Consider the following 57,671-nt stretch of genomic DNA (forward strand, 5'->3'; position numbering starts at 1 on the left):
ACAGCATCTACAAAATAATGCCAATACCCTGGTGCCGGCGCTGAGGTGGAAGCTGTTACATAATAAGCCAGATGCTTTTGCCCGTTATGCGGATAAATAACAAGTTCTCCTTCTATACCATCATAACTCTTCACTTCTCCGATCTTATCTTCAATGCTTTCCTTTGCCTTTTCCAATGCTTCATCTTCGCCCAGTTTCGCCTCTGTAGGAATAATGGAACGTGCCAGATTTGGTGTAACTTTACCGAAGAAGGCTGTCACATTGTTTTTGTCGTCCAAAGCAATGGTCTGCTGTGCTCCGTATACTGGTATTCCGTTGTATTGCTCTACTGTTCTGAAATGGTGTGTGTTTGTCTGCTTATCATCGAATTGATCAATGATTTTGAATTGATCCTTGGCCTCGTAGCCGGCGTTTTTGAATAAGTTCGCCTTGGATTGAAGGAATGCATATACAGCTTCTTCCTTGCTCAGTCCTTCAGGAGCTTGCCAGGTCCCAATTATGTAGGAAGGCGTCTTTAATTCCTGATGATACTTAACGATTTCTTCATTTGCCAGCACATTTTTTGCGGGCAGTGATAGTCCCAAGATGGAAAACGAAGCTGCCAGAACTGCAGGGAGTACTTTCTTTTTTAGCTTATTTCTTTTCAAACTGATCACCTCTTAGTTTGGATTGGTATTTCAAGGTCAATTATTCTGAAAATTCCACGAATGGTCAATTGGGTTATAGGGATCAGTGATATGCCTGTCTTTTATGAATTCGGAAATCAAAATAGCCTGTATTTTGCCTTGGAATACCGCAAAATAACCCAATTTACTTTGCACATGACCTCTCGTATGCTTGTTCCACAGACACCTTTTCGGGAGGAGAGCGGGGGATGAAGAAGGGATTGAATAAACTCATTTTGCCGTGTCTTTGCTGCCTGAGTTTTTATACAGGCACTCAGCTTGTCGGGAAAACAGAAGCTGCCTTTACAAGCCAGGCAGAGGCAAAGCCTATTATAATTTCCACTGCTTTTGTTTTCCCATCATATATTCACGGGCTTGAAGAGGAAGCCAGGATAAACAGTGAACAAATACTAAAAGAACACGCCGGTTTAGAAACATTTGTGAAGAACGGGCTGTTAAATGAGACCGCAGATCCGTCCTCCGAATTTTTGAGAAAAAAGAACAGATAACAGCCAGCTTGAAGAAACTTCATAGAATAAGAGCTGAACTGGAAAAACTGTTTCTAAAAGCAGAAAAAAAGGAAGGATATGAGTTTGTAAGTAAGGGTTTCATTAAAGTAGACAAACTCCTTCTGCGAATAAATGATTCTCTTAACCTTCAGGAGCTGGAACAGCTTTTTTATCAAAAATTGCAGGAGCAAAAGAAGAAGCAGCAGCAGGGAGAGGACATTAAGACAAACGAATTGGAAACGGATGATCAATTAGAAATGCCTATCAGGAAACAGGAAAATCAGGTGATTGAACACAAAGAGCCAGCTGAGGAACAAGCGAATCCTGCGGAAGAACAGACTGACAGCAAGGACAATAAACAGAAGGATGAAGAGGAGGAAATAGCCAATGAAGAGAGCCTTGAAAATACTGAGTAAATGTATCAGTGCAGCAGGATTGATGCTCCTGTGTCTGCTTGCTGTTTGGGTGATATCCTCAAAAGCATCCGGAGGAGAACCGTCCCTTAAAGGTTATCAGGCAAAAGCTGTTTTATCGGGATCCATGGAACCGACTTTCATGACAGGGTCCATCATTGTAGTGAAACAGCCGGACAGAAATTTAAAAAAGGAAGATATTATTACATTTAAATCAGGAGATAAATTAATTACCCATAGAATTGTCGAAGTAAAGAAAACGAAAGCCGGGGTTTTATATCAAACAAAAGGCGACAACAATGACGCTCCGGATATGGAATATGTCCAGCCTAAAAATATAGCCGGTAAATATGTAGGTTTTACCATCCCATATGCAGGCTATGCGGCTGAGTTTGCAGCATCCAAAGAAGGTTCCGCACTCCTGCTGTTTATCCCGGGACTGCTCCTGCTGCTATCTGCTGCGAGGACAATTTTTCTGGCTCTTAAAGAATACGAAACTAAAAACGCTTAATACTCCGGTTATGCCTCTTATTTGCCACAGGTAATAAGAGTTAAATAAATTTATAAGATCCAAAGGAGGAAGAAACATGGGATTTGCAAAAAAGGTAAGTAAAGGACTTTTGACAGCTGCTTTAGGTTTTTCATTAATGGGTGGGGGTACATACGCTTACTTCAGCGATACGGAGATTACGAATAACACGTTTGCAGCAGGTACCCTGGATTTGGCGGTAAACCCTGAAACAATCGTCAATATTGGCGATTTAAAACCAGGTGATGAAGTTTCACGTGAATTTACCATCACAAATAGCGGCACTCTTGATATTTCCAAGATCTTGCTGCATACAAACTACCAGGTAGAAGATGCAAAATTAAATGGAGCTGTAAATGCAGATGATTTCGGGAAGCATATAAAAGTGACCATCCTATATAATCAGGCCAACGCAACCGTACAGGTTGCAGAGACGACTTTGTATGAACTGCAATCACAAACTCCAGATTTAACAGCCATTGATAACTTTGTAGGCGGGGGAACAGTGCCGGATGGCCTGGCCCCTGGGGAAACCGATAAAATTATTGTGCTGTTCGAATTTGTCGATAACGGAGGGGATCAAAACGAATTCCAGGGAGATGCGCTGCAGGTGGAATGGAAATTCAATGCACAACAGGCTGAAGGAACAGTAAAATAGAAATGGACGGAAAATCCCTTGAAAGAATATTCAAGGGATTTTTTTACACATTAATTAATTCATTGCCTTCAAGCAGCCGGTTCAGATGAATGGCTTTTTCATGATGACCTGTCTCGATGTAATATTCATAAAGCTTTTTGCCATACCTGCGCATAAGAATTATATGCTTAATTTTAACAAATTCAGGGAAAGCCTTTTCTTCCAAATACTTAAAATATTTCTCGCGCTGATGATAAAGCTGATACTTAGAAAGTTTAAATAACGACAAGTATAAAGTGCTTTTAAGCTCCTTTGAAACCTGAATCCCTTCGCATGCTTTTTTAAGGAGAGCTGTTTTGCCGGATAATTTGCCTTCTACACAGGAATTAAGGTAAGAGTATAATCGCTGAAGATAAATGATTGTATTCCTGTCAGCTAAACGCAAAGCCTGTTTATAGCAATCCTTTGCCTTAGCATATTGTTCTCTGTTAAAATACTCAAATCCTAAATTATTGTATAGGAGCCCTTTATAGTCATGATATCCAATTCGTTCACAGTCCCAGATTAAATGATGATAACGTTCTGCCAGTTTATCCATGTCGGTTAAGATATCACTGCTGATCTGCAGGAGGATAATGGATTCAGCTTTTATCGCCATCGTATAGTTATTCGTGTTTTTGAAGTGCTGCAAAGATTTTTCTGCAAACATGTAAGCCATGATTTTTGAGTCAATATAATGATAGGCAATTGCCAAGTGATAAAAGTATTCTTCATTGCCATATTCATTTATATCGATATTTTTTAAGACCTGAAGTGCCTTTTGCTGATTCGTGCAATCAGGTTTTATTGCTTGATTAATATAATACATCCCTTGAACATGGAAAAATAAATTTCTCTCAAAAAGGGAGAGGTGATGAAACTCATGGCTAATTTGCTTAATAATCCGGGATACATCCTCTAACTCCTGATGCAGCAAATGGTATCTTGCCTTTAAAAGCAGATAGTGGGCTGCATATTTAGAAGACTGAATAAAAGGTGTACTTTCCAGTTCATTTTTTATTTCCTCAGCCCTGGCTAATCTATACATAATGATGGCTTTATGCCATTCCTGCAGGCGCTTATCCAAATCCCGAAAATATTCAACTTCCTTTTGAATGTCAATATTTAGAACCGCAGAGAAAAGTGAAATAATTTCCGGTGAATAGGCTGTTTTCCCTCTTTCGATTTTGCTTACATGGGTAGGAGTACAAATCCCTTCTCCTAACATAGCTTGTGTAAGACCAGACTTTTCCCGGTAGAATTTAATAATTTCCCCCTCCAGCATGTGATCCTCTCCTTATCTATTAATAATAGGTGAATTATGCCAGGCAGCTGTTCTTAAATACTTAATTATCTTTTATCTAATATTTTCCTTTTTGGGGGAATTTTTAGGGGCATAAGACATAGCGCCTTTTGGGGAGACGAACCATGGATTAGTCCAAAAGGCGGACTGGGAGAGAGCGGAAAAAAAGTACAAACAGAAAAGTCTTCTATGGGATTATAGAAGACTTTCCTCACTCAATTATATTTAATGAACGTGGGGTTCAAAGTATTTGGCTGCAAGCGCGCTTGCTTTTTCATGCTGTGACGACGTCCTATAATAATGAAACAGTTCTTTTTCATAGAGAGAGATTAATGTGCTATTCCCTAATTCATGAAGGTGGGGAAGGAATGTATTTTCTAAAAAGAGATAGTAATCATTTATGTCTTTATCTTCTAAAAGGATATCGAGCATATAAAAAACATATTGATAGGTTTTATTTTGAAATTGTTCAGCCAGTCTGTGGCCATCGTCCAGCAAGAATCTGAGATTTTGTTTCTTATAATGATCCAGATTAAGGCAGCTATGAACATACCCTCTAATAGCGCTTAATTTTAAAGGTGGGTTTGGATTAACCTCGGATTGTTCCAATAGCTTTTTGTAAACCTCGCTCGCTTCTGAATAAAAGCCTTTTGCAAAGTATTCAACGGCAAGATTATGCCAAAGGTTCATTTCCCTGGCTTCTTCTTTATGAGCCCGGCAGGATTTGATTAATGTATGATACTGCTTAACGGTTTCTTCAAATTGGCAAAGGTCGTATGTACCCATTTGTATCAGTAAAACGGTTTCTGTATCAAGAATTCTTTTAAAATTATTGGTTTCCCGAAAATAGGATAGTGCAAGAGTACCATAGTGATAGGCTTTTACCCTATCATTCATCAAATGAGAAGAGGTTGCGAGGTGAAAATAATATTCATGGTTATTATATTCTTTAGGGTTAATATTCTTTAAATGGGCAATGGCTTCTTTGCAATTATGTAAGTTTAGAAAATAAATGCTCCATGTATGCTCGAGAAGATTCCGTTCAAAACAGTCAAGGGTGACCCAGGCTTTTTGGCAGCTGTCTAAAAGCGATTTGCCTTTTTCCTGCTCTCCTTGCATCAGGTGATAACGAGCCAAAAGGATTGAATGAAAATATTTTGTTTCCGAAAAATGCAGGTAAGGATTTTGGGCTAGTTCCTCTTTAATTAATTCTATATCTTCTTTTTGCTGTTTAACCATGGCCTCCAGCCACTCATGAAGTTTTGTCTCCAGCATATTAAACTTTTGAAGCTCTTTAATAAGATCTATATTCAGCCGTTTACAGATCAAATTAGTAATTTCTGACGAATATTGTGTATGGCCCCGCTCTATTTTACTGATATGAGTCACAGAACAAATCCCTTCGCCCAGCTGCGTTTGGGTCAATCCAGCACGTTCCCGGTAATATTTTATAATTAAACCTTCCTTCAAAACAGCATCCCCCCTGTGTTTGTGGCTATAATCGTAGCATACCTTATCGGCTAGAAACAGATAGCCAGGAAATGTCAGATGTCTGTTTTTCCCAAGGGTTAGTGGAATATTATTCCTAAGAGGTATTTTAAGATTTCAATTTGGGGTAATTAAGAAAGCCTTTTTTACCAGAAGGTGAGAAGGTTAATAGAAAATAGATACAGAAATGCGCCTTTTATACTGTTTAAATAGAAAGAGATTCTTCGATCTGGATATAAAGTTCTGAAATTAAACGGATCCCTCTTTTTAGATTCCCCCAATTTACTTCTCTCAGACCCGGCACTACAATAAATTTTAAGAAAAGTTAAAAAATATTGAATTTTTCCAGGGGAAAGGGCGGGAGAGAAATGAAATTGAAAAAGGGGTACCCTATAAAGTGCTGGCTTCTGCATTGGCAGCAGCAATGCTTTTCGGGGGAACAGTCTCAGCACAAGGAGCTCAAGAAGATCAGATCCAGGCTCCAAGTGTCGAAGACATTGTTAAGCAGGGACAGAAAATATTTTTGGACCACCAATATCAGACCAAAGCAAATGCAGTGGACAAGCTGGGATATAAGGATCTGAATGAAAAAGGGTTAACGAAGCCATATAAGCCAAATGAAATTTTACGTGTAATTGTTGAGGTCGAACAGCCAGCAGGTACTGAAAAAACGAAACAAAGCAAAAAAAGTAAAATGAAGGCAAAACAAGACGAGGTTATTTCTAAGCTTACAAAGAAAAAATCTATCAAGAAAGTGAAGCATCGCTTTTTTGAAGGGTTTAATGGTTTCAGTCTGGAAACTGAGTTTCGTAATTTAAAAGAAATTCAGGAGCTTCCTGGTATCACGAACGTGCATATTGCGAGAACATTTCAGCCATCCATGAGTGCCAGCAAGGAGCTAGTGCAGGCGCAAAAAGTCTGGGAGCAGCATGGCTATGAAGGAGAAGGGCTGCTTGTTGCTGTAGTTGACTCCGGATTGGACTATACGCATCAGGATATGACATTGACGGATGAAGGGAAAGACAAGCAGAAATGGTCTGAGGGAGAAATCAACGCAAAACTCGCTGAAACGGGTATTAATGACATCTGGTATAGTGACAAAGTGCCGACAGGCTATGACTGGGCCGATGAAGATACGGATGTCATTCCCCGCGGACAATATGGAAGTCCGCATGGCATGCACGTTGCAGGTACTGTAGGTGCCAATGGCGATGAAGAAAATGATGGGGTTAAGGGGATTGCTCCTGGTGTACAGTTATTAGCTGAAAAAGTATTTTCTGATAATGGCGGAGGAGCTTATGAAGATGATATTATTGCTGGAATTGAACACGCTGTGGCAATGGGGGCTGACGTCATTAACATGAGCCTTGGATCAGATGCCGGCTTTGTTGGAGAAGAAAATGATCCGATCCAAAAGTCAATCCGGGAAGCAACTGAACGGGGCACTCTCGTGGTAGCAGCTGGAGGCAACTCATCTTACAGCACAAAAAATAATATTATGGAGGCCTCTGCCAAGCCGTATGCAGAAAATCCGGATATCGGAACAGCAGGAGAACCTTCTGTCAGCCCATTTGCGCTATCAGTAGCATCCTATGAAAATACTATATTGCATATGAATGCACTTAGTGATGAAAACGGATTGCAGCTTCCATACCAGGATCAGACCCATGTAAACTTCAAGCTTTCAAAAGTTCTATCATCTGGAGAAAGCTATGAAATGGTATATGTAGGGGAAGGGAAGACGGCTGATTTTGCCGGGAAAGATGTTGCCGGCAAGATAGTCGTAGCAAAACCAAATCAAAAATATGGTTTATATTCATATGTACAATCTGAAGCCAGAAAAAATGGTGCCAAGGCGGTTATCCTTGTACCGCCTCATGACGAAGCTGATTATCCTTTCTTGTATTTTAGCCCCTACTTAACTCCTGCAGCAACAACCAGCAAGGAGGTTGGGAACGCCTTAATTTCGCAGCTGTCCAAGGGACAAACAGTGAAGATGAAGATGAGAAAAGGTGTTTGGGTGGATAATGCTGAAAAAGATAACATGTCAGACTTTTCATCTTTTGGAACGCCGCACACACTTGACTCCAAACCTGAACTATCAGCACCTGGCGGTGGGATTTATTCCACTGTTCCCGGCAATGAATATGAAATAATGAGCGGTACGTCCATGGCAGCACCTCATGTCGCAGGCGGATCAGCTCTGCTGCTTCAGGCTTTATATGAAAAAGGATTGCCGCAATCCAAAGAAACGGCATTAAAAGCGAAAATCGCCTTAATGAATACGTCAAAAATCATTCAGGATCCGCGGGCAAACAACCAGGTCCCTTACTCACCACGCATACAGGGATCCGGTTTGATGCAAATACAAAATGCGATCAAAACACCTGTACTTGTCACAAATAAAAATGCTCCTTTGGAACAGGCAGGGGCGGTTGCTCTAAAAGAAATGACCGGAAACAAAGCACAATTCAAACTGAATGTGGAAGCATTTCAGGATGCAGGCGTGAAAGATTTGGAATATAAAGTGTTCGTTGATGTTTTAACAGACGAAACTGAAACAAAAGAGTTTGACTTGGATAATGACGGTAAATTGGATACCAAAGAATATTTAACGATGACCAGCAAGCGGATTTCAGGTGCTTCTGCCATCGTAAATGGTGAAAAAGTGACCGGCAAAGAAGGAAAATCGCTTAAAATTAAGCCAGGACAAAATAAGAGTTTGGATGTACAGATTCAATTGCCGGATAGCGTAAAAAAGGGCACATTTATCGAAGGATATGTCCGCCTTGTGCCAACAGGTAAAAACAGTGATGCCGCTGTGCCGCTGACAATTCCATATATGGGCTACTTTGGTCAATGGGACAAGCCGCAAAACCTCGACCCTGCTGCTTGGGAGAAAGATGCTTTCTTAGGATATACAGTCTTATGGAACGATGAAGGGGCACAGTTCCCGATGGGATATGATCCGAATACCGGAACATTTAATATGGATCGTATTGTCATTTCTCCCAATGCTATTTTGCCGGGTGTTTTCCCATCCTTTACAGCTCTCCGCAACTTACAAAAAACCGAAATGTTCGTTGAGAATGATAAAGGTGAAATGATCAATTATTTAGGCGACTTCAGTGAATATACCGGCAAGCCATGGAAGTTCCGAAAAAATATTATGGCATTCGGGGATTATTTAATTAACGGATATTTATGGGATGTTAAGAATCAAGATGGGCAATTCGTTGAAGATGGAACCTATCAGTATGTAATCAAAACAACACTTGATTACAAGGATGCCAAACCTCAGGAAGTAAGGCTACCGGTTCAAGTAGACTCAGTCGCGCCATTAGTCTCGGATATTCAGGTACAGCAAAAGGACGGCCAATATGAGATTTCCTTTAAGTCAGAAGATAACGAAGGGGAAGCGGCTATAATGGCGCAATCATCTGGTATAACGGGAAGTATATGCCGCTCGAACCTGGAAAAACTTCAGCCCTTGTAAAAGAGGAACCGAAGAGCGTTGTCGTATTAGGTATCGACCATGCATTTAACCAGAGCTATGCTGTATGGGGGGATCCTTCCTATATTAATGAAGGAATGCTCGTAAGCTACTTCAGTGTATATCCTAATAAAAATGTGAATGCAAACACGCCTGCCGGCATCAATGCATTCGCAAACAACCGCGTAAACTGGAGAGTGAACATTAAAGATGAAGCAGGAAAAACCGTTGACACAATTAATGTGGAAAACGAACATGAAATTCACTTGAAGTGGACTCCAGATGCAGATCTTCCGAATGGGACTTATACCATTAGTGCGGATGTATCAAGTAAGCAGGGCTTTACAGTGACTACGAGTCCTAAAACGGTTACAGTAGTTCAGAACTAAAACATCAAAAGCCATGGACGGTTTAGAGGTCCATGGCTGTTCCAATTTTGCAATGCCTCAGGTTCAAGCTGAAACAGATGTGTTCAATTTTTTTAGGGCAGCAGATTCCTTCTTCCCATGGAGGAAAAAATATAAAATGGCTGATAATAAAACAAAGATTGCCATCATTCCATAGAGCTTGCCATAGCCTGTAACCGGAATCATGAATCCCAGCAAATAGGGACCAAATCCCAAGCCTGCATCCAGAAAGATAAAGAACGTTGACGTCGCCAATCCCATCCGATGAGCGGGTGTCAGCTTGACGGCCACTGCCTGGGTGCAGGACTGCATGTTGCCAAAGCCCAGCCCAATTAGCGCTCCAGCCAAAAGCAAGGTAAAACTGCTGTTTGCTGTGCTAAGCACAAACATGCCTGCCGCAAATAAGATAAAAGCTGGGTACATAACATAATTTGCTCCTTTAAGATCCATCAGACGCCCGGTAAATGGGCGTGAAACCAGGACAGCGGCCGAGTAGATGAGAAAGAAAAAGCTCGCAGCCTTGACTAAATCGACTTCTATCGCATAAAAATTGATAAAAGAGAGGACTCCGGAATAACCGAATGCGATTGCCAGTGTGATGAACGCAATCGGGACTGCTTTTGGCTCGATAAAACTGGAAATTTGGAAGCCCTGCTTTTTCACACCTGAGGCTTCTATTGAAGGAACGTATAAAAAGAAGGATGTAATCAAAGCAATGATGCCAATGGCCAAACAGAAGACAAAAATCATTTGGAAAGAAACTTTTGCATCATCAATAAGCCAATAAATGGCCCAACAGCTGTCGCCAGCGTTGTGCTCATGCTGAAGTAGCCAATTCCTTCCCCTTTGCGTGCTGCCGGAATAATTTGTGCAGCGATAGTCCCGGTCGCCGTACTTGCCACACCTAAAGCAATGCCGTGTATAAACCTGGTAACCAGCAGGAAAGCAATTCCAATGTTCACGAAATATAAAAGAGTCGTCAGTGTAAAAAAGATCAATCCGATAAAAAGTGTTTTCTTACGCCCTATGTTATCAATGGCTCGCCCGATATAAAGCCTGCCAATGAGCGTTCCAATAATAAAGATGCCCGTCACAAGCCCGGCCTGGCTAGTTGTGGCACTATAGTAATCCACTGCAAAGACAGCAATGGTCACCATCAGCAAATAGAAAATCAATGTTAAGAAAAAATTAACAGATGACACGATAATAAAATCCTTTGTCCAAAGCTTCGGTCTAGGCTGATTCAATTTATAACTCTCCCTGCATTAAATTATTGCGGATTTCGCTCATCAGACGAATCCCTTCGAGCTGTTCCTCCTCTGAAATTCCTCTTAGAATTTCCCGTTCAAATTCATCAATAGCTGCGCGGACTTCCTGATAAACCTTCCTGCCAGTATCAGTCAGCTGCATTCTTTTTCCCGTTTGTCTTTAGTCGGAACAGGTTCTAAATAGCCCATCTCCTCCAATTTTGCAATCGTCCTTGTCACTGTTGGTTTTTCAACGCCAAGGTAATGTGAAAGCTCCACCAATGTAACTGAAGCATCATTATTCAAGTAATACATGATGGACCATTGAGCCCGGTATAAATGATGCTTGCTTAACGCATGGTTCAGCCTATTCTCAAATGGGCGATACAATAGCACAAGCTGGTGAAAAAACTTCTGAAATGTTTCGATCTGAAAAACCTCCCAATTTAGTTACTTTGAGTAATAGTTATCGAGAGTAACTAATTATTTATTATACAGCTTTAATCGTTAACATGTAAATAGGCAAGATCTTTGTTTCTAAAACAGCTATCCATAATCAAAAGAAGGCAAATTTGTGACATCGTGTCATATTCAGTTGACGTGTGACACGATGTCATATACAATTCAATTGTAAGGATGACACAGTGTCACATTGAGGTGAAAGCATTGTCCAAAATTCAATTGCTTATTTCAAAATTGCAGAAACAGGGAGTAAATGCGGCAATCTGCAAAAAGCCGTCCAGTTTTAAGCCACCAAAAAATAAGGCTAAAATTCAAAGGAGTCCCTATGGTCACAAATACGCCTGAACAAATTACATTAAAGGAGCTTAGGACAGATTTAGTGCGTTTTATGATGTCCCACAAGTTCGCATTGGAAGAAATAAATACGAAAATAAATATTCTGAAAGAAGAATTTCAGTATGTGCATGACTATAATCCGATCGAGCACGTAAAATCACGAATTAAATCTCCAGATAGTATATCTAAAAAGCTGCAAAGAAAAAAATTGGAGATTTCCTTAGAATCCATTAAGCAAAATATTAGGGATATTGCGGGCGTCCGCATTACATGTTCCTTTATATCAGACATTTATAAAATCAAAGCCATGCTTGAAGGCCAGAAAGATATAACTGTGCTCGAATGCAAGGATTATATTCAGCATCCAAAGCCAAATGGCTACCAGAGCCTTCATCTGATTGTCCAGATCCCCATTTTTATGTCTGACAGGGAAGAACTGGTTCCTGTAGAGATTCAAATCCGGACGATTGCCATGGACTTCTGGGCAAGTCTCGAGCACAAGATTTACTACAAGTACAATAAAGAAATTCCGCAAAGAATAGTGAATGAACTGAAAGAGGCAGCTGACACGGCTTCACGCCTCGATCGGAAAATGGAAAACATCCATGAGGAAGTGATTGGCCTGAAACAGCTTGAAGATGATGAAGCCATGATTTTCCCGCCTGAAAGCCTGCAATTTCTGCTGGCCAATAAAGGGATTAAAACTTAAAGGAGACGAAATAGATGCAAGTGTGGACAGATATGCCGAATTTCGTAAAAAGAGAACTGGAGCAGCTAGAAGAAAAAATATCTCCCATTATGAAAAAAGCATCCAGATATATTTTTTGGTCAACACCCTTGATTATTCTGTCATTAATCAATCTCATGACCTTGTTTTTCACCGTTCAGGATGAGAAAACTTCGCCGTTAACCATTCTGATTTACGCCATCATTGGTGCGCTCGGTTTCGCGCTTTCTAAAGAAGGGAAACATCAGCAGCTGGAAATTCAAAAGCTGAGCTCACAGTATATTAAAGAACGGATTACTAAGAGCCAATGGGCTTCTGACCCTATTAAAACGAGATATCAAGCATTGATCAATGAGAATCCCAGAAAGGCAGTCCCTTATTTTATCCAATTCTTAAAGGAGGAAAAAAGAGACTGGCAGTAAGGAGGAACCGGAATTGCCCAAAATAACTTTTTCAATTTGGCTGAAGACAAACGAGAAAACTTAGTCCATGCGGCCAAAAAGGAATTTGCCCGCGTCCCGCTTTATCAGGCATCCATATCCAATATCATAAAAGATGCCAAAATCCCCCGCGGCAGCTTTTATCAGTATTTTGATGACAAAGAAGATGCGTTTTTCTACTTATTGAATAGCCATGTTTCTGCTTATAAGCTACACTTTCTTGAAATGCTGCGCAAAAATAATGGCGATATTTTTGATGCGATGATCGACTTTTATACAACCATCATTACAGAGGAAAAAGAAAATCTGCAGTTTCTGAGGAACTTATTTCTTAATATGACGCATCGAATCGAAAATGTTATGGCAAGAAGCTTCGGTGAAAATGACCTGAATGAGGATTTCAAGAAAATCAGCAATCTGATTAATAAGGAGCGGCTGAATATACAGGACGAGCATGAAATTTTTCATATGATGCAGATCATTTCCTCTGTCACATTCCACAATATCGTGAAAAAATTTGCGGGAGAACTGCCATTCGAGGAAGCTGTAAATAATTACAGAACAGAAATCTATTTATTAAAAAAAGGGTTTGTCTCAGGATGATTTTCGGAAAGCCTGTCTCTAAAAGGATTAGAGGCAGGCTTTTTTGGGAAGGTAAAAAATAGCATGGAGCTTATAAATAAAACAATATTCAGGAAAGGGGTTATTTATGGCGAACAAGAATAGATGGCTGATTGCCCTTTCAGCTGTCGCCATTCATTTATCAATTGGTTCGGTGTATGCGTACAGTGTTTATCAAAACCCATTGAAAGAAACGCTTGGCTGGGAAAAAACCGACGTCTCACTGGCATTTACCATTGCGATTTTTATCCTTGGGATTGCGGCAGCTTTTTTTGGCCGGTTTGTGGAAAAGCGGGGACCAAGAGTTTCAGCCATGATTGCCGCAGTCTTCTTTGGAATTGGGATTATTGGGTCCGGATTCGCCATACAATTGGAGAACTATGTCCTATTCCTCATTTTCTTCGGTGTCATTGGGGGACTGGGCCTCGGCTTCGGCTATATTGCACCTGTCTCCACATTGGTTAAGTGGTTTCCTGACAGAAGGGGACTTGCCACAGGAATGGCAGTTATGGGCTTTGGTGCAGGGGCCCTGATCACAAGCCCCATTGCAAGCAGATTAATGATTGCAACTTCGATTCCGACAACCTTCTATGTCCTGGGAATCAGTTATTTTATTCTAATGATTTTGGGAGCGCTTTATATTGTAAAACCGCCTGAAGGATGGGCACCTGAAGGAATGGAGGAGAACAGGGAAGAGCGGCCGGTAAAGGCAGATCTGGCACAGCTGACTGCCAATGAAGCGATTAAGACGAAGCGTTTCTGGCTTCTATGGATTATGATGTTCATCAATATTTCTGCAGGCATCATGATTCTCTCAGTTGCCGCACCAATGGCCCAGGAAATCACTGGGGCAAGCGCGATCACGGCTGCAGGCATCGTCGGCATAATGGGCCTCTTTAATGGAGGGGAAGAATTGGCTGGGCATCTGCATCGGATTACCTTGGAAGAGGAAATACATATATGACCTTCTTCCTGATACAGGTTGCTGCATTCTTCATTCTTCCATTCATCACAAACTCTTTTATCTTCTCTGTATTCCTTTATATCATTGTTTCATGCTATGGAGGCGGGTTTGCATCCCTTCCGGCCTTTATTGGAGACCTGTTTGGAACCAAACAGCTTGGCGCGATTCATGGTTATCTGCTTACCTCGTGGTCCATCGCGGGAGTAGTCGGCCCAATGCTCGTATCCAGCATATATGAAAATACGCAAAGCTATACGATTACTTTCTATGTGTTTGGCACCATGCTTGCCATCGGCTTCATCGTCTCACTGCTGATGAAGCGGGACATCAAGAAAATCAGAACTGCAAAGATGCAAAAAAGAGCAAGCGGGCAGCTGTCACTAAATAATTGAAGGAGTAGCACCGATTTCCTTTCATAAAGGAAAAGGTAAAGTATCTGCGTCTATTCTGAAGCCTATTCTTGAGATGTATTAAAAAGGTAATTGCTAATAATGGTGGATGGATTGCAAATTGGCTGGACTTGCCAAGGGGACGGCTTAAGATCCCCTGCTTGTTGCAGAGCAAAAAAAGCAGTTGTTATAGAAGGGCCTATGACTTCCTAATAAGGAGAGCAAGAGAAAATGGTCGCCATGGAAGGCCCCTGAAGCCGAAAAATGAGAAGTAGTGGGGAAAACGGTCGCCATGGAGCGCTCATGAAGCCCAAAAATGAGAGGTAGCGGAGAAAACGATCGCCATGGAGCGCTCATGAAGCCGAAAATTGAGAGGAAGCAGAGAAAATGGTCGCCGTGATGGTCTCATGGCAGACCTGCTCTCTACTTTTTAATCAGGAGCTCTTTTAATGTTTGAGACTTTTCTTTCCCTAAGGTTCCTAAAGCATTCTTGTCTCTGTCAAAAATCACTGCAGATCCTTCTTCTTTGTTGAACCATATTAAATACTCAGTTAAACTTTCTGGCATATTTTTATCGTATGTAAAGAATAAAGTGGCTATAGCATCTTCATTTTCATCCATTTGGGGCTTTATGTTTTCCTCCCATTCAATTTCCCCAATTATATCTCTTATGGTTTTAATCTTTTCTTTTTCTGTTATTATGATTTCTTCATCACTGTTTCCACTTGTAAAATCAACTCTAGTCAGCTGGCTCAGGTCAAGCTCATTTGGGACATCCTTTGAACATCCGATAAGAAGAAAGATGGCAATTGCGGATACCAGGCTATGGAGTTTTTTCATATAGAATCCCCCGATCGTTTCATTAGTGTAAAATATTCAACAAACAACTTTAAACCCCTGTTAAAGAACTCAAATTATTGTTTATAACAAATGAATGAGCATGCCCATTGAAAAATCCGCCAGAATCCGTTAATATATTAATACAAGCTGCATTGTTCGTAATCATAATAAAGTTTTAACCTTTAAGCTGTAATAGGGAGTTTTACATTGAAACGGGAATGACAGGCCTCCGTCTATACGACAAGGAGGACAGGCAGGAATGTTTCTGCGAACACCCACTTTGAGGAGTGGTGGTTTAAAACTTTCTTATCATTATTTACGGCAATGGCGGCTGTACATACGTAAACTGAATCAGTTCCCAAGGGGAGCTGGTTTTTTTGTGTTTAGAAATCAAAATTCTGGTTAAACCAAGATAAACGACATATTTAACAGGAGATGTAAAAATGAAAGAAATTACGGAAAAGAGATTTTGCGAAGTCTGCGGAAAAGAAACTGTCCACATCGCCAGGGAAGATGCACTGGAAATTGAATACATCTGTAAGGAATGCCATCATGAGGAAGACATCATAAAATCCTTTTTTTAAAGCCCCGGTGATATTGACACCATCAGAAAGCCGTGATAAAGTAAAATTATCTCGAATTAAAGATATTTTATTTTAAGATAAATAACAACGGGGAGGAAGTTCACTTGAATCATTTAAAAGGTATTCACCATGTTACAGCCATTACAAGCAGTGCGGAAAAAAATTATGAGTTTTTCACTTATACATTAGGAATGCGTTTAGTAAAGAAGACCGTAAATCAGGATGACATTCAAACGTATCATTTATTTTTTGCGGATGATACAGGAAGTCCGGGAACGGATATGACATTTTTTGATTTTCCTGGTATTCCACAGGGATCTCACGGAACGGATGAAATATCGAAAACTTCATTCCGGGTTCCGACAGATGAAGCACTCAATTATTGGGTAAAGCGGTTTGACCGCTTAGAGGTTCCACATTCAGGCATCAAAGAGCAGTTCGGCAAAAAAACCCTGTCATTCACGGATTTTGATGATCAGAAATACCAATTGATCTCGGATGAGGACAATAAAGGAGTACCATCAGGCACACCTTGGCAGAACGGGCCCGTTCCGCTAGAATATGCGATCACTGGTCTGGGACCGCTTTTTGTAAGAGTAGCTCAATTTGATTACTTTAAGGAAATGATGGAAAAGGTGCTGCATTTTAAGGAAATTGCTCAAGAAGGAGATTTCCATTTATTCGAAGTGGGTGAAGGGGGAAATGGGGCACAGGTGGTAGTGGAATATAACCCGTCTCTTCCCCAGGCGCGCCAGGGCTATGGAACAGTCCATCACGCAGCATTCCGCGTGGAAGATAAGTCTGTTCTCGAGGAATGGGATCAGCATTTGAGAGGCTTTGGCTTCCAGACTTCAGGATTTGTGGATCGCTTCTTCTTCGGTTCTTTATATTCCCGGGTTGCTCCGCAGATTTTATTTGAATTCGCGACGGATGGCCCTGGATTCATGGGTGACGAGCCATATGAAACACTTGGGGAAAAATTGTCCCTGCCGCCATTCCTGGAGCCGAAAAGGGACCAAATCGAAAGCTATGTCCGTCCGATCGATACAGTAAGAAGCACAAAGAATCTTGTAAAAGAATAATTAGGCCAAAGGCACCTGTCGTTCCATTGCTTTAACGCAGTGGAAGACAGTTGCCTTTTTAGCGTATAATGGATGGTATTCTTTAGAAAATAGGAGCAGAGGGCAGTGGAGAAACATAAAAGCAAATACAGGTGGCTTGTCTTTGGAGCGGTTTTATTTACATACTTTTTAATCGTGAGCCAAAGGACAGCTCCCGGTTTAATTACTGATCAATTAATGAAGGAATTCGGCGTGACAGCTGCGGCCATTGGGCTCCTTACGAGCATCCAATTTTTCGCCTATGCCAGCCTGCAGGTTCCCATTGGAATATTATCCGACCGTTTTGGTCCTAATGTGTTTTTAATCTCCGGGACTCTTCTTAACGGAATCGGGACTTTATTATTCAGTTTTGCTGCGAATGAATACATCCTTTTCGCGGCAAGAATGCTAGTCGGAATAGGTGATGCGACAATCTGGATTAACGTTGTCATCATTTTAGGCAGATGGTTTAAGGTAAATGAATTTGTAAAATTGCTTGGTTTTGCGGGCATGTCGGGGAGCTTTGGATTTTTGCTCGCGACTGTGCCATTTTCCATTTGGATTTCCATATGGGGCTGGCGCATTCCGTTTTTGGCAGTGGGCATTATTTTGACCATCCTCTCCTTATTGCTGTATTTCATTTTAATTTTGCAGCCTTCCCGGATGGGCATAGAACCTAAGAAAACAAAAGGTAAAAAGGAGCCAGCAGAGAAAACAGCAAACATATTAAAGAGAATTTTTTCTGACCGTCAGGCATGGGCCACGTTTTTGTGTCACTTTGGCGTGGTTGGTACTTATGTTGGCTTCATCGGTTCATGGGCAGTGCCATATGGAATGGAAATGTATGATTTGACCCGTTCCGAATCCAGCCAGCTAGTCATGATTGGACTGATTGGGGCAATTATTGGTGCTCCGTTAATGAGCTTCATATCAGGACGGATGGGCAGCATCAAACGCCCTTATCTTTTTGCCCACATAATCGTCGTTCTCGGTTGGGCAGTTTTTCTTGTATTCCAGGGCAAACCTCCATATCTGCTCCTGATTGTTCTTTTCCTGATCATGGGTTATGGGAATGGTGCAAGTACACTGACTTTTGCGATTGTCAGAAAATCATTTGACATTAGAGATGTAGGTGTCGTTTCAGGTTTTGCCAACACCGGCGGCTTTCTGAGCGCAGTTTTGCTGCCATTTATTTTCGGAAAAGTTTTGGATACATTTGAAGCAGGATACCAGTATGGATTTATTATTCCGGTCATCTTTTCATTGATTGGATTGATGGGTGCAGGGTTAATAAAGGAAAAAGGACGCCAATTGGTTAAAGGTTAATTTTATGCAGTATTTTGAGGACAAATCATGCAAAAAAGGAGACGAGAGTATGAAAGCTTTATTAAAAAAGAAACAAATGGCTATACTGCTGTCTTTGAACGAAACCTGAAACATCCCAGGGAAGAAATCTGGGCGATGCTTACTGACAATAATCAGCTGAAAAAATGGTTTCCGGAGCTGCAGGCTGAGGAATTAAAGAATGGTGGAAAATTCAAATTTGATATGGGTGATGGCAGCTTTGAGGAAATGGAAATCCTCGGGTTTGAAAAGCCTGCGATCCTTGAATACACATGGGGTGATGATATTGTCCGCTTTGAGCTTAATGAATTCATGGGCGGGACAGAGCTGATTTTAATTGAAAAAATCAGTGAAATCACAGATCATACACCAAAGGATCTTGCAGGATGGCATGTGTGTCTAAATGTGATTGGACGTCTGCTTGATGGAGTAAAAGATGGCAGCCGGAAAGACGAATGGAAAAATTGGTATGAAGAATATAAAGCAGCAACTGAGGCCATAAAGCACTAATACAGAAAAAGGCTGATAAATAATCCAAAGTAGTTCAGATAATGTGTAGCAAATCCGAAAACACAGGGTAAATAACAGTTGAGATAAAAAAAGGGTGGGGTCAACATTAAAGGAAACCCCAACCTTTTTTATTTTAATGTGAGATATTCGAAAAACATTTCTGTAAATAGAATAATCATCAAGGTGTATCGTTAACTTTTTTCTTTACTGCCATCCAAACCTCGCTATATACATTTTCCGATGTACCGTTGTACTTTGTAAATGAAATCCCAGGTAGTTCTGCTGGTTCATAATCTGATGAAGGCAGCCATTCAGAATAAATTTTTGCGGTAGTTTCTTGAAGTGTAGAAGGAAATGGTCCTTGGTTAGGGAAAATGGCCCATAAACTTTCTTCAATAGTAATTTGCTCTAAATGATCGAAGGGATTTTCTTTTGTAGTTGCAAATCCTATCATATGTGTTAAATACCCTTTTTCTTCTAAAAAACCATCATCAAAATCATACGATACATTCAACACTTGATGAGGATATAAATCCGCTAATTGATGCATTTGATTTCTTTGTTGTTCGGTAATTGTCTTCGCTAGTTCTATGATAGCATTATTTTCACCTTCGAATTGAATAGGCACCCTTTTCGATACACCAACAATATTAAACATCTCTTTCTTTTCAATCTTGAATTCCATTGAAATTCCTCCTCTTATATCAATAAAGAATGAGAATTTGGGAAATGATTTTTGAATTTTGTTTTTAGTTACTTCTGAAGGCAAGAATCCGCTCCATTCACGAAAGGCTCTTGAAAAACCTTCAATGGATTGATAACCATATTTGCAGGCAATATCTGTTACTTTTGCTCCGTTAATCAGTTCAACATTTGCAACTGATAATCTCCTATTTTTGATGTACTCATTCAATGACATTCCAGCCATATATGAAAACATTCTTTTGAAATGATAATCAGATAGCCCTACAATTTTTGATATTTGCTTTCCGGAAATTTCTTCGGTTAAATGTGTCTCAATATAATCCATCAAATGATTGAATTCTTGTAACATTCATTTCCCCCTTCACAAATATATAATAACGATAAAAATCATAATTCACTCGATATTTTCTATACGGAATATATCGGAACGCATTTCCGTTAAATATAAAGTTACAATCCGGCTTCGTTAGTAAAAGTGCATTTTTTTATATAATTTCATTATTTACATTGCTATTTAAATATATTTCCTTATAAAAGTTGATGTACCAATGAAAAAAGCATATCAATTACAAATTGATATGCTAATTTATATACTATTTACAAAGTTTCTTCACACAAACAGAACTAATTATCATGATGCGTCAGTCATTTTTCTTTTATTTCATAAACGGTTTCATGTTTGATTTCTTCGGATCAATGGTGAAGCGGTAAATCGGCAATTCCTGCCCAACTTCAGAAAGGACGTAGCCGAAGGTCGTATAACTGTCTACTGATTCAGGCTCAAGCGACAGGGAAAGCAGATTTGTTTGAGGCTGTGCGGTCAGAAATACATAAGTTCCTTTCGGGAAGGTGATGTCCTTCTTAGTCACCTCAGTCTCAACCTCAACAAGCTCCCTGTCTTCATAATTGCCTGCCGGTTCCTTAGAAGTTACTGTAAAGGCTTCAGCTGGAAGGCTGACATTTTTCGGAAGTCTAAAGCCCTTTAAACCTTGATCCATTAATTTTTCAGTGATTTCCTCATGACCTGGCTTTATTAAATAGGCGGTAGGTCTATCCCTTACCAATGTTGGTTCTGCATCAGTAGCACTTAAGTATTTAACTGGGATATCCTGAACTGTGCCCGTTGCTATGTCTACCATTTCCAGTGTTTCATTCTCCAGTTCTTTATTTTCGCTATCAATGATTATTGGATCATTGTCATTTAGCATTAAGCCTTTTTTGATAAGATTAAGTCTTTCTAATGCTACTAGATTTTTAATTTGTTTTGCATGATTGGCCGTTTGCTTAAGAATGCTTTCATGAGTGGCAATTTGGGCGTTCACTCTGCGCGCAAAATCTTCACGTCCGATGCCAATGCCTCTGCTTTCTACCAGGAAGGAGAATGCTGGCTGAAGTCCGAATGAATTCCGGCCAATTCTTGGCTCAGTGGAACCCTCGATAATTTCAATTTCACCTTGGTCATCCAGGCCTGCTGTATAGTAAATTTCTGCGGAAATGCCATTTTTCTCAAGCTCTTCCATGGCAGGCCCGACAAATAAACTGTCAGATGCTTGACGGATTTTTTCAGGGATATTGAGGTTCCGGCCAGACTGGATCAGAATATCGTGGAACTTCAAAGCGCCCTGTTCACCAACTTGATTAAAAGCACTGCTGTAAACAGAATATTCATGAGCATCAATCACCACTTCCGGTGAATATTTATTGAATTCTTCATGAATGGCCTGTACCTCTGGAGATTCAAGTTTTATATGATCACGGTTTCCATCCAGCCCATTGGCCAGCTGTCTTTTAAAATCATAAGAGCCATCAGGATTTACCCTTGGAATAACGATCACATTGATATCGTCCAAAATCTCCTTGCCCAATTCACCGGCAAGTCTGTTGGCCAAGGCCAGGATAGATTCACCGCTGGCAGGCTCGTTGCCATGGATCTGGCTCTGAACCCATACAATCGGCTTTTTTGATAAATAGCCCGACCTAATATGCTTATCCTTTGTGAAATAAAGGGCAGGTATTTCACGGCCTTCTTGAGAGGTTCCGATTGTTTTAACAGTTAGGTAAGGACTTTTAGCTTTGAGCTGTTTTATGTAGGCCATCATTTCTTCTTGAGAAGTAAAAGCATCACCGTCCCTTGAAAAGGCAGGAGTCTTGTCTATCACCTCAATTTCAGGAAAGAGGTGTCTTACTTGTTCAGGCTGGCTGTATGATTTCCCGTAATAGGGAGTTTCTGCCTGAACTGCAGGTGCAGCCAATAATGCAGCAGACAGGAGTACAGGAATAGTGCGTTTTTTTACTAGTTTCTTCATCGGCTAGTTTCCTCCTCTTCTAATTTTAAATCAATAATAGATGAAGAATGTTTTGAGTGTCAAAAAATTTAGAATAGTATAAATTCAGTAGTTTAATAGATGAATTGTTTAAAAGGAAGGAATTATAGGTGCTTAGTTCTAATATTATTCGGAAAACGAAATAGAATGGCAGGTAACTAGCGAAAATTCCCTAGCTTTTACTCGATAAAAACAGTGCATTGGGTGGGAGTGGAAAACAACAAAATTATAAATTTTCTGAAAATAAGTTGAATTTTTTTCGAGATTGTTTATACTAAACTTGTAACATACCGACCGGTCAGTAAGTGAAGGAGGGATGGAATTTGGATTTTTCTTACTCATCAAAAGTACAGGAGCTCATAAGAAAATTAAATGTGTTTATGGAAGAAAACGTTTATCCGAACGAAACTCTGTATGAACAGCAATTGAATGAACAGGAAAGCCGCTGGAATGCTATTCCGCCCATTATGGAAGAGTTGAAACGCAAGGCGAAAGATGCTGGGCTATGGAACCTATTTTTACCGGAAAGCGAGTATGGGGCTGGTCTCACGAACGTGGACTATGCTCCACTTTGCGAAATTATGGGGCGTTCCATGATTGCACCGGAGATTTTCAATTGCAATGCACCTGATACCGGAAACATGGAAGTGCTCGCAAGATATGGCACCGATCAGCAAAAGAGTGATTGGCTGCAGCCTCTTTTAGAAGGGGAAATACGATCTTGTTTTTCAATGACAGAGCCGGATGTTGCCTCTTCTGATGCTACAAATATTGAAGCACGGATTGAAAGGCAAGGTACGGAGTATGTCATTAATGGTCGGAAGTGGTGGTCCTCAGGGGCGGGAGATCCGAGATGCAGGATAGCGATCGTCATGGGAAAAACCGATCCAGCAGCCAGCCGTCATGAACAGCAATCTATGATTCTTGTTCCACTTGATACGCCAGGAGTAAAAATAGAGAGGATGCTTCCGGTGTTTGGCTATGATCACGCTCCCCATGGTCATGCTGAAATTACATACGACAATGTCAGAGTTCCCGCTGAAAATATGATTTGGGGTGAAGGGAAAGGGTTTGCCATTGCGCAGGGAAGGCTTGGCCCAGGACGCATCCATCATTGCATGAGGCTAATAGGGGCAGCAGAGCGTGCTCTTGAAGAATTATGTAAGCGTGTACAAAATCGCGTCGCCTTTGGAAAACCGCTCTCTAATCAGGGAGTCATCCAGGAATGGATTGCGGATTCCCGAATTGAAATTGAGCAGGCAAGACTATTAACGCTTAAAGCGGCCCATATGATGGATACAGCCGGAAATAAAGCGGCGAAAACAGAGATTGCTATGATCAAAGTCGTGGCTCCATCCATGGCACTTAAGGTAATTGACCGGGCGATTCAGGCTTTTGGCGCAGCAGGAGTCTCTGACGATGTTCCGCTTGCGGCCTTGTGGGCAAATGCCAGGACGTTGAGGCTGGCAGACGGGCCAGATGAGGTCCATCGGGCACAGATTGCTAAACTTGAGTTGAAAAAATACCAATAGGGAAAGCGGGGAGCCATATGAACGTAATGGATTTATTTGACCTAACCGGGAAAACGGCACTGATTACTGGAGGAGGCCGAGGGCTCGGTGCCCAGATTGCGGAAGGCTTTGCCGAGGCAGGGGCGAATATCGTTCTTTGTTCAAGAAAGGTGGAGACATGTCAGGAAACAGCTGATCGTCTCGCCAAACTTGGCGTGAAAACGTTAGCTCTTTCCTGTGACATAAGCAAACCCGAGGACGTCCATAAAGTGGTCGATAGAACGGTTAAGGAATTTGGAAGCATTGATATTCTTGTCAATAACAGCGGTGCCACCTGGGGAGCACCTGCCGAAGAAATGCCGCTTGAAGCCTGGCATAAAGTTATCAATGTGAATGTGACAGGGACGTTTTTAATGAGCCAGGCTGCAGGTAATATCATGATTGAGCAAAAGTCCGGAAAAATCATTAATATTGCCTCTGTTGCCGGACTTGGCGGTACTGATCCCCGGGTGATGGATACGATCGGATATAACACAAGCAAAGGCGCTGTTATTACGATGACAAAGGATCTGGCTGTAAAATGGGGCAGGTATGGCATCAATGTGAATGCCATAGCCCCAGGGTTTTTCCCTACTAAAATGTCAGCAGCGATTATTGAGCATGGGAAAAATCCAATTCTGGAGGCGACACCTCTCAGACGCTTTGGTTCTGCTGACGATTTGAAAGGCGCCGCTTTGTTCCTGGCTTCCAATGCTTCAAATTATGTGACGGGAGACGTATTAATTGTCGATGGCGGAACACATGCAATGTAAAAACGGCAAATTTTGGAGGGATTAATAATGAGCGAGAAGAAAACCTGGCATGCCCACTATCCTGAATCAATTGCAGCCGATGTTAGCATTCCCAGCAAGTCGATGCCTGAGATGCTGCAGGAAGTGACAGCGATGTATCCGCAGAATACAGCTTTATCTTTTTATGGCCGAAAAATGATTTATGCGGAACTTCAAAAAGCCGTCTATGGATTTGCTGCATCACTGCAGAAAAATGGTGTCCAAAAAGGCGGCCGTGTTGCCATCATGCTGCCCAATTGCCCGCAATATGTAATTGCGTATTATGGCACCCTTGCAGCGGGAGCGATCGTTACTCAAGTAAACCCGATGCTGGTTGAGCGCGAGATAGAGTATATTATGAATGATTCGGGTGCTGAGACACTTATCGTCTTTGATGCGTTATATCCACGCGTAAAAGGAGTACAGAGCAAAACGAAATTAAGTAATATAATTGTTGTCAGTCTCCAGCAATCAAATGCAGATTTTTCTCCTGATAAAACCTTTGAAGGTTTTTTACATGAAGGCAAAGGACAATTCACCCCGGTAAACATTGAGCCTGAACAGGATATAGCCGTCCTTCAATATACGGGCGGTACAACCGGCCGATCTAAAGGAGCCATGCTGACACATTACAATGTTCTCGCAAATGTGGTTCAGTCCTATGAATTTTTTAAAGAAAGAACCAAAATAGGCGGGGAAAAATTCTTAACCGTCATTCCGCTGTTCCACGTTTTTGGAATGACTGCCTGCATGAACTTTGCCATTTATACCGCCAATGAATCTATTTTATTGCCTCGCTTTGATTTGGAGGAAGTGCTTAATACGATTAAAAATGAGCAGCCTTCTGTATTTCCGGGTGTTCCAACCATGTATGTGGCTATCACCAATCATCCGCGTGCAGAGGAATATGGCATTGACAGCATTGAAACCTGCAATAGCGGAAGCGCGCCAATGCCTGTCGAACTGCTTCGCGATTTTGAACAAAAGACAGGAGCCAAAATACTCGAAGGCTATGGTTTATCCGAAGCTTCCCCAGTAACCCACTGCAATCCTCCTTTTTCAGAACGAAAGCCTGGAAGTGTCGGAATTGGTTTTCCTTCAACTGATTATAAAGTAGTCGATTTGGCCACAGGAACAGAAGAAGTTCCGAATGGAGAACTCGGAGAGGTCATCATCAAGGGACCGCAGATCATGAGAGGATATTGGAATATGCCTGAGGAGACGGCCGTCACATTACGGGATGGATGGCTCTACACAGGTGATATTGCAAGAATGGATGATGACGGTTTCCTTTATATTGTCGACCGTAAAAAAGACCTGATTATTGCAAGCGGATATAATATATATCCTCGCGATATCGAGGAAGTGCTCTATGAGCATCCTGCAGTTCAGGAGGCAGTAGTCATTGGTGTCCCGGATGCGTACCGGGGTGAAACAGTAAAAGCTTTCATCGTACTGAAAGCTGGCAAATCGTCGAGCGAAAAAGATATCATTTCATATTGCAAGCAGAACCTGGCTGCCTATAAAATTCCATCGGCCGTAGAATTCCGCCAGGAGCTTCCAAAGACAAATGTCGGAAAAATCCTTCGCCGGGCTTTGCGGGATGAGGTCCGGAGCCACTGATTTTTATGATATAATTCTGTCGATATTTTCTAACAGAAGCGGGGACTAACATTGAAAGAAAAAATTACTGAAAAGAGCATCCGGCTATTTGATCAGAAAGGCTTCAGCGAGACATCAATTCAGGATATTGTCGACAGTATTGGTGTGACGAAAGGGACGTTTTATTACTATTTTTCCAGCAAAGAAGAACTTTTGATGGACATCCATCTTCGCTACATTGATGACATGCTGGACAATCAGCACGAAATCCTCGGGGATGATTCAAAATCCAGCAAAGAAAAACTCTTTGCGATTGTTCAAATGCTGCTCAGCAATATCAAAACACAGGGAGCCAGCGCGAAAGTCTTTTTTAGAGAAATGCGCAACCTCAGTGACGAAAGTTTATCGGAAATCATTCCGAAAAGAGATCAGTTCAGGCTGAATATCGAAAAATTAATAGAAGAAGGCAAACAGAACGGAGAGTTCCGTGCGAATCTCAACTCTCCGATTATTGCCTTTGGCATCCTGGGCGTCACTAACTGGAGCTATCAGTGGTTCAATCCGGATGGATCTATATCTGACCGGGAAGTGGCGGAGATATTTACGGAAATGATCTTAAAGGGGATCGAGATGTAAATCGAAATTCTTTTAAAGTAGGGAAAATAAAGATAATTCTTTGTCTCTATTTTTTAGTAGGTAACAACATAGGACGGGAACTATATTTTAAGATACTGAGTTGATTGTAGCGGAAGACACTTGACTCCTGCGGGAGGAGAGGGAGCGGGAGACCCCACAGGCGAAGCCGAGGAGGCTCCCGTTCCTCCCCGCGGAAAGCAAGTGACTGCAGCGGAAATCAACGGGCAGTATAAATAAGCTATAACAATCTATTAAAACATAATTTTTAAGACATACCAACTGGTCAGTATAAGGAGGAGAAAAGATGAATGTAAATGATATTAAGCAAATTACGGTTATCGGTGCCGGGCAGATGGGCCACCAGATCGGAATGCTTTGTGCGCTTGGAGGATTTGAAACAATTATCCAGGATTTGAACGAAAACGCATTGCAGGATGCTGAGGCAAAGCTTCAAACGATTATGTCTAAATGGGTCTCCAAGGGGAAACTTGCCGAAGATGCTAAAGCTTCTGCATTTAATAGGCTGCGCTTTTCCACCAGCCTTGAAGAAAGTGTAAGGAATTCCGGCTTGATTATTGAAGCAGTAACCGAAAAACTTGATGTAAAAAAGGAGGTCTTCAGCAAGCTGGAGCAGTATGCCGATCCACATGCCATTTTTGCGACCAATAGTTCAACAATCGTGAATAGTCTAATAGCTGGTAAAACGGAGCGGCCAGAAAAAGTTGTTAATATGCATTTCTTCTTCCCGCCTCTCGTTATGGATTGTGTGGAAGTAGTAATGAGTGAACAGACATCTGAAGAAACCGCCCAAATAGCTATGGAAGTCTGTAAAAAAATCAATAGGACAGCCGTCCTTTTGAAAAAGGAAATTTCCGGATTCGTAGCAAACCGCATTCTCGGTGCGCTCCAAAAAGAGGCAGTGGCTCTGTTTGAACAGGGAATTGCAGACTATAAAGATATTGATGTCATCTGCCGGAAAGCATTGAATCACCCAATTGGCCCTTTTGAGCTTATGGATTTATCCGGACTCGATGTCGCCTATTATGTAATGGATCAGCGTTATCGGGAGACGGGAGATCCTGCCGATAAACCGTTTGCCTGTGTTGCTGAAAAAGTGGAAAAGGGAGAATTAGGCAGAAAGACAGGCAAGGGGTGGTACGAATATCATTCGAGTAAGATTAAGAGTTAAGGGGTGGCACCATGCACGAAATGCAGGTAACAGTGAGGTTTTGCGAGACTGATGCACTTGGCCATATCAACAATACCAGTTATTTTATATATCTTGAAGAAGCGCGTGTAAAGTATTTCGAGACACTCGGCTACAGCATGGATGTGAAAAATTGGAGCTTTATCCTGGCCTCCACTAAGTGCGACTTTCTAAGCCAGGGGTATTTTAACCAAATCCTTACGGTAAAAACGTGGGTATCAAGAATCGGCAGGAAAAGCTTTCAGCTGAACCATGAAATTGTCTGTAGCCAGACGGGCGGTCTCATTGCCAAAGGGAGCGCCATCATCGTCTATTTTGATTTCAGCAAACAGGAGAGTGCTGTCATACCTGATCTTCTTCGCGAAGGTCTTAACCAAAATTCAAGGGGAACTTAAACTTAAAGAAACTGAATTTTCGTTTAAAAAGGAGGAGTTACATGCCCCAGCAAATGAGCCAGGATACCATTCCTGTGAGAAAAGGGGAACAATTAAATACAGCTGCACTGGAAAAATTCCTGCGGAGCGAGATTGGGAACCTTCCAAATGAACCACTCGAGATTCTGCAGTTTTCCACTGGCCACTCCAACCTGACATATCAGCTGAAAATGGGAGAATGGAAAGCTGTGCTCCGCAGGCCTCCGCTTGGACCTGTTGCACCGAAAGCTCACGACATGGAGAGGGAATTCAGAGTGATTTCTGAGATCAGCCCCTTTTTCAAGGAAGCTCCGAAGCCGCTTCTTTTCACAGATAATAAAGAAATTGCCGGTGCAGCTTTTTTCATTATGGAAAGAAGGCATGGAATTGTTTTAGATACCTCATTCCCTGAAGGAGTTGCACCAGACGAGGGAGTTTGCAGAGGGCTGTCTCAAATTATGGTTGATAAACTTGCCGAACTTCATTCCATTAACTATAAAAGGACAGGTTTAGCTGAAATCAGCAATCCTGATGGATTTATGGAAAGGCAGGTGCATGGCTGGATTGGCCGGTATGAACGGGCCAAGACGGAGGAAGTTTCTGAGGCGGATACATTGAAAAAGTGGCTGACCAATCATATCCCAGTAAGTCCGGAACCTTCCATCATCCATTATGATTACAAACTGAACAATGCAATGTTTAATGAAAATTTGACAGAAATGGCAGGCCTGTTTGACTGGGAGATGGCAACTGTTGGCGATCCGCTGGCAGACCTTGGTGCAGCGATGAGCTATTGGATTCAGGGGGATGATCCAGATCTGCTGAAGTTTGGCTTAGGCAAACCGCCAGTAACTGTTCTAAACGGCTTTTACTCGCGCAGAGAATTTATGGAGGCATATGCTAAAAAGACTGGCCGAGATCTCAGCAGCATGAATTTTTATTTAACATTTGCTTACTTCAAGCTCGCCGTCATTTGCCAGCAAATCTATTATCGCTACAAGAAAGGCCAAACAGGCGATGCTCGTTTTTCACAATTCCATACATTTGTTAAAGTGCTCCTGAAACATGCTGTAAAGGCTGCAAACGAGAAAAACTGAGATGAAAAAAGTTCATGTGATTTTAAAGAAAGAGGATATTTCAGAAGAGAAATTAAGAGAAAGCAGTAAAGTGGCTGTCGTTTTGGATATTCTTCTCGCGACCACGACGATTACTGCAGCTCTTTCAGAAGGAGCTGCAGAAGTCATCCCTGTATTGGATGTTACGGAAGGGATGACTGTTACAGCAGGCATGAAGCCGGAGACATTTGTCCTTGCCGGCGAGATTCATGGGAAGCCGATTGAAGGATGCGTGTATCCCATTCCGAGCCGCATCCGTGAAGTGATAGATGGCAGGAAACTGATCCTGACAACAACAAATGGAACGGTAGCTTTAAGAAAATCAGCCTGTGCCTCAAAAGTCTATATCAGCTCGCTATTAAACAATCGGGCAGTTGCAGAATCCGTAAAGGGAGAAGCTGAGACAGTCATCGTTGTATGCTCAGGAAATTCGGGGGAACTCAGTTTGGAGGACTTTTACGGTGCAGGGCACTTTATCGATTGCTTAACCGATCATGATCAATGGAATATGACTGATTCTGCAAAAGCTGCTTTGCATTTTTACCGGGATGCATCAGGAAGCGCATTTGACATTCTGTCATCATCCAGGGTAGGCAGGCTTTTTGCCCGGCACGGGCTGGCAGAAGATTTAGAGTTCGCATCACAGATTGACATGGAAGCGATTGTTCCCATTCTGAAAAATGGCAGAGCGGTTCCATCAGACCGCTTTAGAAGGAGAGTGAATCCGTAAATGGAAGAAGTAAAAACAGCTAATCGCGGTGCGGGTTTTTTGTTCACAAAGCTTAATCCTGAAACACTTTACACACCAGAAGATTTTACAGATGAGCATATCTTGATTGGCAGAACCGCTAAACAATTTGCTGAAAAAATGGTACAGCCTGAAAAGGACCGGATTGAAAACCAGGACTTTGAGCTGGTTACGGATTTGCTGAGGAAGGCGGGGGGACTTGGCTTGCTTGCACATAGCATCCCTGAAAAATACGGCGGTCTGGGCCTGGATAAAATCAGTAAGGGGATTGTCGGTGAAAGCATTGCCTCAACAGGCGGTTATGGGGTAGCCCACTCCAACCATACCTGTATTGCGACCCTCCCTATTACTTACTTTGGGACACCGGAGCAGAAAGAAAAATATTTGCCGAAGCTTGCTTCTGGGGAGTACATTGGGGCATACTGCCTGACAGAACCGAACGCAGGTTCAGATGCCCTTTCCTCCCAGACAACAGCTGTTCTGAATCAGGAAGGAACACATTATATCTTAAATGGCACCAAAATTTATATTACTAACGCTGTATTTTCAGATACGTTTATTGTTTACGCTAAAGTGGATGGCCAGCATTTTACCGCGTTTATCGTTGAGCGCGATACACCAGGGCTTTCCCTTGGTCCGGAAGAAAATAAGATGGGCATCAAAGGATCTTCAACAAGATCGGTCATTTTTGAAGATTGTCCTGTGCCAGCCAATCAGTTGCTTGGCGAAGTGGGCAAAGGCCATATTATTGCTCTGAACGTCCTGAATCTGGGCCGCTTCAATTTAGGTTCTGCCTGCATGGGGGCATCCAAAACCGGATTGAAGAAAGCTATACAATTCACAGGGGAAAGAAAGCAATTTGGAAAATCCATTGCTGATTTTCCAGCTACCAAGGAAAAAATCGCAAAAATGGCAGGTAGAATTTACGCTGCTGAATCACTGCAGTATCGTACTGCAAACCTGCTGGAAGAATCATTAGCAGACTTATACGATTCATCTGATTTAAAACTTATTGGAAAAAGAATGAGCGAATATGCCACAGAATGTGCGATCTGCAAGGTGTTTGGATCGGAAACGCTCGACTATGCGGCAGATGAAGTACTGCAGCTTCATGGCGGAGCAGGATTCATCAAGGAATACGGAGTGGAACAAATGTATCGTGATTCCCGCATTAACCGTATTTTTGAGGGAACAAATGAGATTAATAGACTGCTGATTCCTACACACCTTTTCCGTAAAGCATTGAAGGGTGATATCGATTTAGCCGCAAGAGTGGAGGAGGCTGTTGTTCAGTTGAGCAAACCTGAACCAATCGGCCAGGGCATTTTTGAGAAAGAAAGAGCAGCGGTTAATACGATGAGAAACCTATTCCTGTTAAACGCCGGACTCGCTTACGAAGCATTTGGCAGCTCACTTGCTCATGAACAGGAAGCACTTATGAAGCTCGCCGATCTGGCCATTGCCCTTTATGCTTCAGAATCGGCTGTCTATCGTACTTATAAAGCTATTCAGGAAAATGGTGAAGAAAAAGAAGAATTGAAGATTCTTCAGACAAGAACGTTTATCGAAGGTGCGATATGGGATGCAGAAAGACTATCCCGTCAGCTTGTGTCAGAATTGGCTTCTGAAGGGAAAAGAGATCAGTTGATCGGATTAGTCATCCGAGAATGCGGCAGGTTCAGTTCCTTTGGGAAGGAAAGTGCGAGAAACAGAAGGATCGCTGAGCTTGTATATGATAAAGGCGAGTATTGCTGCTAGATATATAGAGAAGGAGTGTTTTAAAATGAAAGCCATCCAATTCAAAGAGTATGGAGGACCTGAAGTCCTTAACTTAATCGAGGTTGACCGGCCTCAGCCGACAGGACGTGAAGTATTAATTGAGGTTCATGCCATTGGGGTGAACTATGCAGATACCGCAAGAAGAGAAGGGCAATACGTCGTGCCGACACCTCTGCCGTTCATTCCTGGTGCTGAAGTGGCAGGTGTTGTCGCTGCAGCAGGTGAAGATGCGAAAATTCCTGTTGGCACAAGAGTGGTTACGTTAATTGAATCAGGCGGCTACTCGGAGTATTTATTAGCTGATGAAAGAGGGCTGATTCCCCTGCCGGAAGGATTGGATTTCAACCTGGCTGCTGCTCTGCCTCTGCAGGGCTTGAGTGCCTATCATATACTAAAAACGATGGGCAGACTTGAAGCGGGTGAAAGCGTCCTTGTCCATGCAGCGGCAGGCGGTGTAGGAACACTTGCTGTTCAGCTCGCAAAATTATTCGGTGCAGGTACCGTCATCGCCACTGCCAGCACCGATGAAAAACTTCAGCTTGCGAAAGAAATGGGTGCGGATGTTCTCGTAAACTACACAAAAGAAGGCTGGGAAAATGAAGTGCTGGAAGCAACAGGCGGAAAAGGTGTGAATGTTGCACTCGAAATGGCAGGCGGGGAAATTTTTAATAAAACTCTGAAATGCCTTGCCACCTTTGGCCGCCTTGTCATATATGGTGTGGCAAGCGGGGAGCAAAGCCGGTTTTATCCGTCATCCCTAATGGGTCGGAACCAATCAGTCATCGGATTTTTCCTTCCGCAGATTATGAGAAAACCCGAACTGCTGCAGCCGAGTATGAAGGAATTATTGACATATGCAGCTGCAGGAAAGCTGAAGCTGACAATTGGGGAAATCCATCCTCTGGAGGATGCTGCCAAGGTACATGAGCGGATGCAGTCGAGGCAAACAAAAGGAAAGCTTATTCTTGTACCTGCAAGATAATCGGAAGCCTGCCATTTACCATGTGGCAGGCTCTTTTTCTATTAAACTGACAGGAATATAGGGATTTATATAGAACATAAATAGTAGAGCTGATCCTATTTTTGATGAGGGTGATTTATATGGAAAAGGACGAGGTAAAGAAAAAGGTACAAAATACTTTCGGTAAAAATGCAGAAAAATATGTGACAAGCAAAATTCATGGAGATGCGGCTGAGCTTAATCAGCTCGTTCAAACTCTGAATCCGCAGAAAGATTGGGTGGTGCTGGATATCGCCACAGGAGGAGGGCATGTGGCCAAAAGTCTGGCACCTTTTGTTTCCCAGGTCTTCGCTGCTGATTTGACAAAAGAAATGCTGGCCAATACTGCACGCCATCTGGAAAGCTTTAAAAATATCTGGTATGTCCTCGCGGATGCTGAAGATTTGCCATTTCTGGATAAGTACTTTGATGCCGTAACCTGCCGGATAGCCCCCCATCATTTTCCCAATCCGGAAAAGTTCATTTCGGAAGCCGGGAGGGTATTAAAACCAGGCGGTCATTTCCTGTTGATCGATAACGTATCACCTGAAGAAAAAGAGCTGGCTGGCTTTATGAACACTGTTGAGAAATTGCGGGATGACAGTCATTGCCGGTGTTTGTCGACAGGAGAGTGGAGAAAGCTATTTGCTGCTTCAGGGCTGCATGAAACGAACTCGAAGAGCAGAAAGAAAATATTTGAATTCCCGTCCTGGGTAAGGCGGACAGCCGAAAGTGACGAACAGATTAAGTCAGTCGAAGATTATATTTTGCAGGCTGATCGAACTGCTGCAGATTACTTTCAAATCGAATTTCATGATGGCAGGGTGCAATCCTTTAAAGTGGATGAATGGATGGCACTTTGCGTGAAACAATAGGAGGAAATGGTGATGGATTTAAACCTGAAAAATAAAAAAGCGCTAGTAGTGGCTTCAAGCCAGGGACTAGGTAAAGCAATTGCGGCACAGCTTGCACAGGAAGGCGCCAATGTGATGATTACAAGCAGGGATGAAGCAAAACTGCAAGCTGTTCAAAAGGAATTCCGTGACCAATATAATGTTGATGTTGAGTATCACCGTGCAGATGTTACCAATCCGGAAGATATCAAACAGTTAGTCAAATATACAGCTGAAACACTTGGCGGAATCGATATTTTGATCAATAATGCCGGGGGACCTCCCGGGGAACGTTTGAATCCCTGACAGATGAAGATTGGGAAAAAGCGTTTCAATTAAATCTATTAAGCCATGTAAGGCTGATCCGGGAGGCGCTTCCCGAATTAAAGAAAAATGGCGGCAGGATTATTAATATTGCTTCTTCAAGCATTAAACAGCCGATACCAGGCCTTCTGCTTTCGAATACATTCCGTTTGGGCATTGTCGGAATGACCAAAACGCTCTCTGAGGAATTGGCAGCTTATAATATCTTAATCAATACAGTAGCTCCGGGAAGGATTGCGACAGACAGGGTTGATTACCTGGATCAGCATAACGCGGACCGGCAAAACATCTCCAAAGAAGAAGTTACAGAAAGAGCCAAAAGCAATATCCCGCTGCGCAGATATGGAACCCCGGCAGAGTTTGCGAACGTCGTAACTTTCCTGGCTTCCGACGCAAGCAGCTATGTGACGGGAAGCTCCATTTTGGTCGATGGCGGGATGGTGAAAGCATTATAGCAGGTTTTTTTGTTCGTGCAGCTAGTGTGAGAGTCCGAACCCGGACTAACTTCGGACAGAGAAATCGAAAAACCTGTTGTGGGAGTCCAAACCTGGGCCAACTTCGGACAGAGAAGTCGAAAAACCCGGTGTGGGAGTCCAAACCTGGGCCAACTTCGGACAGAGAAGTCGAAAAACCCGGTGTGAAAGTCCGAACCTGGGCCAACTTCGGACAGAGAAATCGAAAAACCTGGTGTGAGAGTCCGAACCCGGCACACCTTCGGACAGAGAAATCGAAAAACCTGGTGTGAGAGTCCAAACCCGGTGCACCTGCTGGAAAACTCAGCATAATAAAAAGACGATTTTCCGCATCTCTTAGGAAAATCGTCTTTCTCATTAACCTCGTTTTGTAATCAGTATCCAGATATATAATAGTATGGAGATCCCTACCGAACCGGCTGCTGTCATATAAATGCTGCTGTAGCCGAACAAATGGGCGATTTGGCCAAAGACCATTGCACCTATCCCAACTCCAAGATCAAAAAAGGAGAAGAATGTTGCATTAGCCATCCCGCGCCGATTGGCAGGCGCTTCTTTTACAGACCAGGCCTGAAGGGCAGGCTGGACTGATCCGAACCCTAGACCATAAAAAATGGCCGCTATATACATGATCATGCTGTTAGGCAGCCATGCCAGCAGGAACATGGCTGCTAAAATCAGCACCGCACCAGGTAAAAACACAGCCTGATGCCCCCGTTGATCATATAATCTGCCGGCAAACGTCCGGGAAATCATTAAGGCAATCGCAAACAGCAGGAAATACCAGTGTATTCCGCCTATGCCTTTTTGGGCAGAGTATATTGGAAGAAACGAAGCGATGCCGCCGAAGGTAACGGTAATGAAAAATAAAAGAAATGATGGCCTTAAGGCACTTTTTTCATAGATATCCCATCGCTTAAGGGGAACACTTTGTTTTTCAGCCTGCTTGTAGTTGATTCTAGATGACAATACCAGTGCGGCTAAACCCAGCAGGGCACAAATTAAAAATAAGAGTTTGAAAGATATAACTCCGGCAAGCGCCAGTCCCAGGGTGGGGCCGAAAGCCAGGGCTATGTTCCCGGAAAGACCGAAGTAGCCCATCCCTTCCCCGCGCCGCTTAGCAGGTATCAAATCGGTGGCAATCGTTCCGGAGGCTGTAGTTGAAAAACCCCATCCAAATCCCTGGACAATCCTTAAGACAAATAAGAAGATTAAACTATTAACAAATCCAAATGAACCAACCGAAAGAACAAAAATCGCAAGACCCGTTAAATAGACAAAACGCCTTCCCTTTGTCTCCAGCATATGTCCTGCATAAGGACGCAATAGCAGAGCAGAGAATGTAAAGATGCCGACTACAATCCCGATCAGCTGGTCATTCCCTCCCAATTTTTCAACAAAAAGAGGGATCGTGGGCAATGTCATTTGAAATCCGAGAAAAATAAAAAAGTTGGACATCAATATGAGCACAAAATCTCTAGACCAAATCTTCTCAGAGCCTGCATTCTGTTTTTTTGCTATAGTTTGAGCCATATAAATCCTCCCAAAAACGATGTAAAATGATTAGGAAATCTAAATATTTTTCTATTATAAATGAAAACAAATGGAAATTCTAATGAATGCCACTTTAAGGAGGAGTCAAATGAAGATTAGAGAAAGAGGAGTAACGATTGGAAAACTGCAGCCTGGCAAAAAGAATTGCATTACAGATGTAGAAGGGGTCATGGTAGGCCAAATCACTCTGGACTATCCTCTCAATGATAATGACCAATATGTCTGTACTGGTGTAACCGCAGTTTTGCCTCATGGCAGAAATTTATTCCGTGAAAAGGTCCCGGCAGCGAGCTATGTCATCAATGGCTTTGGAAAAACGACGGGTCTGGTTCAGGTTGAAGAATTGGGCATGATAGAATCTCCCATTATGCTGACAAACACATTTGGAGTTCCAGCGGTTACACATGGAACCCTGAAACACATGTTACGAACCACTCCTGAAATTGGAGACACAACTGGAACGGTCAATATTGTCGTTGGTGAATGCAATGATGGGTATCTAAATTCCATTCGTGCACTTCCTGTGAAACCGGAACATGCAATAGCAGCCATTGAAAATGCCAATTCGGAAAGAGCGGAGGAAGGTGCGGTCGGAGCAGGAAAAGGCATGGTATGTTTCGGATATAAAGGCGGAGTAGGGGCGTCATCGCGGGTCATAAGCGAAGAACAAAGCTCAAAAGACTACATAATCGGGTGCCTGGTGGTCACCAATTTTGGCAATAAAGATGAATTTCCATTCAGGAAATACGGCCTGTCAGAAATTCCGCAGGAAACCAAGGAAACGCCCGATGGCTCGATTATGATCATCCTTGCCACGGACGCACCAGTCAGTGACAGGCAGCTGAAAAGGCTTGCCAAGAGATGCGGTATTGGCCTCGGCCGGACAGGAAGTCATTACAGCAACGGCAGCGGGGATATTGTCATTGCTTTTTCAACTGCCAGAACCATTTCTCACCAGAGCACTGAACACGTTGAATTTGCCCATTTGATCAGAGACGACCATCCGCTTATGAACAAGCTTTTCCAAGGTGCTGCCGAATCCGCGGAGGAAGCAATTCTCAATTCCTTATCCCAGGCAGAAACGACGAAAGGGAGACAGGAAAGAGTGGTCGAGGGTATGTTTTCATAAGACATTTATCTACATTCTAAAAAGTCTATCTTTTCAGTTAATTACTTGATATAATGATGGATAAGTGAAAATACCAGGTGAGGGCGCCTTAATAGGTAAGCTGTTTTATGGCTTATTCTGTTAAGGCGCCTTTTTGTATGGAGTGAATGTAACCGCTTACTGTAATAAGCTGAGTTGGTGCATACCACTCCCTATAATCGAAGGGAGGCAATTTATGTTTACTTGTACACTAAAGAATGAAACCTATCAATTCCGTTCAATTTCAGATGTTTTGGCAAAAGCCGGTGAGGAGAAATCAGGGGATAAAATGGCAGGCATTGCTGCCAGATCTTCTCTTGAACGAATGGCAGCCAAAGTGGTGTTAAGTGAAATAACACTAAAGGAAATATATGAAAATCCGGTTATTGCATATGAAAAGGATGAAGTAACCCGCATCATATATGATGATCTTAATCTTTTTATTTATAAGGATATCGCAAACTGGTCTGTTGGAGAATTAAGGAATTATATTTTATCCCACCATACCAGTACGTCGGATTTGTTCAAAATCAGCAGGGGTCTGACGAGCGAAATGATTTCTGCTGCAGCAAAGCTGATGTCGAGCATTGACCTTGTAATGGCATCGCAGAAAATCAGGCCAACTGCGCATTGCAACACAACAATTGGCGAGTCTGGACGCCTGGCATTCCGCTGCCAGCCTAATCATCCCATTGATAATCCCGAGGGTATTCTTGCATCAATGAAAGAAGGTCTGTCCTATGGTTCGGGTGATGCTGTCATAGGTGTGAACCCCAACAATGACTCTATCGAATCAGTCTCGAGAATTTTACATATGACTCATGATTTTATTCAAAAGTGGGATATCCCGACGCAGAACTGTGTTCTTGCCCATATTACAACCCAAATGCATGCCCTCAAAAAAGGTGCCCCTATAGCTCTTATGTTCCAAAGCCTTGCTGGTACACAGGCGGCAAATGATGATTTTGGAGTTTCAAAGGAAATTCTTGATGAAGCCTTTCAGCTGATGGCCACACAAGGGACATCAACTGGTCCGAATCAGCTATACTTCGAAACTGGCCAGGGATCGGAGGTATCGCTTGATGCCCATCTTGGCATAGATATGCAGACACTCGAAGCCCGTACCTATGGATACGCCCGGCATTGGAAACCGTTCATGGTTAATAATGTATCCGGTTTTATCGGGCCTGAGACGATTTATGACGGCAAACAAGTGATTCGTGCAGATCTCGAGGACCTTTTTATGGGGAAAATGCATGGACTTCCAATGGGGATAGCCCCTACATATACAAACCATATGCAGGCAGATCAAAATGATCAGGAAATCGCCGGTATGCTGACTGCTCTTGCCGGTGCGAATTTTTATATGGGCGTGCCTGGCGGAGACGACGTTATGCTAAGCTATCAGGATACCAGCTATCATGATGATGCAAGCTTAAGAGAAATGCTTGGGCTCCGCCCTCTTCGCGAATTTGAGATATGGCTTGAGAAAATGGGAATTATGGAAAATGGCAAACTAACCGAACGAGCGGGAGATTTATCAATTTTTAAGTAGGAAGGGGGAATCAGTAATGGATATTCAGACAATCGTGAAGCAGGTAATGGAAGAACTCCAAAAAGGAGGGCAAATAAAAAACAGTCCTATTGTAAAAGAACCTGCAGAAACAAAGGAATCAAAGGGCCGCAATATAAATTATGAAAAGAGTAGCCAAGTAGGTGTAGAACAGCCAGCCAATCGGGAAGAGATCGAGAGGGTGCAATCCATTACGCCTGCCAGGATTGGGATTGGACATACTGGAGCACGAATGAAAACAAAGAATTACCTGGAATTCAGGATAGATCACGCAGCAGCCCAGGACGCAGTGTTTAAAGACGTTTCTGAGGATTTGCTGAAGGAGTTAAAGCTGCCTGTGCTCTTTTCAAAATCTGAAACGATGGACCAATACTTAATGGACCTGGACAGCGGGAGGCAACTCAATGAAACATCCAGAAAATGGGCTGCAGAAAATCTTCCGAAAAATAAACAGGTGCAAATCATTGTATCCGATGGACTGAGTTCAACAGGTGTTGAGGCAAATATAAGAGATCTGCTGCCAGCGCTTGTCCAGGGGTTAACATCGAAAAAGATTACCATTGGAGATCCTGTTTTTATAAAGCGGAGCAGAGTTTGGATTCAGGATGATTTAGCTTCTATTGTCAATTGTGATTGCATTATTTCACTCATAGGAGAAAGGCCAGGATTGGCAACTGCTAAAAGCATTAGTGCCTACCTGATATACCAGCCCAATGAGGATACTGTCGAAGCAGATCGCACTGTTATCAGCAATATTCATGAGGGAGGGGTCCCCCTGTTGAGGCGGGTGCCCATCTGGCTGATTTAATAGAGGTTATATTAAAGCATAAAGCGAGCGGTGTAAAATTAGCACAGCTTAAGTAGTATAGGAAGGCAGCAGGATTACATTTTTTCCAGCTGCCTTTTCCATTATCCAGGATAATTCCATAACTGTACCAAATTTCCTATTAAACAATTGAAAACGATGTTGACATTCTTCGGCATTCCCTTTAATATTTTTATATATTCTGACATTTTTAAATACTTATTGGGAGATCTCCGTCTATGCCAAACTTCTCAGTCGAAGAGCTATGCACTCTTCATACAAGTCTTTCAAAAATGGATGTCGAAAGAATTAAAGAGGTCTCTGCCAATCTTTCATTAATCGCCGATCTGAACCAGGCAAACGTTTTTGTTGATTGTCCTACTAAAGAAGGTAAACATGCGATAGTAGTAGCTGAAGCCGCCCCAAATACTGCTAAATCCGTTTATCAGAAGCCTGTCGCAGGAAAGTTCGCCTATGAAGCTTTTGAACCCGCCGTTTTATATACCCTGAGGACAGGGAAAAATATGTTTCTCAATCGCGCCTTGACACAGGAGGGCAAGACGGTGGAACAAAGCGTGGTGCCGATTAAAGGCTCAGAGGACCGTGTCATCGGGGCACTGATTATGGAGAAGGACATCAGTGAGAAGCTGCAGCGGCAGCTCAAATTGGAAGCGTTATCAGAAGCGACTGAAACCTTGAGCGGTATACTCATTGGAATGGCAGAAGACCGGCCGATCATCCCAGAGGTAATTGAGGAATCACTATTCTTTATTGACCATGAAAATAAGGTTGTTTATAACAATCCTTCAGCAACTAATCTCATACACGAAATTGGCAAGGAAAATTGCAGGCCCGGCGTCCCGCTGATTGATTGTTTTCCCTGTATTCAAGAAATTCTTAACGAGCCGGAAGAGCTCCTTGTAAAAGAAATGAAAATGATGAATAAGGTATTCCGTGTTAAGAAAATAAGTCTTGATCTTGCCGGTAAGTCGGATGGAACCTTCATCATACTTAAAGACCTGACAGAGCTCAGGGAAAAGGAACGGGAGATTGCTGTTAAATCTGTGGCCATACGGGAAATCCATCACCGTGTTAAAAATAACCTGCAGACTGTTGCCAGCCTTTTGAGGCTCCAGATGAGAAGGGGTGTGCCGGAAGAAAGCAAGGTGCATTTCGTGGAAAGTCTGAACCGCATCTCGAGTATTGCTTCGGTGTATGAAATTATTCTCTCGAGCTCAAGTGTAGATGAAGTAGATATTTACAGCCTAATAGAGAAAGTTGGCAATATGCTGGTCCATGAAGCAAAACACGAGCAGAAAAAGATACATATTCAGTATAGGGGACCAAAGCTTTTAATCGACTCTGAAAAAGCTGTATCCCTGTCTCTGGTCATCAATGAACTTATACAGAATTGTGTAAAGCACGCATTTAAACATATGCATGAAGGAATAGTCGAGGTCTGTTTCGAGTATTCGAATGATGAAATTAAGGTTGAAGTCATCGATAACGGTGAAGGGTATTCCCCGGAAGCAAAACCCTCTCTAGGCTTAGATATTGTGAAAATGATGATCGAGCACGACTTATCCGGTCATTTTTTAATCGAACGGGCTGAAACAGGGACTATTGCAGCTGTGCAATTTCCCTTTGAAAGGAAGGCGGAATAGCTGTGAAAAAAAGAATAATGGTTGTGGAGGATGAATCGATTGTCCGCATGGACTTAAGCTTGATGCTACAGGACGCTGGATATGAAGTAGTTGCTGAGGCAGGCGATGGTGAAAGAGCGGTCGAGCTTGCTCTTTCATTAAAGCCTGATTTAATCCTGATGGATATCAAGATGCCTAATCTGAATGGACTAAAAGCAAGTGAAATCATTTCCAATAAAATCAATACACCCATCCTGATCCTAACAGCATACAGTCAGCGGGAATATATTGATAAAGCCAAACAGGCAAATATACTCGGCTACCTTGTTAAGCCTGTTAATGAAGCCAGTCTGATTCCAGCTGTTGAAATTGCGCTCAGGCAGGCTGAGAATGCAAATGCATTCCGGGAACAGGTGGAATCCATGAATCAAAAATTAAATGAAAGAAAAATAGTTGAAAAAGCAAAAGGCATTTTAATGCAAAAGTTTAACATGCATGAAGAAGATGCTTTTAAGAAAATGCGAAAGATCAGCATGAACAAACAGGTTACACTGGAAAATGTGGCAAAGCGTATCATAGTAAAATATAACGCTTAATATCTTTTACAAGTGGATAGAACAGGCAAAGGTGCCATGCGTCTGCAAAAGCTGACGTGCGGCACCTTTTTGTCTTTTTACCTATTTTTTTACTATCAAACTGCTGTTTATCCTATGTTCTTGTAAAGAAGCTGCAGGATTCCGTTAACATATAAAACTTTTTAGGGAGGGATTTATGATGGAAATGGTAGGTAAAATCGTTATTTACATTATCATGGCCTGTGCTGTGGCTGGAGCTTTTGCAGCCATCCGCAACAGTGATGAGGGGTTAGGCAAGCAATTTATGGAGGGGCTTCATGCTGTTGGCCACATTTTTGTACCGGCTGCCGGGATAATGGCTTCCATTCCATATTTATCGTGGTTTATCGATAAGGTCTGCGGTCCATTTTTTGCTGCGATCGGGGCAGATCCTGCAATAGCTGCAACTGCCATATTGGCAACCGATATGGGCGGCTACCAGTTAGCTGAAGTGTTAAAGCAAACACAGGAAGGCTGGATCATGGCGATGATTGTCGGTTTTATGGCGGGGGCAACCATTGTTTTCTCCATACCGATGGGCCTGGCTATGCTTGATAAGAGAGACCATAAATATATGGCTCTCGGGGTGATGTCAGGCGTTCTGACCATTCCAATCGGTGCTTTCATTTCAAGTGTGATTATTGCGGTTTCCAGCTCAAGTTTCAGGGATTTCATTTCCACCTCCGGCGAGGCGAAATATCAGTTCGCGCTTGGTTTGGGACAAATCTTATTGAATTTAAGTCCGCTTTTAATCTTTGTTGTCCTGATTGCACTGGGGTTATATTTCCTGCCGGATTTAATGATCAACGGGTTCATGTGGTTTGGACGTATTTTAGATGCGGGAATTAAGCTGGTTTTGGTATTTTCCATCGTGGAAATTTTTACTGGATTATTCACAACAGTATTTGGAGGATGGGGCTTCCACCCAATCATGGCGGATTCGGAGGATCAGTTCCGGGCGCTTGAGACTGCCGGCTATATTGGAATCATGCTTGCCGGTGCATTTCCGATGGTTTATCTTCTTCAAAAGTATGCCGGCGGCCCGCTGGAGGCACTTGGCAGTAAAGTGGGATTAAGCAAGGAAGGCAGTGCAGGGATAGTTGCCACAATCGCGAACATCCTTGCGATGTTTAAATTGGTCAGAACAATGCCGCCTAAAGATAAAGTCATTAATATTTCCTTTGCAGTCTGTGCCGCCTTTTTACTTGGTGACCATTTATCCTTTACAGCAAATTTCCAGCCAACATTAATCCTTCCGATTATAGCCGGTAAAATTTCTGCTGGAATCATCGGAATTGGTTTAGCATACTGGCTGTCTGTACCTAAGGCTTTGGAATTGGAGAAAAAAGACCGTGAATCTGGCATTATCGGAAAAGATGAATATTTAACGAAAGAAGAAAAGGTTAAAAAAGCAATATAAGCAGGAGTCACCTGGGAGGGCCTAAGCAATGAATGAAGAAAAAAACGATTTATTCAAGAATTTGTGCCGGGAAAACAAGTAACACTCAGCCACTTAATCGCAAATCCCGATCCGGATATGTTTGAAAAACTGGGGATCCAGCAGGCAGGAGCGTTAGGTATTTTAACACTGACACCAAGTGAAACGGTTATCATTGCAGGAGATCTGGCGACCAAAGCGGCAGACGTGCAGATCGGTTTTCTGGACCGATTCACAGGCAGCCTTGTAATTGTAGGAACCGTGTCAGCTGTGCAAATGGCCATGGAGGAAATCAACCGCTTTTTATCTGAAACACTGAGGTACACTCCTTCGGAAATAACTAAATCATAAGGAGCTGTATAGAATGTCCAAAATGAACAGAGCGATGCTGATCGGTTCCATCGGGGCTGGAAAGTCGACATTAACAAATGCTCTGCTTGGCCGCAAAGCGGAAGCGGTTAAAACACAGGCATTGAACTATTATGACTGGATTGTGGATACACCGGGGGAATACACAGAGAATCCATTTTTCTATAAAAATATCATGGCTACGGCACTCGAAGTGACCCATGTACTATATTTGCAGGATTCCACAAAGCGGAAAACCATTTTTCCGCCGGGTTTTAGCAATGGGTTTAATAAACTCCCCATTGGAGTCGTGACAAAAAGCGATTCTGATCAAGCAGATGTAAACTCAGCAATCAGCCAGCTTAGAAATGCAGTTCCAAAAGGGCCTATTGTCATTACCTCCTCTATTTCCGGGAAAGGAATTGAAGAGATACGCTGCCTGGTGAAATGCCATTCCCTTCAGGAAATGAAGGATTATGCAGATTCATTGGCGGATGATGTCGTAATTTTCAGATGAAACCCTTTACAAAACGAAGATAATAGAATATATTTTAAATATACAAAAAAATAGATCAGGCAAAGGCGCCTTGTATGAACAACCAATTAATGGTTGCTCATATGGGGTGCCTTTTTTATTTTCCTGAATAATAGTTAATTCGTTGCAGTAAGGCGGGGATCATGTTGAAGCGTTACGATGCACAAAAAGAGAATATAATCAGCGCAGGAATCGACATCGGAACGAGTACGACCAAACTCGTCATCAGCAGATTTTCTCTCATGAATATGGCTGGCGGAACCCATATGCCGCGAATCGAAATTATCGAAAAGGAAGTGCTTTACCGGAGCCCGATTTACCGGACTCCTCTTCTAACCGCTTCATCTATAGATATTGAAGCTGTAGAGAGGCTTGTCAGAGAGGAGTATACTACTGCGGGAATCCGGCCGGCTGATATTAAAACAGGGGCTGTCATTATTACAGGAGAAACGGCAACAAAACAGAATGCCGAAGAAATGGTCCATTACTTATCTGACCATGCAGGAGATTTCCTAGTCGCCACTGCCGGTCCTGATTTAGAAGGAATCATTGCTGCAAAAGGTTCAGGAGCTTATGAATTATCCAAAAGGACTGGAAAAACTGTGGCTAATATTGATATTGGCGGAGGCACTGCCAATGCTGCAGTTTATCGTTCAGGAAGGCTGTGCGGAACATGCACCCTGCATATCGGCGGCCGGCTGATTGAATTTACAGACGGCAAAATAAATAGTATTTCTCCTCCTGTTCAACAAATCCTTCGGCAATGGGGAGCTGATTTAAAAAGAGGGGACAGCAGAAGTCACCCTATCATCGGAAAACTGACAGACTACATGGCAGAAGCAATTGCCCGAATGCTAAGGAAGGACCTTCTAAAGGCTGATTTGCCTTTGCTTCTGGGACATGATCCAAATTGGACAGAGGAGATAGATTACATCATGTTTTCAGGCGGGATCGGTGAATGCTTGTACCACTTTGAGAATGCTGATTCCTCTCCTGCTCAGTATAACGATATTGGAAAACAGCTGGCACAGTCATTGCAAAATTGCCGTGAGCTGGCCTCCTTTAAATGGGTGGAACCGGATGAAACGGTCAGGGCAACAGTTCTCGGGGCAGGTACACAAACGACAGAAATCAGCGGGGCAACCATCCATGCTGAAGGCCATGAACTGCCAATTCGCAATTTGCCCGTCTATCAGATCCGGTTTGATTACAATTTGGAAAAAGGTCTCCATCAGATTCAAGAGGCAGTAAAAAAGGCTGTGGAAATTTATGACCCTCAGAAGGAGGGACAAAATTTCGCCCTGTATTTAACGGCTCTGCCATATTTGGGCTTTCGTGATATTCAGGAGTTATCTTCAGTCTTGCTGAAATCCTTAGAAGCAAAGCCGATTCCGGAACAGCCGCTTGTTGTCGTATTAGAAAGCGACCATGCTAAAGTCCTTGGCCAGACGATTAAAGTTCAGGAAACAAAGCAAAGTATCGTATGCATCGACCAGATTAAGGTAGAGCATGGAGATTACATAGATATCGGCCACCTGCTTCAAACCAATGTAGTACCTGTTGTCATTAAAACATTGACATTCCATCGGTAAGAAATGGGGGATTATTTATGAAGCTGCAAACCAGTCATTTAGGAAATGTGTATCAATTCGAAAATCTAAAAGATCTATTTGCAAAAGCAAATGAAGAAAAATCAGGGGACCGCCTCGCGGGAATCGCAGCGGAAACCGTCCAGGAAAGAATCGCCGCCAAATTGGTTCTAAGTCATTTAACCCTATCTGATATCCGAGAAAATCCTATGCTTTCGCCTGAAGAGGATGAGGTTTCGAGAATTATAGAAAGCGGGATGAATGAACCCGTCTATCAGAGCATAAAAAATTGGTCAGTTGCTGAACTTCGTGAATATATCCTGGACGATGACACTACAGGAGAAGATTTAAAAAGAATCAGCAGGGGATTGAACAGTGAGATGATCGCCGCCGCCGCAAAAATCATGTCTAATCTTGATCTTGTTCACGCGGCAAACAAAATCGAAATACTATCCAAATGCAATATAACGATTGGATATAAAGGAACATTGGCTTCCCGTCTGCAGCCTAATCATCCAACCGATAATGTGGATGGCATGATCGCATCCCTCAAAGAAGGTTTATCCTACGGCATAGGGGATGCAGTGATTGGAATTAATCCTGTGGATGATTCGGTTGAGAGTGTAAAAAGATTGCTCCATGCCACACATGCTTTTATCAAGGACTGGGGAATACCAACACAAAACTGTGTGCTTGCACATGTAACAGCACAAATGAAGGCTATAGAACAGGGAGCACCTGCCGATATGATCTTCCAAAGCATAGCTGGAACAGAGGCTGCCAACCGATCATTCGGAATTACTGCCTCACTTCTTGAGGAAGCAAATGACATGGCAAGAACTCTCGGCACCGGCACCGGGCCTCAGCGTTTATATTTTGAAACGGGCCAAGGTTCAGAGCTTTCCGCTGAAGCACATTTTGGAATGGATCAGATGACACTGGAATCGAGAAATTACGGCTTTGCCCGGCATTATGACCCTTACATCGTAAATACAGTGGTAGGTTTCATTGGGCCGGAGTATTTGTACAACAATAAGCAAGTCATCAGGGCCGGGCTCGAAGATCATTTTATGGGAAAAATGCATGGCATCCCTATGGGTGTTGATATCTGCTACACGAATCATATTAAGGCCGATCAAAACGATATCGAAGACCTTGGCGTTCTGCTGACAGCAGCTGGAGTGAATTTTATTATTGCTGCCCCAATGGGGGATGATTGCATGCTCAATTATCAATCCATGAGCTATCATGACGTTGCCACGCTTAGGCAGACGATGAATAAGCAGCCATCTCCAATATTCAGGGATTGGCTTGAGAAAATGGGAATCTTCGAAAATGGAAAGCTGAGCAAAATCGCAGGCGATCCAACCATTTTTTCACGATAGGAGTTGAAATGAATGAATCCTGAACTGATTGAAAAAGTAACACGCCTTGTAGTGGAAAAACTTCAATCGCAGCAAACCTCTGATGTGAAAGGGCAAGAAAGCAGCGCAGGAGTAAAATTTTGGCAACATACATCAAACCCCAGCACACAACCATCCAAGATGGCAGTGGAGGTGATCAAGGCTGGAAAAGAGGATACAGACAGTCTAATAAAAATTAAAAGCTATCAGAATACAAATGCTCTTAAAATGACCTCAACAGTTAAAGCAAGTCATGATAAGAACGAAAATTATTCAAAAAAGGCAGGCATTGATCATCCGGCAGATCCAGTAGAGCTGGAGGCACTCAAGAGCAAAACACCTGCAAGAATCGGGGTGGGAAGAGCAGGAACAAGACCGAAGACAGACACATGGCTGAAATTCCGCTTTGACCATGCAGCAGCAGTCGATGCTGTCTATGGAGATGTAAATGATGAGCTTATAAACCATCTTGGACTCTTTAAAGTCAATACGATGGTAAATGAAAAAGAAGTGTACATCCGAAGACCCGATTATGGCAGAAAGCTATCAGAAGAAGCCAAAAAAATCATTCTTGCTAAATGCCAAAAGGGACCGGCTGTTCAAATCATTCTGTCTGACGGGCTTAGCTCAAGTGCGATTGAAGAAAATGCAGAGGATGTATATCTATCCCTTCAGCAATCATTAAAAAGTTTAGGCCTCGATATGGGGACCCCTTTTTATATCGAAAAAGGCCGAGTGGCTGTTATGGATGAAGTAGGCGAGCTCCTGAAGCCCAAAGTAGTTGTTTTATTGATTGGCGAGCGTCCTGGTCTGGTCAGTGCAGAATCACTGAGTGCCTACCTTTGCTATGAACCCCGAAAAGGAACGATCGAAGCTGACCGGATGGTAATTTCCAATATACATAAAGGCGGAATTCCTCCCGCAGAGGCTGGCGCCTATCTCGGGACGGTCATCCAAAAAGTTTTAAAGTATGAAGCAAGTGGTGTATCGCTCGTGAAAAAGGAAGGGTAGGAGGCAGAAAAAATGGGATTAGAACGCATTCACGCTGATATATTGGCTGTTCGGGTGATTCCTAACGTGGACCAAGAGCTTGCAAAGCAGTTTCAGCTTAAGCCCCATCACCGAAGCCTGGCGATTTTCACCTCAACAGTCGATGACGTAGGCTATACCGCACTCGATGAAGCTACTAAAAGAGCTGATGTCGAAGTGGTTTATGCCAGGTCCTTTTATGCGGGTGCTGCTCATGCTTCTGGGCCATTATCAGGTGAAATGATTGGAATTTTGGCAGGGCCGTCTCCTGATGAAGTCAAAAGCGGTATGGAGGCTGTCCTCCAGACAGCTGAATCCGATGCTTATTTTGAAGCGCTTGATGAGGAAAAAGCGCATGCCATTTATGCACATGTTGTTTCCAGAACAGGGTCCTATCTGTCAAAGGAAGCAGGCATCAAAATCGGAGAGCCTATAGCGTATTTAATAGCCCCTCCTTTGGAAGCCGTTTATGGACTTGACGCTGCTCTAAAGGCAGCGGATGTTGAAATGGTTAAATTTTTCGGGCCGCCTTCGGAAACCAACTTTGGCGGGGGACTGCTGACCGGCTCTCAATCAGCATGCCAGGCAGCAGCTGATGCTTTCCGGGATGCCATTATGGAAATTTCTCAGAACCCTATAAAATACTAATTCTTTCAAAATATCCTGAAAGGAGCGTGGAATCTTGCAATTTGATCATGATCTTCAATCCATGCAGGAAATGCGGGATGCGGTAAAGCGGGCCAAGGAAGCGCAGTTTAAGTATATGGCCTTTACGCAGGAGCAGGTTGACAAAATCGTCAAAAAAGCCGCTGATGCTGCTTATGCCAAGTCACTTTACCTTGCCCGGATGGCGGTAGAGGAAACAGGGATGGGCATTGCCGAGCACAAAAAAATTAAAAACGAAGTCGGTTCCAAGGCTGTCTATGAGTCTATCAAAGATGAAAAGACAGTAGGCATCATACATGAGGACCGGGTAAATAAAGTATCGGAAATAGCTTATCCTTACGGTGTCATTGCAGGCATCATTCCAACGACTAACCCTACTTCAACAGCCATTTTTAAAGCACTGATTGCTCTAAAAACAAGAAATGCCATTGTCGTGAGCCCACATCCAAGGGCAGTGAAATGTACAGTTGAAGCTTTAAAAATTGTGAATGAAGCAGCCATACAGGCAGGTGCACCCGAAGGATTGATTGGATGGATCTCAAAGCCTTCAATGAGTGCAACAAACGAATTAATGAAGCATCGCGACATCAATCTCATTTTAGCAACAGGAGGCGGCGGACTGGTCAGGGCTGCATATAGCTCAGGTAAGCCTGCCTATGGAGTAGGGCCTGGAAATGTGCCTTGCTATATTGAAAAAACCGCTAAGGTGGACCAGTCGGTGAGAATGATCATTGACAGTAAATCTTTTGATAATGGAACGATTTGCGCTACTGAACAATCGATTGTCGTCGATCGCAATATCAAAGAAATGACCATGAGAGAACTGAGAAATAATGGGGCTTATCTCTTAAATAACCATGAAAAAGCGGCGTTGGAAAAAGTCATTTCGCCTTCACCGGGAAAGCTGAATCCGGATATCGTCGGTCAAAGTGCTGTTAAAATCGCAGCCATGGCCAGTATCCAAGTCCCTGAAGAAACAAGAGTTTTAATTGCTGAAGAAACTGGAGTAGGCAAAGACATACCATTTTCAATTGAAAAACTATCTCCGGTTTTTGCCCTTTATACAGCGGAAAGCTGCCAGGAGGCAAAAGATATCTGCCTGCAGCTGCTCAATTTGGGCGGAAGAGGGCATAGCCTCTCAATTCATACGAATGACGATGCAGTGGCTAAGGATTTTGCTCTTGAAATGCCAGTTTCAAGAATGATGGTCAACACGCTCTCGTCTATTGGGGCTGTTGGGGCGACAACCGGATTGATGCCTTCTCTGACTCTGGGATGCGGTTCATTCGGCGGCAACATTACCTCTGATAATGTAACAGCACGCCACCTGATCAATATTAAAAGAATGGCTTATGGTACGAAAGAAATCACCATCCCAAAACCGGCATCATCATCTTCTAAAGCTGAAAAAGAACTAGCCGGCAGCCCGGATGTTGATCATATTGTTAATCAAGTTCTCAAGCAAGTATCGCCAGATGGCGAAGTGGATGCAAAGATGATTGCCGACATGGTCAATCAAGTGATGAAAAAATATCAAACTAACTAATTAGGAGGAAATAAAAATGGCTAGAGAATTAACTGCATTAGGCATGATCGAAACTAAAGGGCTGGTTGCTTCAGTGGAAGCTGCAGATGCTATGGTGAAGGCTGCGAATGTTCATTTAGTTGGAAAGGTACATGTAGGGGGCGGTATTGTTACGGTGCTTGTGCGCGGTGATGTAGGTGCTGTCAAAGCGGCAACGGATGCGGGAGCTGCAGCAGCACAGCGTGTTGGAGAATTGAAATCTGTTCATGTCATTCCTCGTCCTCATAATGAATTGGAGAGCATTCTTCCAAAAATTGATGCTGAGCTTTAATACAAGATTACTAAGTTAGGAGCTTAAATCCATGAACGAGCAAGCCATTCAATCGATTGTAGAGGAAATCGTCTCAAGGCTAAAAGATTCCTCAGGAAAAGATCATTCAATTCCAATGGCTGTCTCTGCCCGGCACTGTCATTTAAATCAAAGAGATTTGGAGATTCTTTTTGGAACAGGCTATCAGCTTACCGAAAAAGCTGATTTATCTCAGCCTGGCCAATTTGCTGCTAACGAAACTATAACCATCGCAGGACCAAGAGGAAGCCTTGAAAAGGTGCGCATTCTTGGTCCTGCCCGCAATATGACCCAGGTAGAGGTCAGCCGTACTGATTCGATCAAACTGGGGCTGAAACCCCGCTCCGCGAATCCGGGAAAATAGAAGGATCTTCACCTGTAACTCTGATAGGACCCAAGGGCAGCATTTATAAAAAAGAAGGTCTTATTATCGCGCAGGCACACATTCATATGGCTCCGGAAGATGCTGAAACTTTCGGCGTGAAAAATGGGGAATACGTTAAAGTTGAGGCAGAGGGAGAACGTCCAATATCCTTTGGAAATGTGTTAATTAGAATCTCACCCCGGTATAGACTTGAAATGCATATTGATACTGATGAAGCCAATGCAGGACTGATTACCGGTAAAACAGCTGGCAGGTTAGTAAGGCAAGAGGAAAGATTATGATTGACCGGCATTTAATTGAACAAATAGTTGAAGAAGTGGTAAAAAATTTATTTGGTGCCAAATCTGCTCCAAATTCTAAATCTAAACATAATATCCTCGCAGTTGGAGATTTAGGGAAAGTCGATCCAAATATATTAGAAGTGTTAGAGGAAAACTGGAATGTCCTTCCTTATGACTTTAGCGAAGAAGCTGAGCTGCATAATGTTATGAGGGTTATTTTTCTTGATGCTTCCCAGGACTTGTTTGTGAAAGGGGCACTGGGCATTTGCGATACACCGGAAAGCGAGCTTCTCTCAGCCTGTATTATTGACTATGTCCCTGTTACCTTAATTCCGAAAACAAAACTTTATAAAATCCTGAATGGAGAGAAAAAACAAACGGGGAGTATTCTTTAAGCTTAATGGAGTATAAGGAAAAGCTGTTAAAGTTCGGGGTTGAAATCAATAGCCTGGAAGATTTTGCAGCGCCAAAGCCTATCAGCGCAGATCAGCCTCTCTCAAAGAAGCTGATCACACAAAGAGATGTTCAAGAATGCAAAATGAATGAAATCCTCGCAGATAAACAGACCATTATAACACCTTTAGCACGCGATACAGCACGGGAATTGGGAAAAAGCATCATTGTAATGGATACAAAAGGGGCTGAAAACACATGGAAATGGGAACGGTAATCGGCAATGTATGGGCCACAAGAAAAGAAGATAATTTAACGGGCCTGAAATTTTTGGTTGTCGAGCCTCATGGTCTTTCAGCAGCAAAATCATTCGTTGCGGTTGACCGTATTGGGGCAGGAGTCGGTGATCAAGTTCTCGTTACGCGTGGAAGTTCGGCTTCAAATATGTCCGGAGATATAAGATTGCCAATTGATGCATTGATTATTGGAATTATCGATTCTGTAGACGTTGAAAAGAAAGAGGTGAAATAGGATGGCAAGAGCACTAGGCATGATTGAAACAAGAGGGCTTATTGGGTCCATTGAAGCAGCAGATGCCATGCTGAAAGCTGCTGATGTTACTTTGGTGAAGCAGGAAAAAGTGGACGCCGCTTTAGTAACGGTTTTGGTTCAGGGGGATGTAAGTGCTGTTCAGGCTGCTGTGGATGCAGGTAAGGAAGCAGCAGCCAGAGTGGGTGAACTCGTGTCAGCGCATGTTATACCTCATCCTGATGAAGATATCAAAAAAGCTTTATTAGATGACAGGAAACCAAAGGAAATGAAACAAGAGCCAGCTCCTGAAGCACCCCCGTAAAAAAGGGAGCCAGCAAAAAGAAACAGATATCTGCGGCGGAACTGGATAGCGTTGAAGATAATTAAAGTACTCCACTAGTACGATGAAATGGAGGAACAGCCATGACTTTTAAGAGAAGAAAGATTGCCGTAATCGGGTCAGGCTTTACGGGTGCGACAGCAGCATTGATGCTGGCCCAAAAAGAATTGGGAGACATAATCTTAGTTGACATACCTTCACAGACGAACCCAACAAAAGGCAAGGCCCTGGATATGCTTGAAGCTGGACCGATTCAGCGCTTCAATGCCAGCATAACCGGCACTTCAAGCTATGAAGACATTCAAGATGCCGATTTAGTATTGATTACTGCCGGAATGCCAAGAAAACCAGGAATGAGCCGGGACGATCTTGTCGCTGTAAATGAAAAGATTATGATCGAAGTTTCTCAAAATATAAAAACATACGCCCCGGAAAGCTATATTATTGTGTTAAGCAATCCTGTCGATGCAATGACCTTTGTCTGCTATAAAACTACTGGTTTTCCGAAAAATAGGGTAATCGGCCAATCGGGAGTATTAGATACAGCCCGATTTAATACGTTTGTGGCTCAAGAGCTGGGAGTTTCCATTGAAGATATTTCAGGTTTTGTCCTGGGCGGTCATGGAGATGATATGGTTCCGCTGGTCAGATATTCGTATGCTGGCGGCATTCCACTGGAGAAAATACTCCCTGCCGACCGAATCAAAGCGATTGTGGAAAGAACCAGAAAAGGCGGAGGAGAAATTGTAAATCTGCTTGGCCAGGGAAGTGCCTATTATGCTCCTGCAGCTTCAATGGTTGAAATGGCAGAATCGATTCTGAAAGATAAAAAACGAATCCTTCCTTCAATTGCCTATTTGGAAGGTGAGTATGGATACAGTAACATCTATCTGGGAGTGCCTACAATCCTGGGCGGAAATGGAATAGAAAGTGTCATTGAAATTCCATTGACTGCCGATGAGAAAAAAGCTCTTGATCAATCTGTTAAGTCAGTACAAAATGTAATGAGCATACTTGAAACAGCCAAAGCGTAAGAGGGCTGACTTGTGAGGAAATTATTTTTTCTCACGAGTCAGCTTTTTTTATTTTGTTTAAACTGTTCACTAACCGGGTACATTGTATTTAACAAGCTTAGCAGCTGCTGACAAAATTTCCAGTAAATAATGATTTGAATAATCTGAAAACTTCTGTTACAATAGAAAAAAGGTCAAGGGGTTGATTTTAAATGGAAAAACGTCTACTTAACTCGCCGCAACAGTCTGAGGAAAACGTGTCAGTGTTAGCAGAACAAGTCCTAAATCAAGCTCTTAAGGAATACCGAAAAGAAAAGCTTCGCGAAAAAATTGATGAAGCATTGACTAGCCGAAACAAGGAAGAATTCATCCGCTTAACAGATGAATTAAAGAAGATTTCTTAGAAAGCCCACAATTAATAATGTTAAAAAGGCAGCCTGTTCGAAAGAATGGGGCTGCCTTTTGTTGTTTAATATATTTTAATGAATGATTGAGAAAGCCCAATTTTAAACAATGAAAAGCTTCAGCATAATTGCTTGCAAAATCCAGAACAGGAAGGAACAATAGCAGTCAAAAACACTAACCAAGGCTTAAAAAAGAGCAGTAAAGAAAAATGGTGGTTAATCTGATGGATTAAAGACGAAATTGAGTGGAGTAAGGCAAAATGGTAGTTAATCACATGGAATAACGACGAAATTGAGTGCAGTAAAGCGAAAATGGTAGTTAATCGCGTGGATTTACGACGAAATTGAGTGGAGTAAGGCGAAAATGGTAGTTAATCACATGGAATAAAGACGAAATTGAGTGGAGTAAAGCGATATGGTAGTTAATCTGATGGAATAAAGACGAAATTGAGTGCAGTAAAGCGATATGGTAGTTAATCTGATGGAATAAAGACGAAATTGAGTGCAGTAAAGCGATATGGTAGTTAATCGCGTGGATTTACGACGAAATTGAGTGGAGTAAGGCGAAAATGGTAGTTAATCACATGGAATAACGACGAAATTGAGTGGAGTAAGGCGAAAATGGTAGTTAACCACATGGAATAACGACGAAATTGAGTGCAGTAAAGCGAAAATGGTAGTTAATCGCGTGGATTTACGACGAAATTGAGTGGAGTAAGGCGGAAATGGTAGTTAATCACATGGATTTACGACGAAATTGAGTGGAGAAAGGCGAAAATGCTAGTTAATCCAATGGATTTACGCCGAAAAAGAGAGTAGTAAAGCAAAAATGGTAGTTAATAGGTAATTCAACACCTAAATAGAATACAGATAAAAATCCAGTCGTTATAACCGCTGTCAATAATCCGAAAATCAGGAACCCTCAAAAAATCATCGTCATAACGGTACCACCATCCCAAAAGAAGAACCCAATTCGAAAATTTCTAACACCACCAGCTGTTTCACCAAACTGTTCCACATCGTTCCAAAATGAAACGCTGAAACACTCCTCTAACAAACAAACCTTTGTAAGAAAGACATTCAACCTTGGCACGGAAATTGCAACAATACTCATTAGCAAGATATAAATCAGAAACGATAAGGGGAGGAAGCTATGTTTGAAGAGAAATTGGATTTAAGATTGCCGGGGCCGGTTCAGGTTCCGAAAGAAATACAGCGTGCCATGCTAAGAAGTTTCGATCACCCCATGATGGATTACCGGAATCCAGCCTTCCAGGATGTACTTCAGGAAACGACTGAAAAGTCCAAAACGATATTCCAGACTGAAAACCTGGTGATTCCGCTTACCTCAAGCGGAGCTTCCGCCCTTGAAACAGCAATTATTAATACGGTTGGCCCCAATGATACGATCATCCTTTGCGTTGTCGGCTATTTTGGTGAGTACCTTCAGGGAATTACAGACCACATTGGCTGCAAAACCGTCCGGGTCGATGCGGAATGGGGAAAAATTGTCGATCCTGAGGATGTGAGAAAAGCATTAAAGGAAAATCCTGAGGCAAGAGCTGTTTTTGCGACACATTGTGAAACATCCACCTCTGCAATCAACAACATAAAAGAGATTGCAGCAGTTGTAAAAGAAACAGATGCCATATTCCTCGTTGATGCGGTCAGCTCGATAGTCGGCACCCCCTATATATGGACGAATGGGGCATTGATATAGTGGCAACTGGAGGACAGAAAGCTTTAATGCTGCCTCCAGGACTTGCATTGATTACTTTGAGTGAAAAAGCATGGAATACTGTAAATGATCATCAGTGCCCATCCTTCTATTTTGACCTTAAACTTTATAAAAAAGGCCTGGAATCAGGAACTGGAACACCTTATACCCCAAATATATCACTTGTATGCGGGCTGCTTGAGGCCTGCAATATGATAGAAAGAAACGGAGGAATAGAAGCTGAGTATAAAAGGCATGCAGCACTTCGGGATATGACAAGGGCAGGGGTAAGGGCTTTAGGTCTTGAATTGCTGGTGGATGACTCGGCTGCCAGTCCAACCCTGACAGCCGTAAAATTAAATAATGCCGATGAATTCAGAAAGATGATGCGGGAAGATTTCCATATCGCATTGGGAGGCGGTCTTGGAAAGGTGAAGAATCAGATTTTGCGTCTCGGCCATATGGGATATACGGATGCGGCAGATATGCTGAAGATGTTTGCCGCAATGGAGCTTGCTTTATTGAAGACCGGATATGAAGTGGAGTTAGGTGCAGGAGTTTCCGCCGCACAGCGGCATTGGCTCGAAAATCCATACTGTTAAATTTCTGGTCCTAAGGAGACGTGAGCCGGGTGAATATATTTGAAAAACGACTCGCTGAACTGGCAAATCTCCCATCAGTTACTCCAGGGGATCAGATCAATGTGATCCCAGATTTCCTATTCGTCAGCGGCAAAAATCCCCTTAATGTTATCAAAGGATTTATCAGACAAGGGTACAAAAACGTTAAAAATCCGGCCAAGATTCTTTTTCTTATGGAGATGCGAAAGATGAAGCCATCCGTAAGTTCTGTTTAGGAAAAGGAATAAGACTAATAGATTGCGATTTGGCCCAATATTTCCGTTCAGAAAATATTCCGCTGAATGGAATGCTTATTGCAGGAATAGATGAGGATATTAAGTGTCTTGGAGGAAGGGGGCCATTCCCATTGTTATCTCGCCGGATTCAATGGCGGCTTGCCTGGCATCCGGATCATTTAGTATGTTCATACCTGAAACGACTTATATTGAAATCAACGGAGCCTTAACTGGAAAAGGAAACGGAAAAATGCTCTGCACCCATCTGCTGGACATTTTTGAGGACAGTTTAATAGGAAATGCAGTGATTATAGGAGGTACGGTTTTTGAACAGCTGAATGATAAGGACCTTAAGGATCTCTCTTATTTTTTTCAGCTTTCCGGCACAGCAGCGGGGATGTGTTCACCAGATGGCCCGTTTGGCCAGGTTGAAGGCGTGATTAAAATAAAATCAGAAACTATTCTGATCTAATTTATCAAACAAATAGACTGATTATTATGAAAACTTACCGAAATTTTCCTTGGCATCTGATAAGATTAACTTAATATAATTATAAAACTTGTCCAAGAGAAAAAGGAAAATGAGGTGAAGCAATGTCCGAAATTGCCATTTTAACCCCAATTGACGCGCTTATACAGGTTTCAAAGGAAGCAGCGAAAAAAACAGGAGAAGATGTCGCGATAAGAAAGGTAAGCTTCCGGAATGCTATTGCAGCTGCTAAAGAATTTGAAAAAGCCGGCACAGAAGTAATCATTAGCAGAGGAACCCTGGGATTAAAGCTCATTGAGTCCGATCTTGGCATACCCGTCGTGCAGATTCCCATAACCGGATATGATCTGCTTCGAACCATCAAAGAAGCGCAAAAGCTCGGACAGAAGATTGGAATAGCCGACACCCGGGATGTTTTGCAGGGGATCCAAACAAT

Annotated in this window: 55 protein-coding genes, 1 other RNA gene and 6 pseudogenes (2 of these 62 running past the window's edge); 52 read left to right on the forward strand and 10 right to left on the reverse strand. The window is 42.6% G+C overall.

All coding sequences use genetic code 11. The features are described from left to right. Nucleotides 1–647, reverse strand: partial view of a M4 family metallopeptidase gene (locus M5V91_RS07350; protein ID WP_284521951.1) — the 5' portion only. It extends 1,135 nt beyond the left edge of the window; the window shows 647 of its 1,782 coding nt (coding positions 1–647); its start codon is at nt 645–647; its stop codon lies off the left edge, out of view. Nucleotides 648–874: 227 nt separating this feature from the next. Here M5V91_RS07350 and M5V91_RS07355 point away from each other — a divergent pair, with 227 nt between their 5' ends. From M5V91_RS07355 to M5V91_RS07370, 4 genes are all read left to right on the forward strand, one after another. Further along, nucleotides 875–1,174: a DUF4047 domain-containing protein gene (locus M5V91_RS07355; protein WP_284521952.1), complete on the forward strand. Its 300-nt coding sequence runs from the start codon at nt 875–877 to the stop codon at nt 1,172–1,174. 8 nt (nt 1,175–1,182) lie between these two features. Beyond that, nucleotides 1,183–1,590: a hypothetical protein gene (locus M5V91_RS07360; RefSeq protein WP_284521953.1), complete on the forward strand. Its 408-nt coding sequence runs from the start codon at nt 1,183–1,185 to the stop codon at nt 1,588–1,590. Beyond that, nucleotides 1,562–2,098 (forward strand): signal peptidase I SipW, encoded by a 537-nt coding sequence (sipW, locus tag M5V91_RS07365; protein ID WP_009334341.1) that lies wholly within the window; start codon nt 1,562–1,564, stop codon nt 2,096–2,098. Before M5V91_RS07360 ends, sipW begins: the two co-directional genes overlap by 29 nt. A 76-nt stretch (nt 2,099–2,174) precedes the next feature. Next, nucleotides 2,175–2,774 (forward strand): TasA family protein, encoded by a 600-nt coding sequence (locus tag M5V91_RS07370; RefSeq protein ID WP_284521954.1) that lies wholly within the window; start codon nt 2,175–2,177, stop codon nt 2,772–2,774. Nucleotides 2,775–2,817: 43 nt separating this feature from the next. On the opposite strand, the gene M5V91_RS07375 is transcribed toward M5V91_RS07370, so the two are convergent. Both M5V91_RS07375 and M5V91_RS07380 read right to left on the reverse strand, forming a co-directional pair. Continuing rightward, complete coding sequence (locus M5V91_RS07375; RefSeq protein WP_284521955.1) at nt 2,818–4,077, reverse strand: helix-turn-helix domain-containing protein; 1,260 nt, start codon at nt 4,075–4,077, stop codon at nt 2,818–2,820. A gap of 243 nt (nt 4,078–4,320) precedes the next feature. Beyond that, on the reverse strand, nt 4,321–5,565 hold the full coding sequence (locus M5V91_RS07380; protein WP_284521956.1) for a helix-turn-helix domain-containing protein: 1,245 nt from the start codon (nt 5,563–5,565) through the stop codon (nt 4,321–4,323). Between the two features lie 415 nt (nt 5,566–5,980). On the opposite strand from M5V91_RS07380, the gene M5V91_RS07385 reads away from it, so the two are divergent. Beyond that, on the forward strand, nt 5,981–9,079 hold the full coding sequence (locus M5V91_RS07385) for a S8 family serine peptidase (protein WP_284521957.1): 3,099 nt from the start codon (nt 5,981–5,983) through the stop codon (nt 9,077–9,079). Continuing rightward, on the forward strand, nt 9,043–9,465 hold the full coding sequence (locus tag M5V91_RS07390; RefSeq protein ID WP_284521958.1) for a FlgD immunoglobulin-like domain containing protein: 423 nt from the start codon (nt 9,043–9,045) through the stop codon (nt 9,463–9,465). Before M5V91_RS07385 ends, M5V91_RS07390 begins: the two co-directional genes overlap by 37 nt. Nucleotides 9,466–9,528: 63 nt before the next feature. On the opposite strand, the pseudogene M5V91_RS07395 reads toward M5V91_RS07390, so the two are convergent. From M5V91_RS07395 to M5V91_RS30355, 3 genes and pseudogenes are all read right to left on the reverse strand, one after another. Continuing rightward, a pseudogene (locus tag M5V91_RS07395) lies at nt 9,529–10,730 on the reverse strand (MFS transporter). A gap of 1 nt (nt 10,731) precedes the next feature. Beyond that, nucleotides 10,732–10,893: a winged helix DNA-binding protein gene (locus M5V91_RS30350; RefSeq protein WP_369425941.1), complete on the reverse strand. Its 162-nt coding sequence runs from the start codon at nt 10,891–10,893 to the stop codon at nt 10,732–10,734. Then, nucleotides 10,884–11,120 (reverse strand): MarR family winged helix-turn-helix transcriptional regulator, encoded by a 237-nt coding sequence (locus M5V91_RS30355; RefSeq protein ID WP_369425942.1) that lies wholly within the window; start codon nt 11,118–11,120, stop codon nt 10,884–10,886. The genes M5V91_RS30350 and M5V91_RS30355 overlap by 10 nt, the downstream gene beginning before the upstream one ends. Nucleotides 11,121–11,517: 397 nt before the next feature. Here M5V91_RS30355 and M5V91_RS07405 point away from each other — a divergent pair, with 397 nt between their 5' ends. The 4 genes and pseudogenes from M5V91_RS07405 to M5V91_RS07420 all read left to right on the forward strand — a co-directional run bounded on the left by M5V91_RS07405 (nt 11,518) and on the right by M5V91_RS07420 (nt 14,672). Beyond that, nucleotides 11,518–12,237, forward strand: a complete 720-nt coding sequence (locus M5V91_RS07405; protein ID WP_071156140.1) for a GTP pyrophosphokinase — start codon at nt 11,518–11,520, stop codon at nt 12,235–12,237. A gap of 14 nt (nt 12,238–12,251) precedes the next feature. Beyond that, the gene (locus tag M5V91_RS07410; protein WP_071156109.1) at nt 12,252–12,677 is read left to right on the forward strand and encodes a DUF5392 family protein; all 426 of its coding nucleotides are present in this window, start codon (nt 12,252–12,254) and stop codon (nt 12,675–12,677) included. Nucleotides 12,678–12,713: 36 nt separating this feature from the next. Continuing rightward, entirely contained in the window at nt 12,714–13,298 is a 585-nt protein-coding gene (locus M5V91_RS07415) for a TetR/AcrR family transcriptional regulator (protein WP_439649962.1), read from the forward strand. Between the two features lie 106 nt (nt 13,299–13,404). After that, nucleotides 13,405–14,672, forward strand: a pseudogene (locus M5V91_RS07420) (L-lactate MFS transporter). Nucleotides 14,673–15,092: 420 nt separating this feature from the next. On the opposite strand, the gene M5V91_RS07425 reads toward M5V91_RS07420, so the two are convergent. Then, nucleotides 15,093–15,509: a hypothetical protein gene (locus M5V91_RS07425; protein ID WP_009334355.1), complete on the reverse strand. Its 417-nt coding sequence runs from the start codon at nt 15,507–15,509 to the stop codon at nt 15,093–15,095. 141 nt (nt 15,510–15,650) lie between these two features. On the opposite strand from M5V91_RS07425, the gene ssrS reads away from it, so the two are divergent. From ssrS to M5V91_RS07450, 5 genes are all read left to right on the forward strand, one after another. Further along, nucleotides 15,651–15,847, forward strand: a non-coding RNA gene (ssrS, locus tag M5V91_RS07430) — 6S RNA. A 105-nt stretch (nt 15,848–15,952) separates the two neighbouring features. Further along, a complete protein-coding gene (locus M5V91_RS07435; protein ID WP_019383132.1) occupies nt 15,953–16,093 on the forward strand; it encodes a hypothetical protein in 141 nt (46 codons plus the stop codon). Nucleotides 16,094–16,197: 104 nt separating this feature from the next. Further along, nucleotides 16,198–17,175, forward strand: a complete 978-nt coding sequence (locus tag M5V91_RS07440) for a ring-cleaving dioxygenase (protein ID WP_009334356.1) — start codon at nt 16,198–16,200, stop codon at nt 17,173–17,175. 105 nt (nt 17,176–17,280) lie between these two features. Next, nucleotides 17,281–18,519, forward strand: a complete 1,239-nt coding sequence (locus M5V91_RS07445) for an MFS transporter (RefSeq protein ID WP_009334357.1) — start codon at nt 17,281–17,283, stop codon at nt 18,517–18,519. A gap of 27 nt (nt 18,520–18,546) precedes the next feature. Next, a complete protein-coding gene (locus tag M5V91_RS07450; RefSeq protein WP_284521959.1) occupies nt 18,547–19,047 on the forward strand; it encodes an SRPBCC family protein in 501 nt (166 codons plus the stop codon). A 178-nt stretch (nt 19,048–19,225) separates the two neighbouring features. Here the strand turns inward: M5V91_RS07450 and M5V91_RS07455 are convergent, their stop codons facing one another. Both M5V91_RS07455 and M5V91_RS07460 read right to left on the reverse strand, forming a co-directional pair. Next, a complete protein-coding gene (locus M5V91_RS07455; protein ID WP_019383130.1) occupies nt 19,226–20,101 on the reverse strand; it encodes an AraC family transcriptional regulator in 876 nt (291 codons plus the stop codon). Nucleotides 20,102–20,408: 307 nt separating this feature from the next. After that, a complete protein-coding gene (locus M5V91_RS07460; RefSeq protein ID WP_251174521.1) occupies nt 20,409–22,058 on the reverse strand; it encodes a M14 family metallopeptidase in 1,650 nt (549 codons plus the stop codon). Nucleotides 22,059–22,399: 341 nt separating this feature from the next. Here M5V91_RS07460 and M5V91_RS07465 point away from each other — a divergent pair, with 341 nt between their 5' ends. The 12 genes and pseudogenes from M5V91_RS07465 to M5V91_RS07520 all read left to right on the forward strand — a co-directional run bounded on the left by M5V91_RS07465 (nt 22,400) and on the right by M5V91_RS07520 (nt 34,589). Beyond that, the gene (locus M5V91_RS07465; protein WP_251174522.1) at nt 22,400–23,608 is read left to right on the forward strand and encodes an acyl-CoA dehydrogenase; all 1,209 of its coding nucleotides are present in this window, start codon (nt 22,400–22,402) and stop codon (nt 23,606–23,608) included. A gap of 17 nt (nt 23,609–23,625) precedes the next feature. Beyond that, nucleotides 23,626–24,399 carry an SDR family oxidoreductase gene (locus tag M5V91_RS07470; protein ID WP_251174523.1) on the forward strand — a complete coding sequence of 258 codons (774 nt, stop codon included), beginning with the start codon at nt 23,626–23,628 and terminating at the stop codon, nt 24,397–24,399. A gap of 27 nt (nt 24,400–24,426) precedes the next feature. Then, a complete protein-coding gene (locus tag M5V91_RS07475; RefSeq protein ID WP_251174524.1) occupies nt 24,427–26,040 on the forward strand; it encodes a long-chain-fatty-acid--CoA ligase in 1,614 nt (537 codons plus the stop codon). 51 nt (nt 26,041–26,091) lie between these two features. After that, nucleotides 26,092–26,655, forward strand: a complete 564-nt coding sequence (locus M5V91_RS07480; RefSeq protein ID WP_251174525.1) for a TetR/AcrR family transcriptional regulator — start codon at nt 26,092–26,094, stop codon at nt 26,653–26,655. A 304-nt stretch (nt 26,656–26,959) separates the two neighbouring features. Then, nucleotides 26,960–27,844, forward strand: coding sequence for a 3-hydroxyacyl-CoA dehydrogenase family protein (locus M5V91_RS07485; protein ID WP_251174526.1), 885 nt, complete (start codon nt 26,960–26,962; stop codon nt 27,842–27,844). Between the two features lie 11 nt (nt 27,845–27,855). After that, nucleotides 27,856–28,257 carry an acyl-CoA thioesterase gene (locus tag M5V91_RS07490; protein WP_251174527.1) on the forward strand — a complete coding sequence of 134 codons (402 nt, stop codon included), beginning with the start codon at nt 27,856–27,858 and terminating at the stop codon, nt 28,255–28,257. A gap of 41 nt (nt 28,258–28,298) precedes the next feature. Continuing rightward, nucleotides 28,299–29,372, forward strand: a complete 1,074-nt coding sequence (locus tag M5V91_RS07495; RefSeq protein ID WP_009334366.1) for a phosphotransferase family protein — start codon at nt 28,299–28,301, stop codon at nt 29,370–29,372. Between the two features lies 1 nt (nt 29,373). Beyond that, nucleotides 29,374–30,120 (forward strand): 2-phosphosulfolactate phosphatase, encoded by a 747-nt coding sequence (locus M5V91_RS07500; protein WP_251174528.1) that lies wholly within the window; start codon nt 29,374–29,376, stop codon nt 30,118–30,120. After that, nucleotides 30,121–31,896 (forward strand): acyl-CoA dehydrogenase FadE, encoded by a 1,776-nt coding sequence (locus M5V91_RS07505; protein ID WP_251174529.1) that lies wholly within the window; start codon nt 30,121–30,123, stop codon nt 31,894–31,896. It begins immediately after the preceding gene. Between the two features lie 25 nt (nt 31,897–31,921). Further along, nucleotides 31,922–32,899, forward strand: a complete 978-nt coding sequence (locus M5V91_RS07510) for a quinone oxidoreductase family protein (RefSeq protein ID WP_071156095.1) — start codon at nt 31,922–31,924, stop codon at nt 32,897–32,899. Between the two features lie 119 nt (nt 32,900–33,018). Continuing rightward, the gene (locus tag M5V91_RS07515; protein WP_217024643.1) at nt 33,019–33,792 is read left to right on the forward strand and encodes a class I SAM-dependent methyltransferase; all 774 of its coding nucleotides are present in this window, start codon (nt 33,019–33,021) and stop codon (nt 33,790–33,792) included. Nucleotides 33,793–33,804: 12 nt separating this feature from the next. Continuing rightward, nucleotides 33,805–34,589, forward strand: a pseudogene (locus tag M5V91_RS07520) (SDR family oxidoreductase). Nucleotides 34,590–34,964: 375 nt separating this feature from the next. Here M5V91_RS07520 and M5V91_RS07525 read toward each other — a convergent pair. Next, a complete protein-coding gene (locus M5V91_RS07525) occupies nt 34,965–36,140 on the reverse strand; it encodes an MFS transporter (RefSeq protein WP_009334372.1) in 1,176 nt (391 codons plus the stop codon). 109 nt (nt 36,141–36,249) lie between these two features. On the opposite strand from M5V91_RS07525, the gene M5V91_RS07530 reads away from it, so the two are divergent. From M5V91_RS07530 to M5V91_RS07650, 25 genes and pseudogenes are all read left to right on the forward strand, one after another. Then, nucleotides 36,250–37,290, forward strand: a complete 1,041-nt coding sequence (locus M5V91_RS07530; RefSeq protein ID WP_251174530.1) for a DmpA family aminopeptidase — start codon at nt 36,250–36,252, stop codon at nt 37,288–37,290. Nucleotides 37,291–37,504: 214 nt separating this feature from the next. Beyond that, nucleotides 37,505–38,863 carry an ethanolamine ammonia-lyase subunit EutB gene (locus tag M5V91_RS07535; RefSeq protein ID WP_251174531.1) on the forward strand — a complete coding sequence of 453 codons (1,359 nt, stop codon included), beginning with the start codon at nt 37,505–37,507 and terminating at the stop codon, nt 38,861–38,863. Nucleotides 38,864–38,879: 16 nt separating this feature from the next. Further along, a pseudogene (gene eutC, locus M5V91_RS07540) lies at nt 38,880–39,745 on the forward strand (ethanolamine ammonia-lyase subunit EutC). A 180-nt stretch (nt 39,746–39,925) separates the two neighbouring features. Beyond that, on the forward strand, nt 39,926–41,350 hold the full coding sequence (locus M5V91_RS07545) for a GAF domain-containing sensor histidine kinase (RefSeq protein WP_019383124.1): 1,425 nt from the start codon (nt 39,926–39,928) through the stop codon (nt 41,348–41,350). A 2-nt stretch (nt 41,351–41,352) separates the two neighbouring features. Continuing rightward, nucleotides 41,353–41,925 (forward strand): ANTAR domain-containing response regulator, encoded by a 573-nt coding sequence (locus M5V91_RS07550; RefSeq protein ID WP_009334377.1) that lies wholly within the window; start codon nt 41,353–41,355, stop codon nt 41,923–41,925. 178 nt (nt 41,926–42,103) lie between these two features. Continuing rightward, nucleotides 42,104–43,363: an ethanolamine utilization protein EutH gene (gene eutH, locus M5V91_RS07555; protein ID WP_019383123.1), complete on the forward strand. Its 1,260-nt coding sequence runs from the start codon at nt 42,104–42,106 to the stop codon at nt 43,361–43,363. Nucleotides 43,364–43,426: 63 nt separating this feature from the next. Further along, a complete protein-coding gene (locus M5V91_RS07560) occupies nt 43,427–43,732 on the forward strand; it encodes a BMC domain-containing protein (protein ID WP_284521960.1) in 306 nt (101 codons plus the stop codon). A 13-nt stretch (nt 43,733–43,745) separates the two neighbouring features. Next, entirely contained in the window at nt 43,746–44,246 is a 501-nt protein-coding gene (locus M5V91_RS07565; RefSeq protein ID WP_251174533.1) for a EutP/PduV family microcompartment system protein, read from the forward strand. Between the two features lie 161 nt (nt 44,247–44,407). After that, nucleotides 44,408–45,856, forward strand: coding sequence for an ethanolamine ammonia-lyase reactivating factor EutA (locus M5V91_RS07570; RefSeq protein ID WP_251174534.1), 1,449 nt, complete (start codon nt 44,408–44,410; stop codon nt 45,854–45,856). Nucleotides 45,857–45,873: 17 nt separating this feature from the next. Beyond that, nucleotides 45,874–47,238, forward strand: a complete 1,365-nt coding sequence (locus tag M5V91_RS07575; protein ID WP_019383121.1) for an ethanolamine ammonia-lyase subunit EutB — start codon at nt 45,874–45,876, stop codon at nt 47,236–47,238. Between the two features lie 12 nt (nt 47,239–47,250). Then, nucleotides 47,251–48,267, forward strand: a complete 1,017-nt coding sequence (eutC, locus tag M5V91_RS07580) for an ethanolamine ammonia-lyase subunit EutC (RefSeq protein WP_019383120.1) — start codon at nt 47,251–47,253, stop codon at nt 48,265–48,267. Nucleotides 48,268–48,279: 12 nt separating this feature from the next. Next, nucleotides 48,280–48,933: an ethanolamine utilization microcompartment protein EutL gene (eutL, locus tag M5V91_RS07585; protein WP_009334384.1), complete on the forward strand. Its 654-nt coding sequence runs from the start codon at nt 48,280–48,282 to the stop codon at nt 48,931–48,933. 34 nt (nt 48,934–48,967) lie between these two features. Further along, nucleotides 48,968–50,497 carry an acetaldehyde dehydrogenase (acetylating) gene (locus M5V91_RS07590; RefSeq protein ID WP_251174535.1) on the forward strand — a complete coding sequence of 510 codons (1,530 nt, stop codon included), beginning with the start codon at nt 48,968–48,970 and terminating at the stop codon, nt 50,495–50,497. A gap of 16 nt (nt 50,498–50,513) precedes the next feature. Then, complete coding sequence (locus M5V91_RS07595) at nt 50,514–50,807, forward strand: BMC domain-containing protein (RefSeq protein WP_009334386.1); 294 nt, start codon at nt 50,514–50,516, stop codon at nt 50,805–50,807. A gap of 31 nt (nt 50,808–50,838) precedes the next feature. After that, nucleotides 50,839–51,491 (forward strand): annotated as a pseudogene (locus M5V91_RS07600) (phosphate propanoyltransferase). Next, complete coding sequence (locus M5V91_RS07605) at nt 51,488–51,886, forward strand: hypothetical protein (RefSeq protein ID WP_284521961.1); 399 nt, start codon at nt 51,488–51,490, stop codon at nt 51,884–51,886. The pseudogene M5V91_RS07600 and the gene M5V91_RS07605 overlap by 4 nt, the downstream one beginning before the upstream one ends. Before the next feature lie 5 nt (nt 51,887–51,891). Then, a complete protein-coding gene (locus M5V91_RS07610) occupies nt 51,892–52,161 on the forward strand; it encodes a hypothetical protein (protein WP_284521962.1) in 270 nt (89 codons plus the stop codon). Continuing rightward, nucleotides 52,143–52,415 carry a EutN/CcmL family microcompartment protein gene (locus tag M5V91_RS07615; protein WP_019383115.1) on the forward strand — a complete coding sequence of 91 codons (273 nt, stop codon included), beginning with the start codon at nt 52,143–52,145 and terminating at the stop codon, nt 52,413–52,415. The genes M5V91_RS07610 and M5V91_RS07615 overlap by 19 nt, the downstream gene beginning before the upstream one ends. 1 nt (nt 52,416) lies before the next feature. After that, the gene (locus M5V91_RS07620) at nt 52,417–52,737 is read left to right on the forward strand and encodes a BMC domain-containing protein (RefSeq protein ID WP_284521963.1); all 321 of its coding nucleotides are present in this window, start codon (nt 52,417–52,419) and stop codon (nt 52,735–52,737) included. A gap of 101 nt (nt 52,738–52,838) precedes the next feature. Next, nucleotides 52,839–53,789, forward strand: coding sequence for a malate dehydrogenase (mdh, locus tag M5V91_RS07625; protein WP_217024666.1), 951 nt, complete (start codon nt 52,839–52,841; stop codon nt 53,787–53,789). A gap of 191 nt (nt 53,790–53,980) precedes the next feature. Continuing rightward, nucleotides 53,981–54,172: an IDEAL domain-containing protein gene (locus M5V91_RS07630; RefSeq protein ID WP_009334392.1), complete on the forward strand. Its 192-nt coding sequence runs from the start codon at nt 53,981–53,983 to the stop codon at nt 54,170–54,172. A 1,249-nt stretch (nt 54,173–55,421) separates the two neighbouring features. Continuing rightward, nucleotides 55,422–56,491, forward strand: a pseudogene (locus tag M5V91_RS07635) (pyridoxal-phosphate-dependent aminotransferase family protein). A 29-nt stretch (nt 56,492–56,520) separates the two neighbouring features. Beyond that, nucleotides 56,521–56,745: a hypothetical protein gene (locus tag M5V91_RS07640; protein ID WP_284521964.1), complete on the forward strand. Its 225-nt coding sequence runs from the start codon at nt 56,521–56,523 to the stop codon at nt 56,743–56,745. Nucleotides 56,746–56,848: 103 nt separating this feature from the next. Next, nucleotides 56,849–57,217: a hypothetical protein gene (locus M5V91_RS07645; protein ID WP_284521965.1), complete on the forward strand. Its 369-nt coding sequence runs from the start codon at nt 56,849–56,851 to the stop codon at nt 57,215–57,217. A 122-nt stretch (nt 57,218–57,339) separates the two neighbouring features. Further along, nucleotides 57,340–57,671, forward strand: the start of a protein-coding gene (locus M5V91_RS07650) for a PrpR N-terminal domain-containing protein (protein ID WP_284521966.1). 445 nt of this gene lie beyond the right edge of the window; the window shows 332 of its 777 coding nt (coding positions 1–332); the start codon lies at nt 57,340–57,342; the stop codon falls past the right edge of the window.

This window comes from Cytobacillus pseudoceanisediminis, assembly GCF_023516215.1.
Taxonomy (GTDB): Bacteria; Bacillota; Bacilli; order Bacillales; family Cytobacillaceae; genus Cytobacillus; species Cytobacillus pseudoceanisediminis.

What these genes read in the sequence shown, in the direction of transcription:
- M5V91_RS07355 (WP_284521952.1), top strand. Translation starts at nt 875, where the DNA reads ATGAAGAAGGGATTGAATAAACTCATTTTGCCGTGTCTTTGCTGCCTG.
- sipW (WP_009334341.1), top strand. Translation starts at nt 1,562, where the DNA reads ATGAAGAGAGCCTTGAAAATACTGAGTAAATGTATCAGTGCAGCAGGA.
- M5V91_RS07370 (WP_284521954.1), top strand. Translation starts at nt 2,175, where the DNA reads ATGGGATTTGCAAAAAAGGTAAGTAAAGGACTTTTGACAGCTGCTTTA.
- M5V91_RS07375 (WP_284521955.1), bottom strand. Translation starts at nt 4,077, where the DNA reads ATGCTGGAGGGGGAAATTATTAAATTCTACCGGGAAAAGTCTGGTCTT.
- M5V91_RS07390 (WP_284521958.1), top strand. Translation starts at nt 9,043, where the DNA reads ATGCCGCTCGAACCTGGAAAAACTTCAGCCCTTGTAAAAGAGGAACCG.
- M5V91_RS30350 (WP_369425941.1), bottom strand. Translation starts at nt 10,893, where the DNA reads ATGCAGCTGACTGATACTGGCAGGAAGGTTTATCAGGAAGTCCGCGCA.
- M5V91_RS07405 (WP_071156140.1), top strand. Translation starts at nt 11,518, where the DNA reads ATGGTCACAAATACGCCTGAACAAATTACATTAAAGGAGCTTAGGACA.
- M5V91_RS07410 (WP_071156109.1), top strand. Translation starts at nt 12,252, where the DNA reads ATGCAAGTGTGGACAGATATGCCGAATTTCGTAAAAAGAGAACTGGAG.
- M5V91_RS07425 (WP_009334355.1), bottom strand. Translation starts at nt 15,509, where the DNA reads ATGAAAAAACTCCATAGCCTGGTATCCGCAATTGCCATCTTTCTTCTT.
- M5V91_RS07435 (WP_019383132.1), top strand. Translation starts at nt 15,953, where the DNA reads ATGAAAGAAATTACGGAAAAGAGATTTTGCGAAGTCTGCGGAAAAGAA.
- M5V91_RS07450 (WP_284521959.1), top strand. Translation starts at nt 18,547, where the DNA reads ATGCAAAAAAGGAGACGAGAGTATGAAAGCTTTATTAAAAAAGAAACA.
- M5V91_RS07455 (WP_019383130.1), bottom strand. Translation starts at nt 20,101, where the DNA reads ATGTTACAAGAATTCAATCATTTGATGGATTATATTGAGACACATTTA.
- M5V91_RS07460 (WP_251174521.1), bottom strand. Translation starts at nt 22,058, where the DNA reads ATGAAGAAACTAGTAAAAAAACGCACTATTCCTGTACTCCTGTCTGCT.
- M5V91_RS07470 (WP_251174523.1), top strand. Translation starts at nt 23,626, where the DNA reads ATGAACGTAATGGATTTATTTGACCTAACCGGGAAAACGGCACTGATT.
- M5V91_RS07475 (WP_251174524.1), top strand. Translation starts at nt 24,427, where the DNA reads ATGAGCGAGAAGAAAACCTGGCATGCCCACTATCCTGAATCAATTGCA.
- M5V91_RS07485 (WP_251174526.1), top strand. Translation starts at nt 26,960, where the DNA reads ATGAATGTAAATGATATTAAGCAAATTACGGTTATCGGTGCCGGGCAG.
- M5V91_RS07490 (WP_251174527.1), top strand. Translation starts at nt 27,856, where the DNA reads ATGCACGAAATGCAGGTAACAGTGAGGTTTTGCGAGACTGATGCACTT.
- M5V91_RS07495 (WP_009334366.1), top strand. Translation starts at nt 28,299, where the DNA reads ATGCCCCAGCAAATGAGCCAGGATACCATTCCTGTGAGAAAAGGGGAA.
- M5V91_RS07500 (WP_251174528.1), top strand. Translation starts at nt 29,374, where the DNA reads ATGAAAAAAGTTCATGTGATTTTAAAGAAAGAGGATATTTCAGAAGAG.
- M5V91_RS07505 (WP_251174529.1), top strand. Translation starts at nt 30,121, where the DNA reads ATGGAAGAAGTAAAAACAGCTAATCGCGGTGCGGGTTTTTTGTTCACA.
- M5V91_RS07510 (WP_071156095.1), top strand. Translation starts at nt 31,922, where the DNA reads ATGAAAGCCATCCAATTCAAAGAGTATGGAGGACCTGAAGTCCTTAAC.
- M5V91_RS07515 (WP_217024643.1), top strand. Translation starts at nt 33,019, where the DNA reads ATGGAAAAGGACGAGGTAAAGAAAAAGGTACAAAATACTTTCGGTAAA.
- M5V91_RS07525 (WP_009334372.1), bottom strand. Translation starts at nt 36,140, where the DNA reads ATGGCTCAAACTATAGCAAAAAAACAGAATGCAGGCTCTGAGAAGATT.
- M5V91_RS07530 (WP_251174530.1), top strand. Translation starts at nt 36,250, where the DNA reads ATGAAGATTAGAGAAAGAGGAGTAACGATTGGAAAACTGCAGCCTGGC.
- M5V91_RS07535 (WP_251174531.1), top strand. Translation starts at nt 37,505, where the DNA reads ATGTTTACTTGTACACTAAAGAATGAAACCTATCAATTCCGTTCAATT.
- M5V91_RS07545 (WP_019383124.1), top strand. Translation starts at nt 39,926, where the DNA reads ATGCCAAACTTCTCAGTCGAAGAGCTATGCACTCTTCATACAAGTCTT.
- eutH (WP_019383123.1), top strand. Translation starts at nt 42,104, where the DNA reads ATGGAAATGGTAGGTAAAATCGTTATTTACATTATCATGGCCTGTGCT.
- M5V91_RS07565 (WP_251174533.1), top strand. Translation starts at nt 43,746, where the DNA reads ATGTCCAAAATGAACAGAGCGATGCTGATCGGTTCCATCGGGGCTGGA.
- M5V91_RS07570 (WP_251174534.1), top strand. Translation starts at nt 44,408, where the DNA reads ATGTTGAAGCGTTACGATGCACAAAAAGAGAATATAATCAGCGCAGGA.
- M5V91_RS07575 (WP_019383121.1), top strand. Translation starts at nt 45,874, where the DNA reads ATGAAGCTGCAAACCAGTCATTTAGGAAATGTGTATCAATTCGAAAAT.
- eutC (WP_019383120.1), top strand. Translation starts at nt 47,251, where the DNA reads ATGAATCCTGAACTGATTGAAAAAGTAACACGCCTTGTAGTGGAAAAA.
- eutL (WP_009334384.1), top strand. Translation starts at nt 48,280, where the DNA reads ATGGGATTAGAACGCATTCACGCTGATATATTGGCTGTTCGGGTGATT.
- M5V91_RS07595 (WP_009334386.1), top strand. Translation starts at nt 50,514, where the DNA reads ATGGCTAGAGAATTAACTGCATTAGGCATGATCGAAACTAAAGGGCTG.
- M5V91_RS07605 (WP_284521961.1), top strand. Translation starts at nt 51,488, where the DNA reads ATGATTGACCGGCATTTAATTGAACAAATAGTTGAAGAAGTGGTAAAA.
- M5V91_RS07610 (WP_284521962.1), top strand. Translation starts at nt 51,892, where the DNA reads ATGGAGTATAAGGAAAAGCTGTTAAAGTTCGGGGTTGAAATCAATAGC.
- M5V91_RS07615 (WP_019383115.1), top strand. Translation starts at nt 52,143, where the DNA reads ATGGAAATGGGAACGGTAATCGGCAATGTATGGGCCACAAGAAAAGAA.
- M5V91_RS07620 (WP_284521963.1), top strand. Translation starts at nt 52,417, where the DNA reads ATGGCAAGAGCACTAGGCATGATTGAAACAAGAGGGCTTATTGGGTCC.
- mdh (WP_217024666.1), top strand. Translation starts at nt 52,839, where the DNA reads ATGACTTTTAAGAGAAGAAAGATTGCCGTAATCGGGTCAGGCTTTACG.
- M5V91_RS07630 (WP_009334392.1), top strand. Translation starts at nt 53,981, where the DNA reads ATGGAAAAACGTCTACTTAACTCGCCGCAACAGTCTGAGGAAAACGTG.